The organism is Glycomyces buryatensis (genome assembly GCF_004912275.1).
Taxonomy (GTDB): Bacteria; Actinomycetota; Actinomycetes; order Mycobacteriales; family Micromonosporaceae; genus Glycomyces; species Glycomyces buryatensis.
The window spans coordinates 59,686-117,356 of record NZ_STGY01000054.1; the positions used below are offsets into that span (position 1 = coordinate 59,686).

At 67.8% G+C, this 57,671-nt stretch carries 51 protein-coding genes, 1 pseudogene and 1 riboswitch (1 of these 53 running past the window's edge); of the genes and pseudogenes, 21 read left to right on the plus strand and 31 right to left on the minus strand.

Features of this window, described 5'->3' with window-relative positions:
- Positions 1-1,005: DUF222 domain-containing protein (locus FAB82_RS13740; RefSeq protein ID WP_136535156.1), on the minus strand; the 1,005-nt coding region annotated here is incomplete at its 3' end.
- Positions 1,006-1,329: 324 nt separating this feature from the next.
- On the opposite strand from FAB82_RS13740, the gene FAB82_RS28600 reads away from it, so the two are divergent.
- Positions 1,330-1,434 carry a DUF6196 family protein gene (locus tag FAB82_RS28600; RefSeq protein WP_342799458.1) on the plus strand — a complete coding sequence of 35 codons (105 nt, stop codon included), beginning with the start codon at positions 1,330-1,332 and terminating at the stop codon, positions 1,432-1,434.
- 61 nt (positions 1,435-1,495) lie between these two features.
- On the opposite strand, the gene FAB82_RS13745 is transcribed toward FAB82_RS28600, so the two are convergent.
- The 3 genes from FAB82_RS13745 to FAB82_RS28390 are packed head-to-tail and all read right to left on the minus strand — an operon-like array spanning position 1,496 to position 2,381.
- Positions 1,496-1,687 carry a hypothetical protein gene (locus FAB82_RS13745; RefSeq protein WP_136535105.1) on the minus strand — a complete coding sequence of 64 codons (192 nt, stop codon included), beginning with the start codon at positions 1,685-1,687 and terminating at the stop codon, positions 1,496-1,498.
- 15 nt (positions 1,688-1,702) lie between these two features.
- The gene (locus tag FAB82_RS28890; RefSeq protein WP_136535106.1) at positions 1,703-2,023 is read right to left on the minus strand and encodes a heavy-metal-associated domain-containing protein; all 321 of its coding nucleotides are present in this window, start codon (positions 2,021-2,023) and stop codon (positions 1,703-1,705) included.
- A gap of 28 nt (positions 2,024-2,051) precedes the next feature.
- Positions 2,052-2,381, minus strand: coding sequence for a metal-sensitive transcriptional regulator (locus tag FAB82_RS28390; protein WP_136535107.1), 330 nt, complete (start codon positions 2,379-2,381; stop codon positions 2,052-2,054).
- A 189-nt stretch (positions 2,382-2,570) separates the two neighbouring features.
- Positions 2,571-2,740, plus strand: a riboswitch (cyclic di-AMP (ydaO/yuaA leader).
- A gap of 8 nt (positions 2,741-2,748) precedes the next feature.
- Here FAB82_RS28390 and FAB82_RS13760 point away from each other — a divergent pair.
- Positions 2,749-3,699: a C40 family peptidase gene (locus tag FAB82_RS13760; RefSeq protein WP_136535108.1), complete on the plus strand. Its 951-nt coding sequence runs from the start codon at positions 2,749-2,751 to the stop codon at positions 3,697-3,699.
- A gap of 337 nt (positions 3,700-4,036) precedes the next feature.
- Here FAB82_RS13760 and FAB82_RS13765 read toward each other — a convergent pair whose 3' ends face one another.
- The 9 genes and pseudogenes from FAB82_RS13765 to FAB82_RS13805 all read right to left on the minus strand — a co-directional run bounded on the left by FAB82_RS13765 (position 4,037) and on the right by FAB82_RS13805 (position 15,420).
- On the minus strand, positions 4,037-5,680 hold the full coding sequence (locus FAB82_RS13765) for a beta-N-acetylhexosaminidase (protein WP_136535109.1): 1,644 nt from the start codon (positions 5,678-5,680) through the stop codon (positions 4,037-4,039).
- Positions 5,681-5,851: 171 nt separating this feature from the next.
- Positions 5,852-7,117 (minus strand): coiled-coil domain-containing protein, encoded by a 1,266-nt coding sequence (locus FAB82_RS13770; protein WP_136535110.1) that lies wholly within the window; start codon positions 7,115-7,117, stop codon positions 5,852-5,854.
- A 185-nt stretch (positions 7,118-7,302) separates the two neighbouring features.
- On the minus strand, positions 7,303-8,322 hold the full coding sequence (locus tag FAB82_RS13775; protein WP_136535111.1) for a hemolysin family protein: 1,020 nt from the start codon (positions 8,320-8,322) through the stop codon (positions 7,303-7,305).
- Positions 8,319-9,656: a hemolysin family protein gene (locus tag FAB82_RS13780; RefSeq protein ID WP_136535112.1), complete on the minus strand. Its 1,338-nt coding sequence runs from the start codon at positions 9,654-9,656 to the stop codon at positions 8,319-8,321. Before FAB82_RS13780 ends, FAB82_RS13775 begins: the two co-directional genes overlap by 4 nt.
- 435 nt (positions 9,657-10,091) lie before the next feature.
- A pseudogene (locus FAB82_RS28605) lies at positions 10,092-10,466 on the minus strand (heat shock protein transcriptional repressor HspR); the annotation flags it as partial.
- Positions 10,467-10,707: 241 nt separating this feature from the next.
- Positions 10,708-11,838 carry a molecular chaperone DnaJ gene (dnaJ, locus tag FAB82_RS13790; protein ID WP_136535113.1) on the minus strand — a complete coding sequence of 377 codons (1,131 nt, stop codon included), beginning with the start codon at positions 11,836-11,838 and terminating at the stop codon, positions 10,708-10,710.
- A 45-nt stretch (positions 11,839-11,883) separates the two neighbouring features.
- Positions 11,884-12,690, minus strand: a complete 807-nt coding sequence (gene grpE, locus FAB82_RS13795) for a nucleotide exchange factor GrpE (protein ID WP_211116590.1) — start codon at positions 12,688-12,690, stop codon at positions 11,884-11,886.
- The gene (gene dnaK / locus FAB82_RS13800) at positions 12,687-14,534 is read right to left on the minus strand and encodes a molecular chaperone DnaK (RefSeq protein ID WP_136535114.1); all 1,848 of its coding nucleotides are present in this window, start codon (positions 14,532-14,534) and stop codon (positions 12,687-12,689) included. The genes grpE and dnaK overlap by 4 nt, the downstream gene beginning before the upstream one ends.
- Before the next feature lie 322 nt (positions 14,535-14,856).
- Positions 14,857-15,420, minus strand: a complete 564-nt coding sequence (locus FAB82_RS13805) for a hypothetical protein (RefSeq protein ID WP_168801590.1) — start codon at positions 15,418-15,420, stop codon at positions 14,857-14,859.
- A gap of 665 nt (positions 15,421-16,085) precedes the next feature.
- Here FAB82_RS13805 and FAB82_RS13810 point away from each other — a divergent pair.
- Positions 16,086-16,577, plus strand: a complete 492-nt coding sequence (locus FAB82_RS13810) for a DUF1349 domain-containing protein (RefSeq protein WP_168801591.1) — start codon at positions 16,086-16,088, stop codon at positions 16,575-16,577.
- 203 nt (positions 16,578-16,780) lie between these two features.
- Here FAB82_RS13810 and FAB82_RS13815 read toward each other — a convergent pair whose 3' ends face one another.
- Positions 16,781-17,458 (minus strand): polysaccharide deacetylase family protein, encoded by a 678-nt coding sequence (locus FAB82_RS13815; RefSeq protein ID WP_136535117.1) that lies wholly within the window; start codon positions 17,456-17,458, stop codon positions 16,781-16,783.
- A 180-nt stretch (positions 17,459-17,638) separates the two neighbouring features.
- Positions 17,639-20,257: a glycoside hydrolase family 48 protein gene (locus FAB82_RS13820; RefSeq protein ID WP_136535118.1), complete on the minus strand. Its 2,619-nt coding sequence runs from the start codon at positions 20,255-20,257 to the stop codon at positions 17,639-17,641.
- A 513-nt stretch (positions 20,258-20,770) separates the two neighbouring features.
- On the opposite strand from FAB82_RS13820, the gene FAB82_RS13825 reads away from it, so the two are divergent.
- From FAB82_RS13825 to FAB82_RS13845, 5 genes are all read left to right on the plus strand, one after another.
- The gene (locus FAB82_RS13825; RefSeq protein ID WP_136535119.1) at positions 20,771-22,108 is read left to right on the plus strand and encodes an ABC transporter substrate-binding protein; all 1,338 of its coding nucleotides are present in this window, start codon (positions 20,771-20,773) and stop codon (positions 22,106-22,108) included.
- A 209-nt stretch (positions 22,109-22,317) separates the two neighbouring features.
- Positions 22,318-23,316, plus strand: a complete 999-nt coding sequence (locus FAB82_RS13830) for a carbohydrate ABC transporter permease (protein WP_136535120.1) — start codon at positions 22,318-22,320, stop codon at positions 23,314-23,316.
- Positions 23,313-24,242: a carbohydrate ABC transporter permease gene (locus FAB82_RS13835; RefSeq protein WP_136535121.1), complete on the plus strand. Its 930-nt coding sequence runs from the start codon at positions 23,313-23,315 to the stop codon at positions 24,240-24,242. Before FAB82_RS13830 ends, FAB82_RS13835 begins: the two co-directional genes overlap by 4 nt.
- Positions 24,239-25,666 carry a GH1 family beta-glucosidase gene (locus FAB82_RS13840; RefSeq protein ID WP_136535122.1) on the plus strand — a complete coding sequence of 476 codons (1,428 nt, stop codon included), beginning with the start codon at positions 24,239-24,241 and terminating at the stop codon, positions 25,664-25,666. The genes FAB82_RS13835 and FAB82_RS13840 overlap by 4 nt, the downstream gene beginning before the upstream one ends.
- Positions 25,667-25,721: 55 nt before the next feature.
- Positions 25,722-26,810 carry a LacI family DNA-binding transcriptional regulator gene (locus FAB82_RS13845; protein WP_136535123.1) on the plus strand — a complete coding sequence of 363 codons (1,089 nt, stop codon included), beginning with the start codon at positions 25,722-25,724 and terminating at the stop codon, positions 26,808-26,810.
- Positions 26,811-27,015: 205 nt separating this feature from the next.
- Here the strand turns inward: FAB82_RS13845 and FAB82_RS13850 are convergent, their stop codons facing one another.
- The 5 genes from FAB82_RS13850 to FAB82_RS13870 all read right to left on the minus strand — a co-directional run bounded on the left by FAB82_RS13850 (position 27,016) and on the right by FAB82_RS13870 (position 32,549).
- Positions 27,016-28,308, minus strand: coding sequence for a CshA/CshB family fibrillar adhesin-related protein (locus FAB82_RS13850; RefSeq protein WP_168801592.1), 1,293 nt, complete (start codon positions 28,306-28,308; stop codon positions 27,016-27,018).
- Between the two features lie 140 nt (positions 28,309-28,448).
- The gene (locus FAB82_RS13855) at positions 28,449-29,819 is read right to left on the minus strand and encodes a hypothetical protein (protein ID WP_136535125.1); all 1,371 of its coding nucleotides are present in this window, start codon (positions 29,817-29,819) and stop codon (positions 28,449-28,451) included.
- Positions 29,820-29,834: 15 nt separating this feature from the next.
- Positions 29,835-31,238, minus strand: a complete 1,404-nt coding sequence (locus FAB82_RS13860) for a hypothetical protein (protein ID WP_136535126.1) — start codon at positions 31,236-31,238, stop codon at positions 29,835-29,837.
- 83 nt (positions 31,239-31,321) lie between these two features.
- Entirely contained in the window at positions 31,322-31,810 is a 489-nt protein-coding gene (locus FAB82_RS13865) for a hypothetical protein (protein ID WP_136535127.1), read from the minus strand.
- A gap of 178 nt (positions 31,811-31,988) precedes the next feature.
- A complete protein-coding gene (locus FAB82_RS13870; protein WP_136535128.1) occupies positions 31,989-32,549 on the minus strand; it encodes a pentapeptide repeat-containing protein in 561 nt (186 codons plus the stop codon).
- Positions 32,550-32,686: 137 nt separating this feature from the next.
- On the opposite strand from FAB82_RS13870, the gene FAB82_RS13875 reads away from it, so the two are divergent.
- The 6 genes from FAB82_RS13875 (at position 32,687) to FAB82_RS13900 (ending at position 36,308) form a co-directional block, all read left to right on the plus strand.
- A complete protein-coding gene (locus tag FAB82_RS13875) occupies positions 32,687-33,160 on the plus strand; it encodes a hypothetical protein (RefSeq protein WP_136535129.1) in 474 nt (157 codons plus the stop codon).
- A 62-nt stretch (positions 33,161-33,222) separates the two neighbouring features.
- A complete protein-coding gene (locus FAB82_RS13880) occupies positions 33,223-33,777 on the plus strand; it encodes a hypothetical protein (protein WP_136535130.1) in 555 nt (184 codons plus the stop codon).
- A gap of 107 nt (positions 33,778-33,884) precedes the next feature.
- Positions 33,885-34,349, plus strand: a complete 465-nt coding sequence (locus FAB82_RS13885) for an SUKH-4 family immunity protein (protein WP_246039639.1) — start codon at positions 33,885-33,887, stop codon at positions 34,347-34,349.
- Between the two features lie 6 nt (positions 34,350-34,355).
- Entirely contained in the window at positions 34,356-34,826 is a 471-nt protein-coding gene (locus tag FAB82_RS13890; RefSeq protein WP_136535132.1) for an SUKH-4 family immunity protein, read from the plus strand.
- Between the two features lie 78 nt (positions 34,827-34,904).
- Complete coding sequence (locus FAB82_RS13895; protein WP_246039642.1) at positions 34,905-35,414, plus strand: HAD family hydrolase; 510 nt, start codon at positions 34,905-34,907, stop codon at positions 35,412-35,414.
- Between the two features lie 96 nt (positions 35,415-35,510).
- A complete protein-coding gene (locus FAB82_RS13900; protein ID WP_246039643.1) occupies positions 35,511-36,308 on the plus strand; it encodes a TIGR02569 family protein in 798 nt (265 codons plus the stop codon).
- Between the two features lie 335 nt (positions 36,309-36,643).
- Here FAB82_RS13900 and FAB82_RS13905 read toward each other — a convergent pair whose 3' ends face one another.
- Positions 36,644-37,849, minus strand: a complete 1,206-nt coding sequence (locus FAB82_RS13905) for a hypothetical protein (protein WP_136535135.1) — start codon at positions 37,847-37,849, stop codon at positions 36,644-36,646.
- Positions 37,850-38,108: 259 nt separating this feature from the next.
- On the opposite strand from FAB82_RS13905, the gene FAB82_RS13910 reads away from it, so the two are divergent.
- From FAB82_RS13910 to FAB82_RS13920, 4 genes are all read left to right on the plus strand, one after another.
- On the plus strand, positions 38,109-38,726 hold the full coding sequence (locus FAB82_RS13910) for a hypothetical protein (protein ID WP_136535136.1): 618 nt from the start codon (positions 38,109-38,111) through the stop codon (positions 38,724-38,726).
- Between the two features lie 588 nt (positions 38,727-39,314).
- Positions 39,315-39,488, plus strand: coding sequence for a hypothetical protein (locus FAB82_RS27145; RefSeq protein WP_168801594.1), 174 nt, complete (start codon positions 39,315-39,317; stop codon positions 39,486-39,488).
- A gap of 1,108 nt (positions 39,489-40,596) precedes the next feature.
- Complete coding sequence (locus FAB82_RS13915; protein ID WP_136535137.1) at positions 40,597-40,998, plus strand: hypothetical protein; 402 nt, start codon at positions 40,597-40,599, stop codon at positions 40,996-40,998.
- A gap of 194 nt (positions 40,999-41,192) precedes the next feature.
- Positions 41,193-43,337, plus strand: coding sequence for a (Fe-S)-binding protein (locus tag FAB82_RS13920; RefSeq protein WP_136535138.1), 2,145 nt, complete (start codon positions 41,193-41,195; stop codon positions 43,335-43,337).
- 47 nt (positions 43,338-43,384) lie between these two features.
- On the opposite strand, the gene hepT is transcribed toward FAB82_RS13920, so the two are convergent.
- The 9 genes from hepT to FAB82_RS13965 are packed head-to-tail and all read right to left on the minus strand — an operon-like array spanning position 43,385 to position 52,487.
- Positions 43,385-43,813, minus strand: a complete 429-nt coding sequence (gene hepT, locus FAB82_RS13925; protein WP_136535139.1) for a type VII toxin-antitoxin system HepT family RNase toxin — start codon at positions 43,811-43,813, stop codon at positions 43,385-43,387.
- Positions 43,810-44,223 (minus strand): nucleotidyltransferase family protein, encoded by a 414-nt coding sequence (locus FAB82_RS13930; RefSeq protein ID WP_136535140.1) that lies wholly within the window; start codon positions 44,221-44,223, stop codon positions 43,810-43,812. Before FAB82_RS13930 ends, hepT begins: the two co-directional genes overlap by 4 nt.
- Before the next feature lie 41 nt (positions 44,224-44,264).
- Positions 44,265-44,720: a nucleoside deaminase gene (locus FAB82_RS13935; protein WP_246039640.1), complete on the minus strand. Its 456-nt coding sequence runs from the start codon at positions 44,718-44,720 to the stop codon at positions 44,265-44,267.
- A 17-nt stretch (positions 44,721-44,737) separates the two neighbouring features.
- Positions 44,738-45,244 (minus strand): tRNA adenosine deaminase-associated protein, encoded by a 507-nt coding sequence (locus FAB82_RS13940; RefSeq protein ID WP_136535141.1) that lies wholly within the window; start codon positions 45,242-45,244, stop codon positions 44,738-44,740.
- Positions 45,245-45,264: 20 nt separating this feature from the next.
- Positions 45,265-45,723: a hypothetical protein gene (locus FAB82_RS13945; RefSeq protein ID WP_136535142.1), complete on the minus strand. Its 459-nt coding sequence runs from the start codon at positions 45,721-45,723 to the stop codon at positions 45,265-45,267.
- The gene (locus FAB82_RS13950) at positions 45,716-47,086 is read right to left on the minus strand and encodes a PrsW family intramembrane metalloprotease (RefSeq protein ID WP_136535143.1); all 1,371 of its coding nucleotides are present in this window, start codon (positions 47,084-47,086) and stop codon (positions 45,716-45,718) included. The genes FAB82_RS13945 and FAB82_RS13950 overlap by 8 nt, the downstream gene beginning before the upstream one ends.
- Positions 47,083-47,511 (minus strand): STAS domain-containing protein, encoded by a 429-nt coding sequence (locus tag FAB82_RS13955; RefSeq protein WP_136535144.1) that lies wholly within the window; start codon positions 47,509-47,511, stop codon positions 47,083-47,085. The genes FAB82_RS13950 and FAB82_RS13955 overlap by 4 nt, the downstream gene beginning before the upstream one ends.
- 21 nt (positions 47,512-47,532) lie before the next feature.
- Entirely contained in the window at positions 47,533-48,087 is a 555-nt protein-coding gene (locus FAB82_RS13960) for a response regulator (RefSeq protein WP_136535145.1), read from the minus strand.
- A complete protein-coding gene (locus tag FAB82_RS13965; RefSeq protein ID WP_136535146.1) occupies positions 48,084-52,487 on the minus strand; it encodes a HAMP domain-containing protein in 4,404 nt (1,467 codons plus the stop codon). The genes FAB82_RS13960 and FAB82_RS13965 overlap by 4 nt, the downstream gene beginning before the upstream one ends.
- 250 nt (positions 52,488-52,737) lie before the next feature.
- Here FAB82_RS13965 and FAB82_RS13970 point away from each other — a divergent pair, with 250 nt between their 5' ends.
- A complete protein-coding gene (locus tag FAB82_RS13970; protein WP_136535147.1) occupies positions 52,738-53,730 on the plus strand; it encodes an LPXTG cell wall anchor domain-containing protein in 993 nt (330 codons plus the stop codon).
- 189 nt (positions 53,731-53,919) lie between these two features.
- Positions 53,920-55,917, plus strand: a complete 1,998-nt coding sequence (locus FAB82_RS13975) for a SpoIIE family protein phosphatase (protein ID WP_168801595.1) — start codon at positions 53,920-53,922, stop codon at positions 55,915-55,917.
- Positions 55,918-55,995: 78 nt separating this feature from the next.
- Here FAB82_RS13975 and FAB82_RS13980 read toward each other — a convergent pair whose 3' ends face one another.
- Complete coding sequence (locus tag FAB82_RS13980) at positions 55,996-56,964, minus strand: C40 family peptidase (RefSeq protein WP_136535149.1); 969 nt, start codon at positions 56,962-56,964, stop codon at positions 55,996-55,998.
- A gap of 305 nt (positions 56,965-57,269) precedes the next feature.
- Here FAB82_RS13980 and FAB82_RS13985 point away from each other — a divergent pair, with 305 nt between their 5' ends.
- Positions 57,270-57,671 carry the 5' portion of a cysteine dioxygenase gene (locus FAB82_RS13985; protein WP_136535150.1) on the plus strand. Its footprint extends 81 nt past the window's final position, so only the first 402 of its 483 coding nucleotides appear in the window; its start codon is at positions 57,270-57,272; its stop codon lies off the right edge, out of view.

Consider the following 57,671-nt stretch of genomic DNA (forward strand, 5'->3'; position numbering starts at 1 on the left):
CTTGCGGCGCAGGGCGGTGTTGGGGAGGCGTTCGGACCGTCCGAGTTCGACCACTTCACCGGTCGCGTAGTCGTAGACCATGGGGATGATGGCGGCTTCGCAGGCGAGGAGGCGGGCCCGGGCGAGGGAGATCGGCCGGCCTTCGAGGGTGGGGACCCGGCCGGTGTCGTTGCCTTGCAGGGTTTCCAGGTCGCACAGGAGCGAGAGGGTCGCGGTGTGCCCGTGCCGGGTGGGTGCGTCGGTGCTGGCCCCGTATGCGGCGAGCATCTGGTGGAGGGCTTCGGCGTTCCGGTTCGCGGCGGCGGGCAGGTCGCCGTCGGCATCCGCTTCGTCCTGGCGGGGCGGGGGGACGGCGGTGGCGAGCAGCTTCGCGAACAGCGCACCGGTGTCGGCACTGAGCTGTCCGCCCAGGCCCCACATGCCGTTGTCCTGCTCCCACACTTCCAGGTATTGCAGGGACTGCTCACCGAGGCCTTCGAACAGTTCGGCCGAGTCGGCCAACGACGCCTCGATCTCGGCCAGGTGCGCCTTCAGCTCGGTGAAGGGCGCATGCGCGCAGTACTGGGCCACCAGGGCCTCGGGGGTCGTGCAGGACACCGAAGCGTCCCAAGGGGAAGGGACGGCCTCGCGGTAGGGAGTGCGGGCATAGAGGCGCATCGCGGGGGTCTTGTCGAGCTGCCGGACCGCGTAGGCGACCGGGTCGATCCTGGCAGCCTGGGTGGTGGCCGCCTCTGCGAGCAGGGCGAACTTCCTGGCGCGGCGGGCGATCGCGGCCAGGTCCGAGGCGATCTGGCGGTGGAAGTCGAACGTCGAGACCAGCCACTCCCGCACCGCGGAGAACCCGTCGAAGTCGCGGTGGATGTTCGCGGCCTTCGCATCGATCACATGCGCCAGCACCGAGGCATGAGCGGCATTGATCAATGCCGCCGATTCATCGAGTGCGGAGTGGATGGTCGCCGACTTCGCTCGGCGGTCAGGGCCGGTGCTGGTGGGGTTCGGGGCCATCGGTGTCACCTCCTCGACTGGTCTGGGTATCAAACAGGGTTCCTATCTTGGTGTTCCTGTTCTATGCCTCAATGGTGACACATGACTGGTCCACTGACATCACTCGAACGGGTGAATGAATGGGTGTTTTCCCAGCTCAAGTGCCTCGTACCCTGCGGTCGGGCGTGTCGCGGGGCCCGCCCTTCCCGCTCCACCGTCGCTGCCCGCTTGAAGCTCAAGTGGCACGGGAAAGGATGCCGGGAACGCCCTCGGGAAAGACCCCACTCCTCCATCGCTGATGCTCGAAGCTCAAGCCGCACGGCGCGTGGCGCTGCCGGTCTACGTTTGGGGCGGTACCGATCCCGCGGCGGCATCTACGACTACTGGGGCTGCCCCATCGACATGCTCGACCAGGCCATCGCGGTCGTCAAGACGCTGCGAGCAGGCTGACCGCAACCGGATGGCGCTCCATCCAGGATCGGCGCCGGTGCCGCGCCGTCGTCCGGCCGCGCTACCAGTGCGGCGGTCGGTCTTCGAGGAGTTCCAGGTCGCGCGGAGAAAGGGCGCGGCCCTTCGCGCGCGGCGTGCGCGCGGGCGGGGCTTCGCCCCAACCCGAGTCGGACTCGTCGGAGGTCTGGTCCGGGAGCACCGAGAAGTCGTCTTCGGCCAGCTCTACGGAGCGGTCATCATCGGAGACTGCCATGCGCTCCATATTACTTCAGCCACGCCGCCACCTGACGGCTTGAAAGTTCGAAGGGCGCGAGGCGTCCGGACACTCAGGGGACGCCCCGCGCGGTTCTCGGGGGTCATTACTACGGACCCGGCCTAATTCCGCGACGCCGACCAACTCGTAGCCGGCCTCGTCCACGGCCTCGCCGACCTTCTCGGTCGCGAGCTCGTCGGCGCTGGTCACGGTGACCTTGCCGGTCTCCAGTGCCACGTCGACCTTCTCGACGCCGGGCAGGGCCGACACTTCCTCGGTCACCGAACTGGCGCAGTGTCCGCAGGTCATGCCCTTGACAACGTAGGTGGTCTGCATGGTTCGCTCCTTAGTGGGAAATGATCCGTCAGGTCCTGAGCAGTCTCGCGACCGCGTCAGTGGCCTCCTTGACCTTCGCTTCGGCCTCGGCAGGGTCGCCCTTGGCCGACGCCTCGGCGACGCAGTGCGCGATGTGACCTTCCAGGAGGTTGACCGCCACGGCCTGCAGACCCTTGGTGGAAGCCGAGATCTGCGTCAGGATGTCAATGCAGTACTCGTCGTCCTCGACCATCCTCTGCAACCCTCGGATCTGGCCCTCGATGCGCTTGAGCCGACGCTGGAGCGCCGCCTTGTCGCCGTGGTACCAGTAGGTCTTGGGGTCGTGCTCGGCCCCGCAGCCATTGTCGTCGCTTGCCATGTCGATTACCTCCAAGGAGAATTCTATACCCCTCAGGGGTATATTGGCAACTGCTCGTCATTCCCGGCGAGCGCGCCGTAGTATTCCGTGCCATTGTGCGAGAAATTCTCCACCCGCCCTTGTCACCATGCCCGAAGACCTCTAACGTGAAGCCGTCGCGTCGGAAACTCGGTTGCACCCCGCAACCACCGCGTGACACCGCCGAGTCGACTGCGCCCCAAGCAATGTCGAACCGGGGAACCAGGGTTGAGGCGCGAGCGCCTCCAACTGGGGTGAATCGCGCCTTCGGGCGAGTAGGGCGATCCTTCTTCCCGCCCGAACCCGACAGCTAACCCGGTAGGCGGCACGAGGAAGGAGCGCATCCCTGGTGCGTACCCGGCGAATCGCAGCCGCAATGGCGGCCGCCGTCCTGCTCCCCGCCACGGCGGGCCTGCTCACGGCGTCGCAAGCGTCCGCGCAGTCCAGCGACGAGATCCAAGAGGACCTCGACGAGCGCAACGCTGACCTGGAAAAGGTCATCGAGGACTACAACGCGAAGAAGGAAGAGCTCGAGGACGCCAACGAGCTCATCGCGGACATCGAGAAGGAACTCCCCGATCTCGAAGAGGCCGTGGCGGAACGTACCGACGCGATGGCCGAACTGGCCGCCGCCGCGTACACCGGCGGCGAGTTCGCGATGATGAACTCGATCCTCGCGGGCGACCCCGAGGACTTCACCGACCGCCTCACGCTCCTGCAGAACCTCAACGAGACCGAGAGCGCGCAGATCGCGGAGTACAGCGCCCAGGTCGAGGCTCTTGAGACCCGCAAGGCCGAGCTGGAGACCCTCCAGTCCGACGCCGACGAGATCCTCCAGGAGATCGACGCGAAGCAGTCCGAGATCGAGGCCGAGATCGACGACCTCGAGGCGGACTACGAGGACGCCTACGCCGATGAGCATCCCGAACCGGAACCCTCCAGCGGCGGCTCCGACTACTCCGGCGACTCAGCGGTGGTGAGCTTCGCCTACGACCAGCTCGGCGAGTCCTATGAGTACGGCGCCGACGGCCCCGGCACGTGGGACTGCTCCGGTTTGACCCAGGGCGCCTGGGGGAATGCCGGATACTCGCTCTCGCACAACGTCGAGATGCAGTGGAACGAGACCGCGCGCGTCTCGCGCTCGGAGCTCCAGCCCGGAGACATCGTGTTCTACGACGGCTTGGGGCACAACGGCATCTACATCGGCAACGATGAAATCATCCACGCCCCGCGCACCGGTGACGTGGTGAAGATCGCCGCCATCGACATCATGGCCATTGAAGGATACGGCAGGCCGTAAGGCCCGCAAAGGAAAAGACTCCCCGGCGTCGGCGTACTGCTGACCCTGCTGCTGACCCGCTTGCAAGGCGCCGCCGCCGGGGGCCATCTCATCGTAGAGACTCGTCAAGCTGAAGGCGAGTCGGCCCAAGGCGAACGGTAGTGAAGTCCGGCTTCCCCGGAAACCGGTTGCCCCAAGGCGAACGGTGATTGACAGCGGATGCGGGGCGTACCCCGAGCCAACCGGGCGAGGGTCCTGCCAAGCGCCTCGCATCCGCTTTAAACCCCAAAGGGTACGCGTCGCGAATCGGGCCAATTCACCGAGTCCGAGGCATTTTCATTTGATAACGGTGCCCCGCCTATTCGGCGGGGTGCTCGATGAACTTCCAGGTGAAGCGCGCGCGGCGGCCGGTGCCGCCCCGCTGCCACGGCTTCGGACCCTCGAGCGGCCGGTAGTTGATCCCCAAGGCGTCCAGGCGTTCCAGGTGCCCTTCCAGGCGCTCGGTCACCGGCTCCGCCTCGCGCACGCCCTGCCCCGACCAGGCCACGTCCGCGAAGACCGCCAGGCGCGGGAACGCCCCGTACTCCACGTCGCGTGCGGTCGGCATGTACTCGGACCACAACTGGCACTGCGCCCCCAGGACCCGCTCGGGGTCGACGCCGGCCGGGACCGGGTCCCAGGCCGCGACCTTCGCGATCGTCGTCTGCCCGTGGATCCGCAGCGGCTCTTCCTCGCCGTCGCCCTCGTAGTGGTCGAAGTAGACGTACGGCTCGGGCGAGACGATCACGTCGTGGCCCGCCGCCACCGCCTGCTTGACGTAGGCCTCGTTGCGCCACACCTGGACCACGGCCTCCGGTGGCGCTCCCCCGTCAAGGCTGTTCCCGTCCTGGTCCTCTCCTCCGTCGAGGATCTCGTCCCAGCCGATGACCCGCTTGCCCAGGCTCGTCAGATGCGCGACGCAGGCCTTCGTGAACCAGCCCTGGACGCCGCGATAGCTCGTGATGCCCTCGCGCTCCATGAGGTCCTTCACCGTCTGCGACGACTCCCACTGCGTCGTCGGGACCTCGTCGCCGCCGATGTGGACGAACGGGGAGTCGAACACCTCGGCCACCACGTCGAACACGTCGCGGGCGAACGCCAGCGCCGCCTCGGTCGGCTCCAGGACCTCCTCGAAGACCCCGAATGTCCCTGACACCGGCCGGTTCTGGCCGGCGCCGAGCTCGGGGTAGGCCGCCAGGATCGCGCGGGCGTGGCCGGGGAAGTTCACTTCCGGGACCACCAGGATGTGGCGGGCGGCGGCGTACGCGACGATCTCGCGCAGGTCGGCGGCGGAGTAGAAGCCGCCGTGCGGGGTGCCGTCGTAGCCGTCGCCTGCGCGGGCGTGGCCGATGACGGTCTCGGGCCGCCAGGAGGCCACCTCGGTCAGGGCGGGGCGGGAGGGGACCTCGAAGCGCCAGCCCTGGTCGTCGGTGAGGTGCAGGTGGAGGACGTTGAGCCGGTGGAGGTGGGCCCGGTCGATCATGCGCAGGACGAAGTCCTTGGCCTGGAAGTTGCGGACGATGTCGAGCATGACGCCGCGCCAGCGCAGGCGGGGGGCGTCCTCGATGTGGACGCGGGGGATGATCGCGGCGGCGCTGGGGGCGTCGCGGAGGGCGTCGGCGGGGAGCAGCTGTCGGAGGGTGGCGATGGCGCGCGAGATGCCGGCGGGGTGGGCGGCGACGAGTTCGACGCCGTGGACGTCGGCGGTGAGGCGGTAGGCCTCGGAGTCGATGGTCAGGTCCGCGGGCCTCTCGCCCTCCAGCTTCAAGCAAAGTGCTGGGGTGTCCCAGGCGTCTGCCACGGCGAGTCTCGTTCCGGTGCCGCGCGCGAGCAGGTCGGAGAGCAGCCAGGCGAGGTCTTCCAGGCCGGGGTCGGCGGCGATGCCGGCCAGGGAGGCGAGGTCGACGTCGCCGCCGGGTGCGGTGATGTGCTGCGGCTGCGGGATCAGCGATAGGCGCTGCATGCGGGGGCTCCTGTTGGGTCGGCGTGGCGGACCGCGGCCCCGGGAGGAGTGAAGAGCCGCGTGGCGGTTGCCGCCTTCAATTAGTTCAGTTTATTTATAGTATCGGCGTATGCCAAGGGCGGCCAGCCCCCGAAGGGATCTGGCCGCCCTGGAATCTGCTTGCCCCCGGCGCTACCTGATGACCGGCAGTTGCTGCGTGGAGTCGATGTCGGAAGGCTCCCGCTGCTTATTGATCGGGATCGGCGAGACGGGCGAGTCGAACGACGCAGAAGACACCTTCGGCTCTTCCTCCCCGCCCGAGACCAAGCCCAGCTGGCGGCGCAGGTCCCCCAGGTTCGAGCCGGCGGAGTCACGCTGGCGTTGCATCGTCTGGACCTCTTCCGCCAAGGGCTGCACGCGTTCCGCGGCCCGCTCCTCGGCGGCCTTCTTGAGCCGGGCGGCCTCCCGCTCGGAATCGGACTTGACCGTGCCCGCCTGGTCGTGTGCCCGCTGGAGGGCGTCCTTGGCCTGCTGCTCGGCCTCTTCCTTGCGCTCCAGTGCCCGGTTCTCCGCGCTGCGGGCGCGCTCCTCTGCGAGCGCCAGGCGCTCCTCGGATTCGGACACTATCCGCTGCGCGGTCGCCATGGCCTGCTGGTGGCGGTCGGCCTCCTCCTTCTGGGCGCGCTCGCGCCGGTCGGCCTCGGTGAGCGTGAGCTCCTGGGTCTTGCGCTTGCGGTGCTCGATCGCCTCGGTGATGAGCCGCTGGGCCGCGGCCCGCTGCTCGTCGGACTCGCGCGCGGCCATCGACTTGAGCTCGGTGACCTCGCGCTCGGCCGTGGCCCGCAGGACCGCGATCTCGCGTTCGGCGACCGATCGCTCCTTCTCGGCCACGCTCCGCGACTGGCTTTGGAACGTCTGCGCCTCCCGGCGGGCATCGGTGACCGCCAGCTCGTGGTTGCGGCGGGCGTTCTCGCGCAGCTCGGTGGTCTCGTTGATCGCCCGGGCCCGGATCTCGGACACGTCCTGCTCGGTGGTGGCGGTGGTCTCGGCGGCCTCGGAGTGGGCCTCGCGCATCATCGCGTCGGCCTCGGCGTGGGCCTCGGTCATGATGGAGGCCGCCATCCGCTTGGCCTCCTCGCGCTGGACGCCGGCGTCCTGCTCGGCGGCGCGCAGGATCTTCTCGACGCGGGCGCCGAGTCCGGCCAGGGTCGGCTGCTCGGCCTCGGCGATCTGGGCGGCCCGATCGGTCACGCGGCGTTCGAGTGCGGCGATGCGCTCCTCGGCGCGGCGCAGCTGGGACTCCGTTTGGTCCAATATGGTTTTGGCATCGTTGAACTGCTGTTCGCTCGACTTGATGTTCCGGTACAGCCGGCCGGCGAACTCGTCCACCTGCTGGCGGTCGTACCCGCGCATGCTGACGGCGAATTCGGGCTCGGTTTCCTCGAAGAATTTCGACATGGTCTTCCAGAGTTGACGTAATCACACGAATCGGTTGATGAATCATGGTCACGCCGGAAGACCGCGAAATCGGCGATGAACACACCTTGGGGGCGTGTCATCGCCGATTTCGTCTAGATGCCGCCGGGAACGGAGCCCCTCTCGCATTCGAGCCGGTCGTTGCGGTTATCGCGGAACGATGCTCGTTACACGGTCTTGTCGGTCTCGTCGTAGAAGTCGCCCATGATCTCCTCCAGGAGGTCCTCCATCGCGACCAGTCCGGTCACGTCGGGCCCGGGGCCGGTGACGATCGCGAGCTGGGACCGCTGGCGCCGCATGAGGGCGACGGCGGCGGACACGGTGGTGGCGGCGTCGACCAACAGCGGGGCCGCGGCCAGGCCCGCGATCGGCTCGGCCGGTTCGGCCTGCACGGCCTCGCGGACGTGCACCAGGCCGACCGGGCGGTCACCCGAGTCGACCACGACGAGCCGGGAGCGGCCGCTCGCGCGGGAGCGGGCCTCGACGCCCGCGGCGGTCGCGTCGGAGGAGATGGTGACGACCTCCCCCCACGGAATGGCGACCTCGCCGACGCTGCGGCGCTGCACTTCGATTGCGTGCGTGAGCATCTGGTGCTCGCCCTCGCCGAGCATCCCGGCCTCGGCCGAGGACCGCAGCAGGTAGCGCAGCTCCTCCGGCGAGTGGGCCTGGGCCTTCTCGTCGGCGGGTTCGACCTTGAACATCCGCAGGATCACGTTGGCGCCGTGGTTGAGCCCCAGCAGCAGCGGCTTGGTGATGACGACCCAGCCCGTGAAGGGCCAGATGAGCGCCATCGCCGAGGACTCGGGGTGGCTGATGGCCCACGACTTGGGCATCATCTCACCCACGACCATGTGGAGGAACACGACGATGACCAGCGCGACCGTGAACGCGATCGGGTGGGCGGCGGCCTCGAGTCCGATGGCGTGCAACGGGACCTCGAAGAAGTGCGCCAGGGCCGGTTCGGCGAGCGCGCCGAGTCCGACGGTGCAGACGGTGATGCCGAGCTGGGCGCCCGCCAGCATGATCGACAGGCGCTTGGTGGCGCGCAGGGCCGCGTTCGCGGCCCCCGATCCGTCCTGTTCGAGCCGGTGCTGCCGGGAGGCGACGAGCGCGAACTCGGCGGCGACGAAGAAGGCGTTGGCGAGCAAGAGCACCAACGAGATCAGCAATGCGGGTCCGGTGCTCACTTGGCCTCCAGCGGCTGGAGCTCGATCGCCTCGGGCACGTGGCGGGAGCAGGAGACGACGACCATGCGGACGCCGTGCTCCTCCCCGTCCTCGGCCGTGGCCTGGACCTCGACGATGTCGCCGGGGCGGGCGACGCGGCCGAGTTCGGCCATGACGAGGCCGGCGATGGTCTCGTAGTGCTCGCCTTCGGGGAGCGTCAGCCCGGTGGCGTCGGCGACTTCGTCGACGCGCCAGCGGCCGGGGATGAGCCAGGCGCCGCCGGCGAGGGAGACGGGGTCGGCCTCGAAGCGGTCCTGCTCGTCGCGGATCTCGCCGACCAGCTCTTCGGCCAGGTCTTCGAGGCTGACGATGCCGGCGAAGCCGCCGAACTCGTCGACCACGCAGGCGAGCTGGCGGTGCGCGGAGCGCATCTGCTCCAACAGGTTCGGCAGCGGCAGTGAGGCGGGCACGAGCATCGCGGCGTCGGCCACCTCGGACAGGGAGACGGTCGCCCGGGCTTCGCGCGGGACCCTGATGATCTCGCCGATGCCGACCACGCCGCGCAGGTCGTCGACGTCATCGCCGACGACCGGGAAGCGGGAATGGCCCCCGGCGAGCGCGGCGACCGCGTCCGCGACGGTGGCACCGGCGTTCAGCGTGTGGACGTTGACGCGCGGAGTCATGGCCTGCTCGGCGACGGTCTCGGAGAAGTCCAGGCCGCGGTCGAGCAGTTCGGACAGTCCCGCCTCGAGGACCCCCTCGTCGCGGGAGACGTCGATGATGCGGTGCAGGTCTTCGGGAGTGGCATTGTGGTCCAGCTCCTCGACCGCGTGGATGCCGAGCAGCTTGAGCAGCCTGGTCGAGGCGGTGTCGAAGAAGCGGATGATCGGCCCGAACACCGTCAGGTAGACGGTGGTGGGGGCAGAGAGCGCGAGCGAGAGCGCCTCGGTGCGGGCGATCGCCAGGTTCTTGGGGCCGAGCTCACCGAGGATCATCTGGACCGCGTTGGCCACGATCATGGCGAGCGTGACGCCGATCGAGACCGAGACGGTGGTGGGGACGCCCGCGGTGCCGAGCAGGTTCGCCAGTCCCTGGCCCAGGTACGGCTCGGCGAAGAAGCCGACGAACAGGGCGGTGACGGTGATCCCGAGCTGGGCGCCGGAGAGGGCGAAGGAGAGGTTGGAGCTGATGTGCAGCGACCGCTGGGCTCGGATCTTGCGGCGGCCGTTCGCCTTGGAGGCCAGGTCTTCGAGACGGGACCGGTCGACGGCGGTGTAGGCGAATTCGAGTGCCACGAAGAAGCCCGTGGCGGCGGTGACGGCGAAGATGATGAGGAGGCCGATGGCTATGAGCACGGCTCATGCCTCCCGGCGGGAGCCGCGAGGCGGCGTCCTATGGTGCGGCTGAGCCGCCCCGTACTTCGATACTTTCGTTTTCGTCCTTCTCGTGACATGCGAAGATCCTAGCCGCTTCTCACACAGGGACAAAGTGACATTGCCGTTCGCCCTGACACACCGAGAAACCGTCGGACCCGGGGCGCAGCCTTGAAAACGGGGGGTCTTGAAATCGAAACTGTCGGACCCCACGCGCATCCTTGAATCGGGGGACGACGGAACGAAACTGTCGGACCCTGCGCGCATTGTTGATACGGGGGTGCCTCCGAGCGCCCGATTTGCCCGGACCCGCCGAAACACTCCGAACTCCACCCGACCTGTCGCACCCCTCGGGCACTGTTGAAGTGGGGGGCCACCCCACGCCCGTTTTGTAGGCAAGCGCCGGGAATGTAACTGCCGCTTGCCTTGCCACAGCACGATATCGGTGCTGGTGCGCTGGAACGGCCCGGCCATCGCGCGCAGCTCGGCGAGTTGAGCGCGGGCCCGGTGCAGTTCCTCCACGACGGCGGACATGTCGCTGCGCATCGCGGCGACCTCGCGCTCGAGATCCATGATCCGCTTGACCCCGGCGAGGTTGACGCCCTCGTCCTGACTGAGCCGCTGGATCTCGCGCAGGCGGGTGACATCACGGGCCGAGTAGCGGCGACCGCCGCCGGGCGTGCGGCCGGGCTCGACCAGGCCGATCCGGTCGTACTGGCGCAGCGTCTGCGGGTGCATCCCGGCCAGTTCGGCGGCGGCGGAGATGGCGAAGATCTTCGCGTCGAAGTCGATGTCCTCGCCTCGGCGTCCGCTCTGCCGCCGGTAGGCGACCTCGATGCGCAGGTACGTGGGACTGGACATGTCGGCCGATCCGGCCTGCTCGCGGCGGCCGGCGGAGTTCTCTGGCTCGGTCACGGTTCCTCCCTCGACTCGGGTCAGATGCTCGCGATGGTTCTAACGTTCTCGGCGGCCGGGTTCTTCCGGCCGGCCGTCGTCGGTGCCTGGATGGCACCCGCCCGAGTGAGCTTCGATGTCATTGCCCCGTCAGCTCCTCGAGTCGCGCCCGGTCGGCGGCCGGGGCGGCGGCGGCGTACTTCTCCAGCGCCTCCTTGGCCTCCTCGGACAGTTCGGTGGGGACCTCGACCTCGACGGTCACCAGCAGGTCGCCCTTGCCGGGGACGCCGCGGCCCTTGACGCGCAGCACGCGTCCGCTCGGGGTCCCGGCCGCGACCTTCAGCGTCACCGGGCCCTCCAGGGTCGGGACCTTGACCTTGGCGCCGGTGGCCGCCTCGGGGAAGGACACCGGAAGTCTGAGCGTCACATTGTCGCCGTCGCGGGCGAACAGCGGATGGGTGCGCACCCCGACGCGGACCAGGAGGTCGCCGGCGGGGCCGCCGCGCTCGCCGGGGGCGCCGCGCCCGGCCAGGCGGATGGTCTGGCCGTCGGCGATCCCGGTGGGAACGCGGACGGTGATGACGCGGTCCTCGGTCACCGCGCCGGTGCCGCCGCAGTCGATGCACGGGTCGGTGACGACCGAGCCGGTGCCCTCGCATTCGGTGCAGGGCTGGGCGAAGGAGAACGCGCCCTGGTTCTCGGTGACCAGCCCCGTGCCGCCGCAGCGGGGGCATTGGGTCGGGGAGGTGCCGGGGCGGGCGCCGGAACCGTGGCAGGTGTGGCACTCGCCCGGAGAACGCATGTGCAACTCGGTGGTGGTGCCGCGGACGGCGTCGGCGAAGTCGAGCGTGATGTGGGTGCGCAGGTCGGCGCCGCGAACGGCCGCGCCGCGGCGGCGGTGGGAACCGCCCCCGGTGCGGGAGAACAGGTCCCCGAACAGGTCGGTGAAACCGCCGGTCGGGCTGGAGCCGCCGAACAGGTCCTCGAAGTTGACGTTCGCGCCGCCGTGGCCCATGCCGCCGAAGCCGCCGCGGCCGGACTTCATGAGCTGGATCTGGTCGTACTCCGCCCGCGACTTGTCGTCGTGGAGGACCGAGTAGGCCTCCGAGAGGCCCTTGAAGCGATCTTCGGCGTCGGCGTCGGCATTGTGGTCGGGGTGCAGCTCGCGGGCGAGCTTGCGGTAGGCCTTCTCTATCTCTTTCTTGGAGGCGTCCTGCGGCACGCCGAGCACGGCGTAGAAGTCTTTCTCAAGCCATTCCTGCGATGCCACCGGACGCCTCCTTCGCTACTCATTGCCGTATGGGCCCGACCGAAATCAGGATTTCCGGTCGCCCTTCGAGTCCTGCTCGGACCCGTCGTTGTCGTCGTCGGGACCGGTCTCGTCGCCTTGGGCCACTTCAGCCTCTGCCTCGTCGGCCGCTTCCGGGGCCTCCTCGGCGTTCGCTTCGTCGCCCGGATCCTCCGCGGTCTCGACCGCGCCCTCGGGCTCGGCCTCGATCAGGGTCTCCTCGACGTCCGCGTCCGACGACTCGACCGGTTCGGTCTCGGCGGGCTCGGGTTCATCGAGCGGCTCGGCGACGGCCACCAGCGCCGGGCGCAGCAGGCGGTCGCCCAACCGGTAGCCGCGGCGCATGACGTCGATGCAGGTCGGCCCGTCGACGTCGCCCATCTGCAGGTGGGCGACCGCCTCGTGGACGTTCGGGTCGAACGCGTCGCCCTTCTCGCCGAAGGACTCCAGGCCGTGCTTGCCCAGCGCGGCGCTCAGCTGCTCGGACACGGCCCCGAAGGGCCCGTTCAAATCGCCGTGCTCGCGAGCCCGGTCGAGGTCGTCCAGGATCGGGAGCAGGCTCGCAAGCACCGCGCCCGTGGCGATCTCGCTGGCGCGGGACTTGTCCCGCTCCACGCGCTTGCGGTAGTTCTGGAACTCCGCGTTCAGGCGCTGGAGGTCGCGGGTGCGCTCCTCCAGCGTGGACTGAAGCACCGCGGTGGTGTCGTCGGCGGCCTGACCGTCGTCGGAGGCGGCGGCCAGGATGTCGTCCACCGTCAATTCGTCGCCGGAGTCGTCCGGCGACCGGTCGGACTCCGGTGGCTCCTCGGAGCGGTTCTTGTCCTCGTCGGTCACTTCTGGTCCTTGTCGTCGTCGACGATCTCGGCGTCGACCACGTCGTCTTCAGGACCGGCGGCACCCGGGGCCTCCGCGCCGGGGGCACCGGCCGCGGTCTGGTCGGCCTGCGCCGCCGCGTACATGGCGGAACCGGCCTCCTGGCTGACCTTCGAGAGCTCCTCGGTGGCCGTCTTGATGGCCTCCAGGTCGGAGCCGCCGAGCGCGCCCTTGAGCGTCGCGGTGGCCTCGTTGAGCTTGGTCCGGGTCTCCTCTGGGATCTTGTCCCCGTTGTCGGCCAGCAGCTTCTCGGTCTGGTAGACCAGGGACTCGCCCATATTGCGGGTCTCGGCCTCCTCCTTGCGCCGCTTGTCGTCCTCGGCGTGCTCCTCGGCCTCCTGCATCATCCGCTGGATGTCGTCCTTGGCGAGCGAGGAGCCGCCCGAGATGGTCATGGACTGGGCCTTGCCGGTGGCGGTGTCCTTCGCGGAGACGTTCACGATGCCGTTGGCGTCGATGTCGAAGGTGACCTCGACCTGCGGGACCCCGCGCGGGGCCGGCGGCAGGCCGGTCAGCTCGAACGTGCCGAGCTTCTTGTTGTAGGCCGCGATCTCCCGCTCGCCCTGGAACACCTGGATGAGCACCGACGGCTGGTTGTCGTCGGCGGTCGTGAAGACCTCCGAGCGCTTGGTCGGGATCGTGGTGTTGCGCTCGATGAGCTTGGTGAAGATGCCGCCCTTGGTCTCGATGCCCAGGCTCAGCGGCGTGACGTCGAGGAGCAGCACGTCCTTGACCTCGCCCTTGAGCACACCGGCCTGGAGGGTCGCGCCGATGGCGACGACCTCGTCCGGGTTGACGCCCTTGTGGGCGTCGCGGCCGATGAGGCGCTTGACGACCTCGGAGACGGCGGGCATGCGGGTCGAGCCGCCCACGAGAATCACGTGGTTGACCTCGGAGACGTTGATCCCGGCGTCCTTGACGGCCTGCTCGAACGGCTTCTTGCAGCGGTCGAGGAGGTCGGAGGTCATCTGCTCGAACTCGGCGCGCGAAAGCGACACGTCGAGGTGCAGCGGGCCGTCGGGGCCGGCGGTGATGTACGGCAAGTTGATCGAGGTCTGCGTCGCGCTGGACAGCTCGATCTTGGCCTTCTCGGCGGCCTCCTTGAGGCGCTGCATGGCCATCTTGTCCTTGGACAGGTCCACGCCGTACTGGCCGTTGAAGGTCTTGACCAGGTGCTGGATGACCCGGTCGTCCCAGTCGTCGCCGCCGAGGTGGTTGTCACCCGAGGTGGCCTTGACCTGGATGACGCCGTCGGCGATCTCCAGCAGCGATACGTCGAAGGTGCCGCCGCCGAGGTCGAAGACCAGGATGGTCTGCTCTTCCTCGCCCTTGTCGAGGCCGTAGGAGAGCGCCGCGGAGGTCGGCTCGTTGATGATGCGCAGGACGTTGAGCCCGGCGATCTCGCCCGCCTCCTTGGTGGCGGTGCGCTGGGCGTCGGAGAAGTACGCCGGCACGGTGACGACCGCATCTGTGACGTTCTCGCCCAGGTACGCCTCGGCGTCGCGCTTGAGCTTCATGAGAATGCGCGCGCTGATCTCCTGGGCGGTGTACGACTTGCCGTCGATGTCGACGGCCCAGTCGGTGCCCATGTGGCGCTTGACCGACCGGATCGTCCGGTCGGGGTTGGTGACTGCCTGGCGCTTGGCGACCTCACCGACCAGGACTTCACCGTTCTTGGCGAAGGCGACGATGGACGGGGTGGTCCTCGCCCCCTCGGCGTTGGTGATGACCGTGGCCTCCCCGCCTTCGAGGACGCTGACCACGGAGTTCGTAGTGCCGAGGTCGATGCCGACCGCACGTGCCATGTTGATCTCCCGTAATAATCGAACAGATGTCTTGGATCTCAAGCGGCCGGGCGGGCCCCCGAACCAAGTTGAGTCGGATACGCTCAATGTTCGACCTGGAGTGATCCACTGTCAAGGCGATCACAGTAAATGTGGGGAATCGCACAAAAGTTGAGTCGGGTCGACTCAAGTTTGAGGCGGGATATTTCGGATGGGGTCGCAGGGGCGCCACGGCCGGTTCCCCGACCTCATGGGCAAGGCATTGGCGCGGACGTGGGCCGCGGGTCCCTTCGCGAAGCTCGGGCGCCGCACGGGCGGCCCCGGCGTGAACGCAGGCGTCGACTCAGACGCGGGCTCTCGTGGCCGTCGCTCCGGCCGCCTCGCAGCACTCCGTCAGCAGGTCGTCGGCGATCTGCCAGCCGTCGCAGGGCCAGGACTGCTTGCACGAGGCGCAGTCGAATCCGAGCAGTTGTTCGGGGCGGTGGTCGCGCCACATGGAGGCGGCCAGTTCCCAGCCGGTGATCTCGGTGATGCCCGGCGGCGCGTCGATCGGCGGGGGCTCCTCCAGCGAGAACAGGCTGTCGATCTCCTGACGGCGCGAGCGCCTGCCGCGCCCGGGCCCCTGGAAGGCGGCCGCGGCCGCCTCGACGGCGCGTGCGACGGGACCGGCCTCGGAGTCGGCCCCGGCGCCGGGAGCCTCCAGGTCCGCGGTCGCGGGCGTAGCCTGCTCCGCGGCGGCGGCCGGCGTCTGGTTCGGGACGTCGGCGGGGCCGGCGGCCTCGGGGGCGGTGTGGCGCGAGGAGCGGCGGAGCGGCACGCTGCGGTCCTGGCGCCCGAACGCGCGAGCGGCCCCCTGGGCGTCGGGGGTCAGCGGCGGTGTCGACCTCGCTGAATGCTGCATACTCACGCTATCTCCTCATTCGCCGTCTCTTCCGTGCCCCAGTACCCCTTACATTACGAATAACGGTTGAGGCCCCTCGAAGGACACGGGCGTGAGCGGTATTCGACACTCTGGTCATTTCCAGTCCCGCCCAGTCCGCAAGAACACACCCCGGGGGCCGGCGGCGAATCGGCGCGGCCCGGCCGCGCCTTCGCGGGGCGCGATTCCACCGTCCGCCCCGAACGCCTCACGGTGGGCGCGGACGCTATTCCGTGCGTCACAGGACCACACCGAGACGATCGCTCCGGCGCCATTTCGCACCACTCGCACCAGGCGAATCACGCGAGCCGGAATGGGTCTCGGATCTCCGATTTGCACATATGCCGCAAGATCATCGCCATCGACCGTTGCCCATGCGGCACAAGCACGTTAGGATGCACATGCAAGCGAAGTGTGCAGACGAACAGGTGCCGTGCGAACTTGGATCGGCGTTCTCCAAGTCTTGTAACCGAAGCCGCACCGAGTGCATCAGATGATCATTTACCAGGGATTTCAGACGTGTGAAAGACCCGAACGGCGGATTAACTTTGCGTTACGCCGTCCGTTTTGCCCGAATGCGTCACCTTCGCGTGTGGCATGATTGGTTCATGCAATCTCCTTCAGAAGAAGTACAATGGACTGTTGATGGTGGATTGATCAGTCCCTACTTCGAAATCAAAACCACACTCCGGCGTCGCGCCGGGGATGAACATCAGCGCGACCACGTCTACATCTACGGGCTCGAAATGCAAGGCGACGGCGAAGTCGCCATGCGCTTCCGCCCCGAGCACCGGCACCAGCATTCCGAAGCGTCCCTTACGATTCGGGTCGACGACTCCAACTGGGTCAAGTCCGGTGCCGAGTACCTCGGGGGCCAGCACCTCGTCTCGACCATCACCACCCGCGGCCACACCGACTGGTCGCTCTCGCCGGTCGAATCCGAATCCGACGAGATCTGGCTGCGCCTGATCCGCAGCGGCGGCACCGTGACCGTGGCTCACGCCGACGACGGCGTCGACTACACCACGATCGCCTCGACCTACCTGCCCGGCGGCGCGACCGCCATGGCCGGCATCGCCAGCTCCCACGCCGTCAGCGAAAGCTTCTGGGACGCAGCGCAAGACCTCGATATCGAGATCTACTAGGCCGTCCGGCCCCTCAGAGCAATGAGGCTCTGAGCATAGAGGTCGGGCCCGGTGGCCAACCGTCCGCGCCGGATTCGACCTGTGTGCTCAGCCCGATCCCCAGCCAGAGGACCCCGAATGTGACGAACCGGGCGGGAGTGGGACCAACGTCCCGCTCCCGCCCGGCCCGCATTCAAGCCAAGCCGTCTTGAAGGCTCCGCTCCTTAAGCGGGGCTGCACTTCGGGGTGATCCCGAACTTGTACCCCTGCTCGGCCAGCTGCGGCAGCGCGATCTCCAGCGCCTCCACGGTCTGCGAGCGGTCGCCGCCGCCGTCGTGCATCAGCACCACGTCCCCGGGGGTGGCCCCGAGCAGATCGTCGACGATCGCGTCCACACCCGGCCTGGACCAGTCCTCGGTGTCGACGTTCCACATCTGCCGCTGGAGACCGGCGGCGGCGATCGCGTTGTTGACCTCGGTGTTGTAGGCCCCATAGGGCGGGCGGAAGCAGTTCACTTCAGCGCCATAGCCTTCCAGCAGGGTCTGGGCGGTGCCGATCTGCGAGTCCATCTCCGCGCGGGTCAGCGTGGTCATGTTGGGGTGGTCCCAGGTGTGGTTGCCGATCGCGTGGCCGGCCTCCAGGACCGCCTGGGACCGGGCGGGATCGCGCTGGGCGTTCTCGCCGAGCAGGAAGAACGTGGCCTGGGCGTCGTTCTCCGCCAGGACGGCGAGGATCTCGTCGGTGTACGACCCTCCGGGGCCGTCGTCGAAGGTCAGGAAGATGGTGTCGTCCCAGGGGTCATCGACCGGATCGGTGTCCTGGGCGTTCGCCGGAGCGGCGATGAAGAGGGATCCGATGATCGCCGCTGCGGCGGCGGTCACCAAAAGGCGAAAGTGGTTCATATGCACATCCTGGCGTGACTTACCTTGGGGCGCAACGAGGGATCTCTCACGAAATCGACCGCGACCCCCGTGCAACCAAGCACGGGGGTCGATGCGTCTCAGCTACAGGCGGGCGTACCGGTCTCTTTCGTGCGCCCCGAGAGTGAGGCGCCCGGCTTGGTCACCGGGCGCCTCACTGCCCTAAGCGGCTTCGAACAACATGGCGTACGTCTGGAAGCCGGTCGCGGCCTCCACCTGGTGCCAGTACCGGTGGTAGGTGAACTCGGGCGCGTCGCCCGAGCACCCGCCGTCGATGTAGGCCTGGACCTGGTCGTAGCCCTCGAAGTCCTTCATGAAGGAGCGGATGTCGATGAAGCTGACACCCGGCTCGATCACGTCGCCGTTGGGCATGGTGCCGGACCAGCCCGACGGGATGTAGACCTCGTCCTCGAAGCGGCAGTAGTCGGCCCGGCTCTCAGGCTGGGCCACACCGATACCGTCGTTGGTCGCCCACAGCGCGTCCAGCAGATCGGAAGCGGTCTGCTGAATCTCGGCGTCGTCCGTGGCGGCGGCGTAGTAGGACAGGATCTTCGCGAACGTTCCGGCCACACCCGGGTCCTTCGACTGGGTGGCAACGGAAGCGGTCAGACCGGATCCGGGTTCGCCGCTCCACTCGAGGTCGCCCGGGAGCGAGTAGTCGGTCGCCGAGATCGTGCTCTCCGACAGGGCCCACTCGACCCAGTTGCCGAGGAGTGCTCCGGCGCGCTCGTCACCCGTGTTGTAGAAGTAGGTGGCGATGTCGTCCATGCCCCACGCCTGGAAGCCGAACCAGCGGTTCGACGGCGGGTCGTGCCAGACCGGCTTCTCGTCGTAGTACAGGCCGTTGAACTCCGCGGAGGTCGACGGCTCGCCGTAGTTGCCCTCCCAGTTGTTGGTGGCACCACCGGCGATGGCGCCGGCGCCGGTCGAGCCTTCGGGAACCTGGAGCCATTCCAGGAAGTCCATCTGCGCCTCGAGGCTGGTGGCCCAGTCGTCCCCGGCGGTCGGGGAGTCGGGGGTCAGCTCGTTGGACAGGGCGTAGGCCGCCATGACGTTCTGGTAGCCCTGGTGGACACCGGAACCGCCGATGCGGTACGACCAGTCGCCGTTCATGCCGGCGCCCCACGAGTAGTACCAGCTCAGCAGGTAGTGGAACGAGTCCTTACCCGTTGCGGCCGGGCAGGTGGAGGCCCCGATGCAGTCGCCTTCGATCTCCTTGAAGTACTTGTCGGCGAAGGCGTAGCGCAGGTAGTCGCCCATCTTGGACGCGTTGTCCAGGGAACCCGAGATCTCGCCCTCGGTGCCCTGCGCGGTCGCCCACTGGTCGGCCATCCACGCGACCTGGACGGCGCGGGCGTCGGCGTCCGGCGCGGCCGTGTAGCGCTCCTGCTGGGAGTACTGCGCGTCCCCGGTGAACAGGTCGAGGTAGCCGTTGGGCCCGCCGAAGTCGAAGGTCTCGCACGACGGGTGCGTGACGGTCTCCCACGTGGATTCCGACTGGCCGCGCTGGAAGGTGTTGATGTAGTTCGGCTCGGTGGTGCCGTCGCCGCATTCGCCGAAGCCGTATGCGTTGTCGACGTCGAGCAGCCAGTGCATGCCGTAGATCTGGTTGGTGCCGTAGGTCGAGGCCAGTTCCTGCGCGAGCGGGTCCTGTCCGACCGGGACACTCGAGTCCAGCTGCGACGGGTAGTCGCTGGCGTCGCCGCCCTCTGGGGCGTAGGTCGCCGGCGAGTCCGGGTTGTAGCTGCTCGGGTTCAGGTCCGGGATCGCGTACGTCTCGGTGGTGTTCCACGAGTTGTTGTACCCGCTCCAGTCACCGGTCACCTGGCCGTATGCGGCCTCCAGCCACATCTGGTAGCTGAGTGCCTCGGAGGTCGTCTGGTGCCCGTAGTCGGGCGCTTCGACGATGAGTTCCTCGACCGAGTGGTACGGGACGCCGCTGGAGTGCAGATACGGCGAGTCGGCCCCGGCGAGCTGGTCGTACAGCTCCAGGAAGCGGTCCTCATTCTGCGTGACCTCGCCGACGTCGCCCGAGACCGTGACGGTCACCGGGATCGGGTCGAAGCCCTCGGCCGCGACCTCGAACGTCGCCGATCCCTCGGCGCCTTCGGCCGCGTCGATCACGACTTCCTGGTCGGCCTCCCAGTTGTCCGCACCGAACTGGAGCGACTCGCCGGCTGTGACGTCGATGCCCTCGGCACCATCGGTCTTGGTGGTGGTCACCGCGACGTCCGCTTCAAGCGCGGCACTGAAACCGACATCGAAGCTCACCGACGAGCCGGGCGCCGCCACGAGGGTCGACTTGGAGACGGTGAGTTCGGGTTCGGTCGGCACGACTTCGCCGCCGCATTCTTCGCCGTTGACGGTGATGCCGGTCGGCACGGTCGCGTCGCCCGCGCCGATGAAGCCGAATACCTCGGAGGTATCGCCGGACGAGATGGTGCCGTTCCAGCCGACGTCGGCGCCGGTGAAGTGGGCGCCGTCCTGGGCCCAGTCGACGTTCCAGGCCGAGCTCACGGTGGTGCCGGACGGGAAGTCCCACTCGACATCCCAGCCGGCGAGCCCTTCGCTGCCCCCGGTGATGGACACGGCGGCCTGGAAACCGCCGTTCCAGCTGGAGACGACTCGGTAATCGATTCCGCCGCACTGCTCGGCGGCGAAGGCCTGCGGGGCCGCGATCGCGGCGAAAGAGCCGACCAGGACGACCGGCAGGGCGACGCCCGCCGTTCGCCGGAATCGTCTGCGGCGCTTGGGGGGTGGTGCCAGGTTGTCGAGTTCCATTATGGCTACTCCTGAGAGTGAGAACTGTGTCCGTTTCTGGGTGGGAGCGCTTGTGCCAGGCCGAGGGTCCGCAAAATGCGCGAGTGGAACGAAACGGACCCCGATAAGGAAGCGCTCCCAAGCCATCCTCGCAAGCCTTTAGGTGGGATGTCAATACATAGACATTCCTAAATTTCTATAGGACTCAATACGATACTCCCCGTAATTGCACTGTTTACGCAGGTAAGCGCGAAATGTAAGCACTACCAACGAGACGGATCCGTGACCTTCGATTTCTTGGCGCAGATCAACGAGGTAACAACCAGGTAACGACTCCGAGACCCTGGCTTGCGTCATGAGTCACGCTCCCGTACAGTTCTGGTATCGCTCCCAAGCCGGTTGCGATCCCTTCGACCCGGCGCGGGCCTTGTGTCCGCGTCCCCGGCCGAGCACTGGCCACACCCTGAATACGGCTCTCCTGCAGCCCCTCTCATAAATACGCGGCACCCCCTCGGTGCCCGGAAGGAACCAAAGATGCAAATTCTTAGTAGGCACCGCATGAAGGTGGCCCTCGCCGCCGCGGCGGCCGGGTCCATCGCGCTGACGTCGGCCTGTTCCGGCGGCGGCGACGATGACGGCATGACCGAGGACGGCAAGATCCAGCTCACCGTCTCCCTGTTCGGCACGTTCGGTTACACGGAGGCCGAGCTGGAGTCCGCGTACGAGGCCGAGCACGAGAATGTGGACGTCGTCTTCGAAGGCGACGGCGCCAACTGGGACACCGAGGTTCGCCCCGCCCTCGACACCGCCCTCGACACCGGTTCGGGCGCCGGCGACGTCGTCGGCGTCGAGGAGCAGGCCGCGGTCGAGCTGTTCTCCAACTCCGCGGTCTGGACCGACCTGAGCGCCCTCGGCCACGACGACAAGGCCGAGAACTACGTGGACTGGAAGTGGGACATCGGGCACAACCCCGATGGCAACCTGGTCGGGTTCGGCACCGACGTCGGCGGCATGGGCATGTGCTACCGCACCGACCTGTTCGAAGAGGCCGGCCTCCCGACCGACCGCGCGGAGGTCGCGGCGGCCTGGGCCGACTGGGACGGCTTCCAGGACGTCGCCCAGACCTTTGTGGACTCCGGCATCGAGGCGAGCTTCCTCGACGGCCCCACCCAGCTGCAGAACATGATCCTCGGCCAGACGGCCGGCGCCGGCGACGGCGAGCTGTACGTCGACGCCGAGGGCAACCTGACCCTCGACTCGGCCGCGACCACCACCGCGGTCCAGACCGTGCTCGACCTCCACGAGATCGGCGCCATCGGCCCCTACGTCTCCTGGAGCGAGGAGTGGATCGCGGCGCAGGCCCAGGGCGGCTACGCCGTCATGCCCTGCCCCGGCTGGATGACCGGCGTCATCGAGACCAACTCCGGTGAGGAGAACGCCGGCAAGTGGGACATGGCCGCCGCGCCCGGAGTGGCCGGCAACTGGGGCGGCGCCTGGCTGGGCGTCCCCGCCTCGTCCCCGCACCCGGAGGAGGCCGCCGAGCTCGCCGCCTGGCTGACCGCCCCCGAGCAGCAGGTCAAGGTCTTCGAGGCCGTCGGTAACTTCCCGTCCTCGCCTGCCGCGCAGGCGGACCCGGCCGTGGCCGACGCGACCAACCCGTACTTCTCCGACGCCCCCACCGGCCAGATCATCGGTGCTTCGGTCCAGGACTTCCCGGCCCTGGAATACGGCACCCTGCACACCCCGGTGAAGGGCGCGGTCGAGGGCGTCCTCAACGGCCTGATCGACGGGACCTACTCCGCCGATGACGTCTGGGACGCCATGCAATCCGAGGCCGAGAACGCAGTCGAGCTCTCGGGCGGAGGACTGTAAGCCGGACCTGCCCCGGCTTACACCCCGTGCCGCCGCAACGGGACCGCGCGTCCGCGGGAGAGGAGCCTCCCACCTCCCCGCGGACGCACCGCCCCAGGACCGGTTCCGCTCCTCTAACGGAGAGGAGCAGCGGCGGCACCGTGTCGGCCCGCTGCGCCCCAACCCGCAGCGGGCCGGCTCCCTCCACACACGCTTCCCAGGAAGGCCCCATGAGCACCACCACCACGACCGAGAGCGCTAAGGGCAGCGCCGCCGGTCCACCCCAGACGAAGTCGGGCAAGTCCGTTCCGCCGGACCAGCGCTCCTGGCGCCTCCGCTTGAACCGGGCGGACATCAAAGGCACCCCATACGCCCTCGTCGCTCCTTATTTCCTGCTCTTCATGGTCTTCGGGCTCTTCCCGATGGCCTACACGATGTACGCCTCGCTCCACACCTGGAAGATCGGCGTCCCCGGACGCGAGTTCGTCGGCCTCCAGAACTACTCGTTCCTCCTCTTCGAGTACGAGCGCTTCGGCTGGTCGATCGTCAACACGCTGGGCATGTTCGCCATGGCGACGGTGCCGCAGCTGATCTGCGCGCTCATGGTCGCCAACGCCCTGAACAAGCGCCTCAAGCGGCAGATGTTCTGGCGGATGCTGGTGCTGGCCCCCATCGTGACCAGCGTGGTCGCGGTCGGCGTCATCTTCGCCCGCATCTGGGGCCAGGAGTACGGCATGATCAACGGCTTCCTGGAGCTCATCGGGCTCGACGCCGTCAACTGGCAGGCCGGGCGCTTCTCCTCGTGGTTCGCCATCTCCTCGATGGTCGACTGGCGGTGGATGGGCTACAACTCCCTGATCTTCCTGGCCGCCATGCAGACCATCCCCAGGCAGCTCTACGAAGCGGCCACAGTGGATGGTGCGTCGCAGCGCCAGCAGTTCTGGTCCATCACCATCCCCCAGCTCAAGCCCGTCATCATCTTCACCGCGTTCATCTCCTCCGTGGGCGGCATGATGCTCTTCGTCGAGCCGATGATGTTCGACGCCGGTCGCCTCTCGGGCGGCTCGGACGGCCAGTTCCAGACCACCTCGATGGTCCTGGTCGACATCCTTCGCACCCATGGAAACTACGGGGTCTCCGCCGCCGCGGGCTGGCTGCTGTTCCTGGTGATCGGGCTCGTCGCCGCCGTGAACTTCCTCATCGTCAACCGGATCTCGGGAAGCAAATGACCGCCACACTCAATCCCGCACCCGCTCCCGCCGCGGGCTCCAAGCCCCCGAAGCGGAAGAAGCCGAAGCAGCACCAGGAAGTCGAGTCGGGCGCGGGGCTGTTCGCGCCCTCGATGATGACCCGCGTCGGCCTGCTGGCCGTCGGCGTCCTGTCGGTCTTCCCGCTGTACTGGATGGTCGTCATCGCCTCGACGACGACCTCCAACGCCTCCGGCTTCCCGCCGGCCCTGCTCCCCGGCGGCAACCTCGGCCGCAACCTGGAGCAGGCGCTGACCGACCCGAACGCGGACCTGCTGCTGGGCCTTCGCAACTCGATCATCATCACCGGCACCGTCACCATCTCGGTGGTGCTCATCTCGACCCTCGGCGGCTTCGCCTTCGCGAAGCTCAAGTTCAAGGGCTCCAAGGTGCTCATGGGCACCGTGCTGTTCACGATGATGGTCCCGCTCCAGCACCTTGGGCTGGTCCCGCTGTACATGGTCATGATCGAACTCGGATGGCTCGACACCCTCCAGGCGGCGATCCTGCCGTTCCTGGTCAACGGGTTCGGCATCTTCATGATGCGGCAGTACTGCATCCAGTCCGTTCCCGACGAGATCATCGAGGCGGCCCGCATCGACGGCGCCTCGACCCTCGGGATCTGGTGGCGGATCGTGCTCCCGGCGCTGCGCCCGGGCATGGTCGTGCTCGCCCTGCTCACCTTCATGCTCAACTGGAACGAATTCCTGTGGCCCTTCATGGTGCTCAGCGGCGAGAACCCCACGGTTCAGCTCGCCATCCGCCAGTTGTCAACCGCGACTTGGTCAGCGGACCTTTCCATGGTCTTCACCGGCACGCTGATCTCTATCGTCCCCATCGCAGTTCTGTTCGTCATCTTCGGACGGCAGATCGTCGGCGGCATCATGGAAGGTTCCACTAAGTCATGAACACCAACGGATTTGAGAATGACTCTTTGGCGGCGCGCTTTCCAGCGGGCTTCTCCTGGGGCGCGGCGACCTCCTCGTACCAGGTGGAGGGCTCGCCCTCCGCCGACGGACGCGGGAAGTCCATTTGGGACACATTCGTGGCCACCCCGGGCCGGGTCCTCGACGGCTCCGACGGCGAGGTCGCCATCGATTCGTACAACAACATCAACGGCGACGTCGCCCTCATCAAACAGCTCGGCCTCAACAGCTACCGCTTCTCGCTGTCGTGGCCCCGCGTCTGCCCCGAGGGCACCACCGAGGTCAACCGCGCCGGCCTCGACTACTACTCGCGACTGGTCGACGCGCTCATCAAGGCCGACATCACGCCCTGGATCACCCTCTACCACTGGGATCTGCCGCAAGCACTCGAAGACGCGGGCGGCTGGCCGAAGCGCGAGACCGCGCTGCGCTTCGCCGAGTTCGCGAAGATCGCGCACGCCGAGCTCGGCGACCGCGTCAAGCATTGGATCACCGTCAACGAGCCGTGGTGCTCGGCCTTCCTCGGCTACTCCTCGGGCGAGCACGCCCCGGGCCGGCGCGACGCGGGCGCCTCCATCGCGGCGGCGCACCACCTCATGCTCGGGCACGGGCTGGCGGCACGGGCGATCAAGGAGGCCGATCCCGAGGCCACCGTGAGCGTCGGGCTCAACTTCTACCCCGTGCACGCCGCCTCGGACAACCCCGTGGACGTCGACGCCGCCCGTCGCGTCGACGGCGTCCAGAACCGGTTCTTCACCGACGCCGCGATCAAGGGCAAATACCCCGACGATGTGGTGGACGACTTCTCGGCCGTCACGGACTTCAAGTTCGTCAAGCCGGGCGACATGGAGCTCATCAACGCGCCCATCGACTGCCTGTCGGTCAACTTCTACAGCCTGTTCACGGTCACCGGCGCGGGCGACGGGGCCTCCTCGGCCTCCGCCGCACCGACCGGCGCGGGCTCGGCCTGGCCCGCCAACGAGCACATCGGCTTCGTCACCACCGGTCTCCCGCAAACCGACATGGGCTGGGAAATCGCGCCGGCGGGGCTTACTGAAACGTTGCAACGACTCCACGCCAACTATCCCGACGTGACCCTCGCGGTCACCGAGAACGGGGCGGCCTTCCCCGACAAGCTCGAAGGCGAACGGGTGATCGACAATGAGCGGCGCGAGTACTTCCGCGACCACTTGGACGCCTGCGCCGACGCGATTGACGCGGGGGTGCCGCTCATCGGATACTTCGCGTGGTCCCTGGCCGACAACTTCGAGTGGGCGTGGGGCTATACCAAACGGTTCGGCCTGGTTTACGTCGATTTCGAAACCGGTCAAAGGGTAGTGAAGGACTCGGGGAAGTGGTACGGCGACCTGGTGCGCAAGGCTCGTTCGAACCGTGAGGCAGAATGAGTTCACGCAACGGAGCCCGAGGTGATGCACGATGACCGAGACCGCCCGAGGAAGCATGGCTGACGACGACGCCGCCCCAGAGTCGTTTCCCGCCCCTCCCCTGGGGAACGGGCGGTCGGTGCGCAGGCGCGGTGCCGGGCGGCCGACGCTCGACACCGTGGCGCGCCACGCCGGCGTCGGCCGGGGCACGGTCTCGCGCGTCATCAACGGCTCCCCCAAGGTCGCCGAGGACACCCGGGCCGCGGTGCTCGCCGCGATCGCCGAGCTCGGATACGTCCCCAACCAGGCGGCGCGCACACTGGTCACGCAGCGCACCGACACGGTGGCGCTGGTCGTCACCGAGTCCCAGGAGTGGCTGTGGAGCGAGCCGTTCTTCGCGGGCGTGCTGCGCGGGATCACCGAGCAGCTGGCCGAGGAGAACATGCGGCTCATGCTGACGTTCGCACCGCGGGACGGCAACCGCTCCGACCTGGAGGCCTACCTGATGGGCCACCACGTCGACGGGGTCATGATGGTCTCCAGCCACGGCGGCGACCCGCTGCCGGAACGCCTGGAGGACGCGGGCGTCCCGATCGTGCTGTGCGGGCTCCCCGTCGGGCTGCGTCCGGTCGCCTACGTCGACTGCGACAACCGCTCGGGGGCCCGGCAGGCCGTGGAGTACCTGGCCGAGAAGGGCCACCAGCGGATCGGCATCATCTCCGGCCCGCAGGACATGGCCGTGGGCGTGGACCGCCTCAACGGCTACCGCGACGGCCTTCGCGGCCACCGGCTCCCGGTCGAGGAGAACCTGGTGTCCTACGCCGAGGGCTTCGACGAGGCCAGCGGCATCAAGGCCGCCCGGCAGCTGTTCGACACCGCGGGCGAACTGGACGCGGTCTTCGCGGCCTCCGACCCGCTGGCCATCGCGACGCTGCGGGTCGCCCGGGAACGGGGCATCACGGTCCCCGACGACCTGGCGCTCATCGGCTTCGACGACTCCCCCCTCGCGGAGGTCTCCGAGCCGCCGCTGACGACGGTCCACCAGCCCACCGAGACGATGGGCCGCGAGATGGCAAGGCTGCTGTGCGGCCGGGTCCGCGGCGAGGAGGACGGCCCGCTCGTGACCATCCTCGGCACCCGCATCATCGTCCGCGAGTCGGCGTAACGGCCGTGAGCCCGGCCGCCTGACCGCGAAGGGTGCGCCGAAAGACGCGCCCGGCCGTCATCGCCGTTGTCGGCCACGATCTCCGCGCCGGCCGTATCGCCCCGGTCCTCGGGCACAGCGCGCTGCGGCGCGGCACCGAAACCCGGTGCCACGCCGAAACCGCTTGAGTCGCTGCGGGTCTCTCCAGGAGGTCCCTAGTGGACCGCTACCAGACCTTCCTGGTGACCCGGCGGGCCAGGACGATGCCGATCACCGCCAGCGCGAGCCCAGTCAGGGCGGCAATGGGGATCCAGCCATTGCCGGTCTGCGGCAGTTCCCCGCCGTCGGCTCCCGCCGGATCGCCGTCATAGCCACCGCCTCCGTCGCCCGGGTCGACGGGTTCGGGGCCGGTATTGGTGACGTCGCATTCGACGAGGTCGCCGGTATTGACGGTCAGCTCCACGGATTCGGAGGTCGGGTCCCCGGTGATCTCGGCTGGATCGACCTCGGTGCCATTGCGGGTGCAGGTCCAGGACCGGTCGTAGACGTCGGGACCGGAGTCCCCCGTCATGGTTTCGGAGAAGACGACCTGGTTCCCGGCGACGCTGGTGAGGATCGGCTGGGGCCCGGATTCGGCCGAGTCCGCGGATCCGGTCTCGGCCGAGGCGACCACCGAGCCGTCGGAGTCGTCCACGGCCTGGACCCTGAAGTTGTCGGAGTCGGAGGCCCGGTTCTCGACGGTCTTGCCGACGTCGACCATCGCGATCATGACGCCGAACATGACGCCTTGGCGGGACCCGGCGATCCCGTTGCGGTTCAACAGTTCGACACCGACCTCTGTCGGATCCTCGGTGGTCACCACGAGCACTCCCGCACCGCCGCGGGGTTCGGAGCCGCGGCAGGTCACCGAGGTGGTGCCGAGCCCGGTGAGTTCCTGGTTGCAAGCCTCGTGGAAGCCGTCGGGGGTGATCTGGGCGAGGCTCACGAGCGGGTCGGAGGAGGTGTAGGTGAATCCCTCGCCGCCGTTGGTGGATTCGGCGTCGGCCATGACGAAGGAGTAGCCGCTGGTGGTCGTCACCCCGTTTCGGCTGACCGTGATGTTGTCCATGGTGAACCGATTCAGGGAGAAACCGGAGGAAGTGGCGTCGCCCGTCTGCTGGTAGAACGCGGGCGAGCCGGGGGTGTCGAGGTAGGCGTGGTTGCCGATGACGGCGCCGGACCAGGTCGGGACCGGGGTGGCATCGACCGGGCGGAGTCCGTCGTCGCCGGGCGCCAGGTTGAGGGTGAATTCGATGGTGATGCCGCCGCCGAGGTCGATCTCCATGTCCTGGCCGGTGGTGGTCGCCTGGGTGAAGTCGAAGCTGCTCATGTCGATCCAGCAGATGGTCTCGGCATTCGGTCCGCCGGTTCCGAAGCCGCACCCGTTGGCGTCGGCCTGTTCTGACGGCTGAGCGGACGCCGGCGGATTCGCCGCCTGCGCCACCGCTACGGCGGACGCCGCGAGCAGCCCTGCGAGCATCGCAGCGCGCCTCTTTCCTGGTCGCATTCGATGCTTCCCCTTTTATCGGCAGTTGGACACGGTTCGGCGCATCGTACAAATCAGAACATTGAGGACGCCGCCGAAACGCCGTTCGCCTTAGCGGGGGTTTTCCAGCCAGCTCATGAGGGAAGCGGTGGCGGCGGTGAGGTCGGGGGAGTCGCCGACGACTTTGCGCAGATCGTCCGGGGAGCAGGCCACCTCGTCCGACAGCTTGGCGATGTCCAGGCAGTGTGCGGGGCGATGCCGGTCGCCTGGTACGCCTTTAGCTTGTGGTGGCCGTCGATGACGAAGGCGACGGCGTCCTCCTCGTCGTCGGCCCGGGAGGCGCGCAGGGTCAGCACGAGCGGGCGGGCACCGGCCCGGATCATGCGCGCGTATTCATTGACCGTTTTGCCGTCCGGCGGCGGCCACTGGTCGGTCACGACCAGCGACGCCCCGAAGTCCGGGGTGGTGATGCCGTAGTGCCAGCTCGCGTAGCGGGACTCCGCGCCCAGTTCGACGTAGTACCGCTCAGGGACCCAGCGCCGGAATCCGTACCGGCCGGGTGCGAGGAGCCGCCAGACGGCCGAGAGGGGGTCGGCGGCCGAGCGGGGATCGGGTGCCCGCAGCCAGTCGCTGAGGCGCCGCAGCTTCTTGCGGAAGCGCGGGTCGCCCGAGCGGACCGCCAGCCGGTCGCACGTCCTGGTCGAGGCCCAGCCCTCGACCAGGTACGGCTTGCCGCCGATCAGCAGGGCGCTCGCCCCGTCGCGGCCGAACACCGAAACCAGGCCATTGCCTCTGCGGTGCTCCACGACCCGGTAGTCGTCCTTCGGCTCATTGAGGTGGTCGAAGTATTGGGCGGGGCCGGGCGTGTCCACTTCGATGACGACGCACAGGGGTTCGCGGCTCGCCTTCATATAGGCGGCGAGTTTGTGGTGTCCGTCCAGGAGGTAGTAGACCTCCGAGTCGGAATGGGTCAGGACCACCGAGGCCGGGTTCCGGCCCTCGAGGGAGATCAGCCTCCGGTATTCGGCGACGACGCCTGCCCGGGGCGCCCAGCGGTTGACGGGGACGATCGCGCTCCGGTCGCTCCTGTCGTCCATGCCCGCGTACCAGGTCCGGGGCTTGTCCCGTTCGGTTCCGACGATGAACGGCTTCGGCAGCGTCGCGAGCCCGATCGCATACCGATCGGGGGCAAGCAGATCGAGCAGCGGCCGCAGGGGAACGGTCGGGTCGTCGCCCGGCTCGACGTGGCGCAGCCACTGGCGCAGCGTGTCCCATTCCGGCGGCTCGACCCACGCCTCCACCTGGTGCAGCGGTTCGGGATCGCGCGCATACGCCAGCCGCTTCGCCATCCACACCAGCGAGCCCGAAGGCACCTCGCCGTCCTCGGCGATGACGTCGCCCGCCAGCTTCAACCGGAAGTTGTACGGGCCGCCCTCGATGCCGATGGCGCCGAGGCCGTCCGGCACGTCGACCGTGCGGAAGGTTGGGGGATCGCCGAAGCGCATTGCGATGCCGTCCGTTCAGATCCGGTGCGGGCTCCGCAGCCAGCGCATGAGGTTGGCGGCATTGGCGGTCAGGACCTCATCGCCACCGAGGACGTCGCGCAGGTCCCTTGGAGCGCAGGCCACCTCGTCCGACAGCTTTGCGATGTCCAGGCAGTGCGGCGCAATCCCGGCCTCGCGGTACGCCGCCAGCTTGTGGTGGCCGTCGATGACGAAGGCGACGCAGTCCTCCTCGAGCTCGTTCTCCGCCTCGGGCGGGGAGGCCCGCAGCGTCAGCACGAGCGGCCGGGCGCCGTCCCGGATCATGCGCCGGTACTCGCTCACCGTCTCGCCGTTGGCTGGCGGCCACTGGTCGGTCGGGATCAGGGCCGTTCCGCTGCAAGGGGTCGAGATCCCGTCGTACCAGCGGGCGTACCGGTTCCCATGGAACGGCTCGACGTAGTACTGCCTCGGGACCCAGCGCCGCAGCCCGTAGCGGCCGGGCGCGAGCAGCTTCCAGACCGTGCGGGTCATCTCGGCCGCCGAGCCGGGGTCGGGTTCGCGCAGCCATTGGCTGAGGCGGCGCATCCGCTTGCGGAAGCGCGGGTCGCCCGAGCGCACCGCCAGCCGGTCGCAGGACCCGGAGTCGGTGTAGCCCTCGACCACGTACGCCTCACCGGCGATGCGCAGCGCGCTGGCTCCGTCCTTGCCGACCACGGAGAGCAGGCCGTCCCCGCGGGTCTTGATCTCCACCCGGTACTCGGTGCTCGGCTCATTGAGGTGGTCGGGGTAGCCGAAATCGGAGTCGGGGTTCAGTTCGATGACGACGCACAGGGGGTCGCGACCGGCCTCCATATAGGCGGCGAGCTTGTGGTGGCCGTCCAGGAGGTAGTAGACCTCCGAGTCGGGATGGGTGAGCACGACCGAGGCGGGGTTGGCGCGCTGGGTAGAGCACCGGTCTTTGTATTCGGCGACGACGTCCGGCCGGGGCGACCAGTGGTGGACGGGGACGATCGCGCTCTGGTCGCGCTTGTCCTCCATGCCCGCGTACCAGGTCCGGAGCTTGTCCGGTTCGGTCCCGACGATGAACGGCTTCGGCAGCGTCGCGATTCCCACCTCGTACAGGCCGGGGGCGAGCAGGTTCAGCAGGGGCCGGAGCGGGACGGTCGGGTCGTCGCCCGGCTCGACGTGGCGCAGCCACTGGCGAAGTGCGTCCCATTCGGGCGGCTCCAGCCACTCCTCGATCCCGTACACCGGGTCGTGCGGGCCCGACAGCCGCTTCGCCATCCATTCGATGGAGCCCGACTCGACGGCCGCGTCCTGGGCGATGGGGTCGCCCGCGAGCTTCAGCGTGAACTCGTGGCCGCTGCCTTCGATGGCGATGGCGCCGAGGCCGTCCGGCACGTCGACTGTGCGAAAGGCGGCGGGGTCACCGAAGGGCATGGGGGCTCCAGACGTAGGTACAAGAAAGTCCGGGGTTCAATGTACGAACCCCGGACCTCCCTATGCGACTTGCTGTTTGATCCTCAGCGGTCGCACCACTGCTTCATCTCGTTGCTGACCAGGATGCCGATGACGATGAGGGACAGCACCAGTCCGATGCCGCTGCCGATGTAGGTGCCGGTGAAGTCGGCGCCGTGTTCGGCAAGGTTCGAGTAGGTGCCCTGCATGAGGGCGTAGCTGAGGCCGGTCAGCGCCAGGCCGACGATTTCCAGGACGAGCGTGCCGGTTCGGGCCGAGCTGCTGCGCTGGGTCAGCTTGACGGCGAAGACGGCGTAGAGGATGACCCAGATGATCGTCTGGATGACGCTGAAGGCGACGAAGGTGCCGAACCAGTCGGGCAGCAGTTCCTGGGCGCCGGGGTTGTCGCTGAGGGCGCTATTGGTGGCGCCGAGGCCGATGGCGGCGCAGATGCCGATTCCGAAGCGGATCCAGAGCAGGACGACGACGAACTTGCCGCCGCCGGGCATGTTCGAGAACCCGGGCGGGATCTCGGGGGTGGCGTGGTTGGACATGGTTCGGCACTCCAGGGGGTCTGAGGTACTTGGGGCAACACTGATCGTAACGATCCCTCGCTTGACGTGGGGTACGAGCGGATCGCGCGAACAAGGGGAGCGTAGAGCCTGTCTGCGGGGACCGGTCCCGCCGTCTCAGTGGGACCTTAAGCGTCTACCCGTACTGAGTTGACTTTGACTAATCCGTGGCCGTTCGTCTCAAGTGGCCAAACCCGTCCTTGACAGGGCTTGGCTCCACACTCCAGCCATCGGGCAGGAAATGGCCGTTAGCGAAGGTTAGGAGGACATCCTGGCCTTCAATCCGATCCACCAAGTCTGTGTGCTCTCCGAGGAAGCGTCCGCGGAACTCTGTTTTGGCGAAGAGCGGTATGCCAGAGAAGGTCGCGAACCCAATTTCCGCCCCGCCGGAGAAGGTCGCGCCCTTGAAGTCCACGAAGCCGAGGAAGGCCACGTCCTCAAAGTTCGCGTAGTCGGGGAAGTTCGCGCCCAAGAAGTCCGTGCTGCTGGAGAAGGTCGCGCCCTTGAATACTGCGAAGCCGGGGAAGTTCGCGCCCCTGAATGCCGTGGCGCCGAAAGAGGTCGCACCCAAGAAGTCCGCGCAGGTTATGTGACACCCGCTGAAGTCGACGGCATCGAGGTAGGCGTTTCGCAAATTCAGGCGGGAGTGCTCCCAGAACAGACCTTCCTCGGCTAGGGGGTTGAGGTGGCGTTCCAGTATCTCCTGGGCAATCAGGCGCACCTCGTGTTCGGCCTCATTGCTCTGGGAAGCGGGCGGCGGTGGGCCGATCGGTTCGAACTGCCTGGCGGAGAGCGAATCATTGGTCTCCGGTTCTGTCGGCGTGTAGGGAAGGCAGCTCCTCCGGCTTCAATGAGGACATGCCGGCGCCGGTCCAGAACGCGGACGGTTCATGGACCATCCACATGCGCTCGCAGAGCGACTGGAACGGGCAGGATTTCCAGACGAAGGCCGACCACCTCCAACAGCTCGGCAAGGACGGGAAACTGGAAATGACGGTCGGCGAGAAGGTCAGTCGCAGCAGCCACCACACCAGGGACTGGCGCACGAACGCCGAAGAGGAGATCCTGAATACCTCCGCAGACCAAGCCGAAGTCAATCGGCGTATCGCGACACTGGACTCGCAGCAGATCGACCACTTGCATGAGCTGCAGCTTGGCGGGAAGGACGGCGCATCGAACCTCTGGGCGCTGGACGCCGCCACCAACCACGGGATGGGCGGTCAGATCAACGGCCAGCTTCAGCAGATCCAAACCATTGCGAAGAACGATCCCAATTTCAAGGATGGCGACAAGATCCCCATCAAGATAGAGATCTTGCCTCCGAAGCCGTAGCATGACCGCCGGAAGTTTCGAATCAGGCTAATGCCGTCCCCGGCCACATGAAGGAGACCCAGATGAACGACGATGACTTCGATTCGCTCCAAGACAAGGTCGCCGAATTGCGGTCGTCGCTCCCCGGGATGCGGACGCGATGGGATGCGAGTCCCGACGAATATGAATTCGTCGAAATCGGCGACGGCGCCGCGCTCTCCGAACCCGACCAGTATCCGCAGGATCTCAATCGACTGAACTCGCTCTTCGGATCCGCCACGTTCGGAGCGATCGACTTCGACGGCGAGGAATACTTCGAGGCTGAGACACCCGTGGACTTCAACGGCGACCGGATCGATGACATCGATTGGATCAGGATCGGCACCGTCAACCACGAGGATTCGATTCTCGTGGACAAGGCCACCGGGCGCACCATGGTCTACTTCCTCAACTACGGGAAATACGGCTGGGACAACGGTGTCATGATCGATTGCCCCTCCCCGACAATGTTCGTCGACACCGTCTGCTTCGGTCCCCGATATCGCGAGATAGAGGGGCCTGTCGAACTCCAAGCAGAATCATGGTGGGAAGACGACCCCTGGTACAATTACCTCCGCGAACGCGGCTATCACCAATAGCATTCCGGCGTATATCGAGCAACGATTGGAGAATGATGGCAAGCCGAGATGAATTTATCCAGGCCTGGGGCACGGACAATATCGTGACCTATCCGCGAAGCGAGTGGATGGCCGACTTCGACGCCCCCGCCGAATCGTACCCGGATATAGACTTCCTGCCCGCCGACATGTCGGTGGTCTACACCAGTGAGATCAAAGGGCAATTCTCGCGCTATGACCGAGTCAACCTCGAGATGGGCCCTGACGGCACACTCCAGTTGCTGATCATCGGCGCCGTGCCGGCGGACGCTGCCGCCACCTTCTTCGGTTTCGATGCCGGTTCAGGGCGGATCTACCTGCTCGGCCTCGAAGGGCCATCCCTGGAAATCGTGAACTCGAGCCTTCGAACACTCGCCGAGTTCCTGTACCACTTCGCGCACTTCATCGACGAGGATGCTGGCCTGGGCGGCCGGGCCGCGCGAGCCAAGGTGTTGCGCGAGAAGCTGACCACGATCGACGCCAGGGCGTTCGCCGACTCCGAATCCTGGTGGTCGATCGCTTTCGCCCAGCTTGAAGGAAGATTGCGAGCTTAGCTGACCATGGTTACGTTCCCCCGTGAACAGTGGATCGCCGACGGCATCGCCCCCGACTCCCTGCCGCCTGGCACCGACGTTCCCTCCGCGCTCGACCAGCTGTTCACCACGACCCTCCCCGACAGTGTTCCGCTGTTCGCGACCATCGAGCTCTCGGCCGACGGCACCGACCTGGCCGTGCGGCTGATCGTGCTCGGCGCGGTCGCAGACAGTCCCGGAATCCTGTACGTGCTCGACCCGGTTCGCAGCGAGGTGCTGCAGTTCGCCCCGGCGGTGAACAGTGTTCGAGGGGTCAACACGACGTACCGCGATTTCGTGGACTTCCTGCAGCGCATCAACACCGAGCTCGACCGTTGCGACGGCGACTTCGCCAAGGCCCTCGGTGACGACCTACGCCAGACCCTGAAGTCGATCGACCCGCAGGCTTTCGAACCGGGAAACTGGTGGCCTATGGTCTTCGAGCGCCTCTCGAACTGAATACGGTCCAGCAATCCCGCCCCAATACTCACCTTCGCTGCGCAGCAGCGCGAACGCGCTCGGGAACTCCTCGCCCACATCGGCGCGTCCACGAAAGCCGGTCTCTCCGACCAGGAGGCCTCCGCATGGTTCGCCGGGTACCAAGCCCACCGCCACGCGTCCCAGGCACCGTTCCCCGACGCCGAGCCAACGCTCAAGAAACTCGCGCCCGACTTTCGCCTGGGCGTCGTCTCCAACTCCTCCGCCGACCATCAACGCCACAAACTCGACACCATCGGACTCCTCTCCTACTTCGGCGACCGGCTCATATGTTCGGATCAGCACGGCGCACCCAAACCCGCCGCGAGCATCTTCCTCGCCGGCTGCACCACGCTCGGCCTCCAACCACACGAGGTGGCCTACATCGGAGATAAGTACGACACCGACGCGATCGGGGCGCACCAAGCGGGCCTCCACGGCTTCTGGCTCGACCGAGCGAACGACAATGCCACCACTACGGTCAACGCCGACATCCGCGTCATCCACTCGCTCAACGAACTCCAGGACATCCTCACCGCACGAAACTCAGAATTGCGACTGGAGTGCTAATCGTTGTCCCGCCGGTTGATCCCCGTAGGTGTGCGGCAACAGGTCGCAAAGCGGTTGAAGTTCCAGCGGCACCGTCGCTAGAGTCGGCCGGTGCGAATGCCCCCATCCGAAAGCGTGCTCGAAGCATTTGGCGCGGCCGCTGATCCGGAGCTGCTCGACGGCGGCCAGGGCCATACCTGGCGTGCCAGCAGCATCGTGCTCAAACCTGCAGGTCTTGCCGTCGAATCAAGATGGCGGGCTTCGGTCCTCGAGACGTTGCCTGATACGGACCGGTTGCGGATCGCTCGCCCGGTGCGCGCCGCCTCCGGCGACTGGCTGCACGAAGGTTGGGAAGCCTGGCACCATACCCCCGGCCGCACCGACCCGAAACGGTGGGACGAGGCCATTAAGGCAGGTACGGCTTTCCACGAAGCTATCGCCACAGTGGCCCGTCCTGATTTCCTCGAGGGCCGCGACAACTGGTGGACCCGCGCTGATCAGGCCGCATGGAGCTCGGAGGTGGTCGAGGAAGTCCCGAGTTTGCGGCGTCTGATGGAGGCCCGCGTCCCGGTTCAGGTCCGGTCCCAACTCGTCCACGGTGACGTGCTCGGCAATGTCATCTATACACCGGGCCAACCGCCGACGCTGATCGACTGGGCACCGTACTGGCGCCCGACCTCATGGGCTGCGGCCGTGGCAGTGGTCGATGCGCTCTGCTGGCATGGCGCCGACGAGGCACTCATTCAGGCTTGGTCGTCGTTGGAGCATTGGGCGCAGATGCTGCTGCGGGCCTTGCTGTTCCGCATGATCACCGATCTGGAGAGCAGTCGGGCGAGAGGAAAGGTCTGGCAGCCCCATCCGGCCTACACGCCGGTCGTGAAACTCGTGTTGGTCTGCGCCGACTCGGCTTCGTAGCAGCAGTCCGAAAGTCATTGGGGTGCACGGGATCATCCTTGGGCGACGGGATCTGGCAGGCTGTCGGCTCGAGCGCGCTCGGCGGCAGTTTCATGATCGCCGTCCTTGAGGCCTGTGGCTATGGCGGTGAGTTCCAGTCCCACCTTCGTCATCCGCCTGGCCCATCGGCGATTTTCCCCAACGCCGCCAAGGATCGGGGCCAAGACGTCACGATCATCTGGCCAGACGGCGCCCGACGCGGTTAAACTTCGCGAGCTGGCATCGAGATACGAGCGCCCGTACGGATCAGCATCACCGGACACATGAACCTGACGGTCCACACCGTCAATCTCGCATCAGTCTTGCCAGTAGAAGAGCAGGGTGCGAAGGTCGAGTGGTGTGCGATCACCGAAATAGTAGACGCAGAGCCCGGTGACGGTGATCGAGCCGAGAGCCTGGTCAATCCAGCGGAAGCCGGCCGCCTCGAGCGCGTCCCGCGCGACAGTATTCGCGTCGTCGCCGGTAACGAATCGACCGAGGGTGCTGACGCAGACGCTGCCGCCCCGATGCTCGATCACGTGATACGTACCGTCGCCTTGACTGTGCTCCTCACCGCACGAGACGGGGGGCTTCGGTGCGAGGTTCACTGACGCAAGCGCGGTTGTCGCGCCTCGGAGTTGGTCGTGCTCGTCTGGCGGCAGCACTGAGTCAACACAGATCGCTTCGAGGCGCCAACGCGGATCAGTCCGTGCTTTGCAGCCGGGTACGTACTCACCCACGATCGCGCTGCGAATCTCGTTGTCGAGGCCGCTGACCTCGACCCGAGGCCGCCCAATCGAGTCGTAGATCGCCCGAATCTCGGGGAGGCCGCCACCGAGGCGATACAGCGCGCACGCGGCCCACAGCGTCGCATCGGTCGTCGGCGCTCGTTCAACATACGCACGGACCCCCTCCGCATCGTCGACGAGGGAATGGGCGAGATGCGCAACGCCGACATCGGGATCCGCGAACGCTTCGGTCACATCGCCCCCAGCACGATGCCGCACGCGCACGCGAAATGCGCGATCTTCGGGCCGTTCGTCACCGAGATCAGCGACGATTGCCGCGACCCCGTATCGCGCCACGAGCGCGTTCAGCCCAACCTCTGCGACCTCGCGGCGATGCGGCCACGGATCGTTCGCCAGCGTCGACAACTCTCGCGCGGCCGTACGATCGCCGAGCACCCCGCGGCCTTTCAGGATCGCCTCAGGCATCCGGTATGACTTCTCGGCCTGTCGATCCTGGTGCCGCAGCCACGGCAACAGCTCCTCTCGATTCCCGAGCAGGTCGAGGAGAGCGATGCGCACCTCGGTCACATCATCGGGATCTCGAATGCGCTCCATCAACTCGGCTACGAGCACAGACGGAACGCGTCCTGCGAGCGCGAGCACGCAAGGCCTGCGACGCCACCACGGGTGCGTCGTATCGATCACGTATCGAGCGAGCTCCTCGGCATCGACCTCGAGCAGGCCAACGCCGTCGGCCTGTCCTGCGGTCGGGATCAGTACATCGATGGTTCCCACACCCACTCATGCTAGTGGTCGTGCGGACGGAGGGACATTCCCTCGGTATCGAAGCAGCCCAGTGGAAGGCAGGAGGGGCACACCCACTGAGACGGCAGGCAAATTTACAGACCCGCTGGACCCGAGCATGTCAGGGTCTCTCAGGCGGCGCTGGCAGCGGAGTTCCCGACTGCTTGACCCACGAGTTCTCGTGTCAGCGGCTCGGTTTCGTCTTAACCGGGCCACTGACGTCTGCGACGACCGCAGGCACACTGAAGCCATGGATTCCTTCTACGCCCAAGCTGCCCCATGGGGTCGCCCTGTCGTCGACGACATCCCCATGCCGCCGTTCACGACCGCAGCCGGACACGACCGCTTCACACGGCTCCTGCAACTCCACGTCGCCCTCATTGACAACCTTGGGCAAGCGCTGTCATCCAAAATGCTCAGCAACGCACTTGAACCAACTGGTCCGCGGTCGATGAAGCTCACCCGGCTCGAACTCGAGGTCGCCATGGCGACGTTCTTCCCCGCACCGTGGACACCCGGTGCGCTCTCCGACGCCCTCCACGTGTTCAACCGGTCCGCACCGAACACTTACGGGGGAGGCAAATGGATCTGGGAGAGCGACCCGCACTTCATCGCTGAGCCGCGCAGCCCGCAAGGCTGGGAGGTCGAACGCGGCGAAAGGGGCCGATCCTCACCCGAGCTGACCCTGGAAACCGACAGTGACCTGGTGCTGCTGTGGATGACCCATTTCACGAGCCAGCGTCCGTACCCGTACGGCTGGAGCGTCAAGGAAACCGACGTCGCCATGCTCGCCGAGGCAGCCCAGGCCACCCGCGACATTCACGGCAGCAACACCAGCCGACTCCACATCGTCAAAAGCGTTGAATGAACGGGGGCCGGAGACCCGCAGTGTAAAGCCGCCCACTCCAGATCCCCATCGGAACAGCACCACGTTCGAGTGCGGTCTCGGGAAGCACCGGCGCGAGGTCGCGAGCGCGACACTCGCGGCCGTACCGAGCGTCAACGCGGCCAGGGTGAGCACGGCAGGGTGCAGTCCGGCGCGTGCGACGAAGTGCGCAAGGACGGCTCCCCCGTACTGGTTCAGCTGCGCCGAGTGGCGGCCGCCGCCGCAGTGGACCTGGTAGAGCTTGCCAGCTAGGGGTGCCACCAGTCGCTGCCGCATTAGACGGTGGGCCTGGAACTCGTCGGAACCTTCAACGACGCTCCAGCCCAGGTGGACCTGGAAGTGGTCCTGAGACTCACGCGAGAAGCCAGGGCCCTCTGGCCGCTGGCGGGTGTGAAGCGCTGCGGAGCCTGGACTCAGGTTGTCGGAGGGAGCGAGTGATAGGACATGAGGACCGGTGCGAGGTCGGCGACGCAATTCCGTAGCGCGTCCTGCACCTGGCGCTCATCCTCCTTCGTCGGTGTTCCCCGCTGCGCGACGGCGAGAGCGAACCGTTCTCTGTACAGAATCCCGTTGCGAACGAGTACGGCGGAGCAGTGGATATCCGGGATGGTCTCGCCGTGCTCAGTGAAGATCCGCCTGCTGCTGCCCTCCGACAGGATGCGCGCCGTGGTGGCCAAACCGCCGCTGCGCTTGAACGCGCTGGCGCTGTCGATCCCGACCGGCCTGAAGCCTGGGAACTACTAGCCGCACACCACCGCGACCAAGGCGACACCGCCAGAGCCGACGAAGTCGAAGCCCGCACCAGGCACCGTCGTGAAACCGCCCGCCTCGCAGGCCACCGATCACCGGGACCACACCGGTAGTCGGGGGAGCCTGTCAATGGGCAGTGGGGATGCTTTCGATTACGGTCCGGTGACTGATTCTGTCTCCGATTCCCTGCAGTCCGCGGGCACTGAGGCAACTTGTCCGTCACTAACGAGCATGACCTGTCCGCTGTCAATCCAGCGGTCCATAGTTGACGCCGACGCGGCGCGTGACGTCACGCAAGCCCCAGACACAGGCTGCCCGTCCGGAATCCCTAGAACACCTCACGCTTCACTTCAGGCGCATAACTTCAGCGAGAACCTCCACGGACGTGAGTCGTTGGCAGTCTTTCGGGGCCAGTCACTTCCGCAGCGGGCGGGGTTCCGTCCGAACAGAAGTTTTCGGACCGGTAGTGCTTATCTGGCCTTTCGTGTCGGGTTTCGCATGGTTTGGCAAGTCGGATCGCAGGGCATTGATTTGGGGAATCTAGTTCGAATAATTCTTCAGTACCTCCGGGCCGCGAACCAGAGGTGACCACCCATCCGTTCCCCGACCATCCGGCCGAGTGCCACCGCGCCCGCCAAACCGGAAGTACCGGCGGTAGCGGCAGCACTCCCACAGCGATCGGCATCGCCCAGGTCCGGGCTCCCGCTCGGCCGGTTCCGCCTCCCGATCCGACTCCGGATCCGGCCCTCTGTCCGGCTCTTGCCGATCCCGATCCCGATCCCGATCCCGGGCACGGGCACGGCGTGCGCCGTCCGCACACGGTCCTGCGTCCGCGATCCTCTCCCCCGCTCAGTCGCGGCCGCGCGTCCAAGCGCCGCGAAGTCGTGATCCGCTACGGGATGGCCCACGATGCCGCACACCGCGTCACCATGTGGCCCAAAGCGAACTGGCAGGGCATGACCCCGTCCGACCTGGAACCGCCCTCCCGTTGCGACCGCTCTGAACCGCGCGCAGTTCCGCTCACCGTGGCACTGCCGTTCCGTCGGGCAATCCAGTCCCGGCTGCGGACCAACGCAAGCCTGGTGATCGGGGGTGCGGTGGCATGAGCGCCCGTCGAACTTCCCCGCAGACCATCCGGCACTCCTATCACCGGGCGCTCGCCGCGCTGCCGCTCCGGTCCACGATCGCGCAATTGCCGGACCCCTTGAGGCTCAAGACGGTCGGCGCGGCGATCGTGGACGACCGAACCGTGGTGTTCGGCGTCCACAACAATCGGCCCAGCCTGTGGATGACCGCCGAACACCAGCCGGGATCGGCCGAGGCCACCGTCTATCCGAGCCCGCACCTGCGGAGACCGCGAGTTGTGGGCTACGTGACCGGGCTCGTCCTCGGCAAACCGGACCTGTGGGTCTGCGACCCCGAGTCCTGGAACTGGGTGCTCGGCGGCGACGTCAGCGCGCGGACCGAATCAAACACGGCGATCACCTGGCTGACCCAGTCCTGACCGGGCGCCCGCACGGGCACGGGCACGGGCACGGGCTCGGCTACGTCACTCCCGGGGCCGGGTGGGGACGCGCCCGGCCCCGCGCCTCATCGCGGCCGGGTTCCGGCACCCGGGGGACGGGGCCGTTCGACAGGGTGTCTACCGACCAGTAACATGTATCGTGATCGGGAACACCGCATCGTCGAGAGGTCGTCATGGGCGCCGTCCAAATCGTCACCGCCTCGATTGCGATCGCCTATACGGCGGTCGCGATCGGGCTGTTCGTCCGCACCGGTATGGCCATGCTGGCCACCCTCCGGCTCGGCCGCGCCGACCACACCCTGCAGGGCGATCGCGGTATACGCATTCGCACCATGCTCCGGGAGACCTTGGGGCACACCAGAATGCTCCAGTGGACGTGGGTCGGGGCCGCGCACTGGCTGGTGTTCGTCGGGTTCTTCTCCCTGTTCCCGATCCTGGCGCAGGCCTACCTGGAGACCCTGAACCCGGAGTGGACGTTGCCGATCGTCGGGCACTGGGGCCCGTGGATGTTGTTCTCCGAACTCATCGCCGCCCTGACCGGCCTCGGCATGCTGACCCTCATCGGGATCCGCCTGTTCAGCCAGCCCCGGGCCCACCGGGTGCCGCCGGAGGGCACCCCCTCACAGGACGGGCAGCGGTCCTCCTCGTCGCGGTTCGAGAACTCGAAGCAGTGGCAGGCCGTCTACATCGAGGCCACCATCATGGCGATCGTGTTGTGCTACTTCGCCATCCGCTCCTCTGAGGTGGCGCTCGGCGGGATCGAGACGTGGACCTCCCCGATCTCGGTGCAGATCGCGAACCTGTGGAGCGGGGCCTCGGAGGCCGCGCTGCACAGCGCCATCACCATCACCGCCGGGGTCAAGATCCTGGTGTCCTGGACGTTCTTCCTGATGCTGGCGCTGATCCCGTCGATGGGCATCGGCTGGCACCGCGTCACGGCGTTCTTCAACATCTACTTCAAGCGCAATGCGGACGGCGCGGTCTCCCTGGGCGCGCTCAAGCCGATGCTCATCGACGGGAAGCCGGCCGACTTCGAGACGGCCGACCCCGAGACCGAGCCCTTCGGCGTCAACACCATCACCGACTTCTCCTGGAAGGGCCTGCTGGACTTCTCGACGTGCACCGAGTGCGGGCGCTGCCAGTCGCAGTGCCCGGCGTGGAACACCGGCAAGCCCCTGTCCCCCAAGAAGCTCGTGACGGACCTGCGCGACCACCTCTACGAGCAGGCGCCGTATCTGAAGGCCGCGAACCTCGCCAAGGCGCGGGGCGGCGACGGGGCCGAGATCGAGCCGATCTCGATCATCGGATCGGTCATCGACCCGGACGTGCTGTGGGCGTGCACCTCCTGCGGCGCCTGCGTCGAGCAGTGCCCGGTCGACATCGAGCACGTCGACACGATCATGGACCTGCGCCGGCACCAGACCATGATCGAGTCGGCCTTCCCGACCGAGGCGCAGACGATGCTGCGGAACCTGGAGAACAAGGGCAACCCCTGGGGCGAGAACCCCGCCCACCGCCTGAAGTGGGCCGAGGGCCTCGACTTCGAGGTCCCGATCGCCGAGTCCGGCGGCGACTTCGAGTACCTGTACTGGGTCGGCTGCGCGGGGGCCTACGACCCCAAGGCGCAGAAGACCTCCCGGGCGGTGGCGACGCTGCTGCACGACGCCGGCGTCAAGTTCGGCGTGCTCGGCGATGCCGAGACCTGCACCGGCGACCCGGCCCGCCGCATCGGGCACGAGTTCATGTACCAGATGCTCGCCGAGCAGAACGTGGAGACGCTGAACGAGGTCGGCGCGGTCAAGATCGTCGCGACCTGCCCGCACTGCCTCAACACCATCGGCAACGAGTACGGCGAGCTCGACGGCAAGTACGAGGTGGTCCACCACACCGAGCTGCTGGCCGACCTGGTCGAGTCCGGGCGCATCGAGCCGGTCGAGCAGCACGAGGGCAAGCTCACCTACCACGACCCGTGCTACCTGGGCCGCCACAATCGGATCTTCACGCCGCCAAGGGAACTGCTCGGATCGTTCTCGGAGGTCACCGAGATGCCGCGCAACGCCGAGAAGTCGTTCTGCTGCGGCGCCGGCGGCGCGAGGATGTGGCTGGAGGAGCCGATCGGCAAGCGCGTCAACCGCGAGCGGGCCGACGAGGCGGTGGCGACCGGCGCGAACACGGTAGCGGTCGGCTGCCCGTTCTGCTCCACCATGCTCCGCGACGGCGTCGCCGACGCGGGCAAGGAGGACGACGTCGAAGTCATCGACATCGCCCAGCTCCTGGCGAGGAGCCGGGAAAGGCGAGCCGAGGCCGCGACCGAATAACTGAGGACGAGCAAGGGCGGCAAGGGATTGCCATGCCGCCCTTCGTCTCAGCTGACGAAACGAGCGACGCTTCGGATGTAGTCGCGGTAACCGGTGATCGCCATTGGCACCGCGGCCGCCAGCATTCCGGTGTCAGTCTCCAGATACTCGTGGATCAGGACATTGCGCATTCCGGTACTCGGGCCGAGGTTCGCGGCCATGTCACTGGAAATCGCTCCGGTCTCGACAACGAGTTCGAACGATTCGCGGTAGTTCTGAGCCGCTCGACCGAGGTGCTCCGCCGCCAGATGCTGATTGATTGAGACTGCAATGTCGACCACCTGCGTCACGATCCGCTCCACCGCCAGCCGGACGATGTCGTCCGGATCGCGGTGTTCCAGGTCGTCTGGGGCGATGCTCTCGAGCCGGTCGAGCAGTTTCCCCATGAGCTGCAAGCGTTTCGCGATAATCGCCTGAGTCCCTTGCGTTTCACTCACCGAGTCATCATCTCCAGGCTGAGCGCGCGCATAGGGGCGGTCTCGGCGTATTGGTTGAGTGCTGCCATGCGGACCTCCGCGAACCTTCCCGGCGTGTGCTCATAGATCGGAATTGTTCCGAGCAGTGCCTCCCGGCGGGCCACCGGGTCGGCCCGGTCGAGCACCATGACATCAATGTCGCAGGGCCCGGTCACCGCCGTCAGGGCCTCGTACAAATCGAGGAGCGCCAAACGGGAACGGCCTCGCCGGGTCGAAACGGCGATATCGAGATCGCGAGGCTCGGCCTTCCCTTTCGCGGTGGAGCCGAATACGACCAGCAAGTCCAAACCGTACCGCTCGCACAGCGCCGCGAGCTCACCGCTCGCGGCGGCTCGGCGTAGACGGTGCAGGCCCTCGATCGGCGTAGTCATGGGCATACCTTAGCTGCTCCCGGCCGTACCGGCATCGGGCTTTACCTCCCGAAGTAGGCCCTCAGAAGCTCCGCCGACTCCGCTTCGAGGACTCCGGCGTAGACGTCGGGGTTGTGGTTGAGGCGGGGGTCTCTCACTACGTCCCATAGGGAACCGACCGCTCCGGTCTTGGGTTCCCATGCGCCGAAGACGATCTCGCCCACCCGGGCCGCCACCGCCGCTCCCGCGCACATCGTGCACGGCTCCAGCGTCACCACCAGGGTGCAGCCGCCCAACCTCCAGCCGTCCCCATGAAGGGCCGCGGCCTGCCGCAGGGCCAGGATCTCGGCGTGGGCGGTGGGGTCGGCGAGGGCTTCGCGCTGGTTCGCCGCGGCCGCGAGTTCGCGGCCCTCGGCGTCGTAGACGACCGCGCCCACCGGGAGGTCCGCGCCGGAGGCGGCCGCGACCTGGAGGGCGCGGCGCATGCGGCGTTCGTGGACCTCGCGGCGGGCGGTCACGAGTCTGGGGGCTCTGCTTAGGCGCCGGTGGCCGATTCGAGGACCTCGGCGAAACCGAGGGCCTGGGCGACCTCTGAGACGACGTCGGAGGGCATCATGCCCTCCTTTGCGCACAACGCCAGCAGCGTCGCGCCATTGACACCGAGGTCACCGAGCACGTCGGCCTCGCCGACCGGCTCGGCGTCGAGTTCGGTGGGCCGAGCGGAGATCGACTCCTCGTCCTCGGTATCGATCTCATCGGTGTCCTCGGGCTCGAGGTCACCGAGAAGCGCCTCGCCCAGGCGCGACTGCGACGCGTATTCGGCGTCGGACCCGAAGGTGCGCAAGCCGTCACCCTCGTCCAGACGCATTACCGTCAGGTACTCGTCATCGGCGTCGACGAATAGCAGCGTGAGGTCGGCGTCCGGGAATGCCTCACGCATCACCTCGGCGGCGTCCTCGACATCGCTCACGCCGTCGAGGTCGACCTCGACGGCGTCCCATTCGTCGCCCTCCCGGCCTGCGGCCACAGCGAAATACGACACGATCCGTCCCCGTTTTCTTTTCAATGGACCAGCTTCTCGAAGGAGTCAGCTGTTCGAACGACCAATTGAAGGATGCGGCAACCTGTAGGTCGATGTAACCACAGGATCCAATCGCCGGTCAGCAGAAGATACAGCTCGACGGAAAGCCCGGTGACCCCGGCGGCCGTCCCTGCGACAGCCGCTACGCCGACTGCCGCTCCGCGATCACCGTAGCGCGCCAGCACGGCTGCTGCGACAGTTGCGATCGTACTCGCGGTCAAAGTCACCCAGGCGAAGCCCGCCCCCGTCATGGCCTGGCCTTCTCCGTCTCGCGCGAAGGCGAGCAGCCCCAGCAGGATCCACAGCGCGCACAGCGTCGCTCCGGCCGCTACGGGGCCGACCCGGACCGGGTGCGGCTCCCTCCAGTGCGGCCGCCCGCAGTAGCGGGGGACGCCGTGCGGATCGGCGGGCCACAGGCCCCCCGCGAACTCGTCACGCATGGGGCCCAGGGTACGCAGTCGACGGCGGAGCCATGGGCGGTTGCGGGGCCCAGTACGGGACGGGCATGACCGGCGCTGCGGGGGGCGCGACCGCTCGGACCTTCCCGTCGGGGAACGTCACGTGGTACTGCCGGCCATCCCACAGCGCGGGCGGCATGGCGCCGTCGCGGCCGGTGTAGCCGGCCCGGTCCTGGCCCATCCGGTGGAGGCCGGCGCCGATCTTCTGCTGGTCGTAGGGGGCACCGATCGACGCGAGGTCGAGCTGCTCGGACACGTCCGAGGCCGAGCGCTGGAAGTCCTTCATTGCCGCCTCGCCGCCCTTGCCGGCCACGCGCCGCGCCCACGCGCGGGCGGAGGAGCGACGGGAGAAGCTGGCGAGGGAGGCGAGCTCGGGCGGCGAGATGAGGCCGCCGGCGACGTAGGGGGCGAGGGTGGTCTGAGTGGCGCGCGCCTCGGCGGCCCGCAGCCACAGGGCGGCGCCGACCATGGTGAAGAACAGCGGGGCCAGGAACGCCGGGTACAGGGCGAACCAGAGCCCCGGCATGTCGATGGCGACGCCGAGGACCGAGGAGCCGTTCCACAGGGCGTGGAGCGCCATGCCGCACAGCAGCATGCCCACGATCCACGACGCTTGCACGCCCTTGCGTCCGGGGCGCCGCGCGGCCTTGCCCAGGCCGATGGCGGACAGGCCGGTCATGAGGGGGTGGGCGAACATGGTCACGAGCCCGCGGATGACGACCAGCTGGGTGACCAGGGCGATCCCGGCGGCCTCGTCGAGGGCGTCGGTGCCGGACAGGTAGGTGCCCGAGGCGTACAGGACGTTCTCCGCGATGGCGAAGCCCGCGCCGGAGAGTCCGCAGTAGACGAGGGCGTCGAGCGTGCCGGTGAAGTAGCGGCGCGCGGCCCAGAAGACGATGAGCGGCCCGGCGAGCTTGGTGATCTCCTCGATCACCGGGGCGCTGATGACGGCCGCGAGGCTCTCCGACAGGTCGTTCTCGACCAGCAGGTAGGCCACGCCGGTGTTGACGCCCAAGGAGATCGCGGTCGAGACGCACGCGCCCCAGCCGAGGCAGAACGCCAGGACGAGCCAGGGCCGGCGGCGGTAGCGACCGAGCCACAGGAACGCGCCGATGAGGATCGGGGCGGGGACGAGCGCGGCGATCAGACCGACGCCGGCCGCCTCGGCACCGGTGCCGCCGATGATCGCCCAGCCGAGGATCGCGGCCCCGGCGGCGAACAGCAGCAGCGCGCCGGAGACCGCCAGCGCCCGCCGCTTCTGCCTGAGTCCGATGGCGCCCAAGGTGATCCCGGCAGCGGCGAGCACGCCGGCGCTCGCCAGAACGGCGAGGGTGGTCTGATTCACGATGCGTTCTCTTCGCTGTCGGGGGCGCTCCCTGAGCCGGGGCGGGGGTCGGTACCGGCACCTGAGCCGGCATCGGGGTCGGCAGGGGCGGAGCCGTCGGCGTCGCGGCCGCGAATGACGAAGTGCTCGCCGATCCCCGAGACCGACAACAGCCGGTTGAGGAAGTCGCCGAGATTGGCGAGGACGAGCACCGCCCGGCCCCGAGTCACGGTGCGGGACAGGACGACGAGCGTGCCGAGGCCCCGCGAGTCGCAGAAGGTCACCCCGCCCATGTCGAGCACGACCCGCGCCGGAGCATCGGCCAGCGCCGTCTCCACGGCGCCGTTGAGGCTCGGCGCCGTGTGCAGGTCGATTTCGCCGGTCAGCGCCACGATCGTCTCGTTCGATTCGCGGTAGACCGAAATGTCGAGCTTTTGGTGTACCACAGGGCCAACCCTAGCCGGTTTCTAGTCTTCGCCGGGTGCCAGGACGGAGAGGATGCGGTCGATCTCGGTATCTTCGCCGTGCTTGTTGCGCCAAGCGGAGAGCGCGGTGTGTGCCTGTTCGAGGCGGCGGGTGAGGTCGTGCTCGCGCTCGCGCAGGTCGCGGGTGCGTTCGGTGCCGCGGCGCAGTTCCTGCCCCTGGCTCCACAGGTCGATGAAGACCTTCACCTTGGTGCGCAGCATCCACGGGTCGAAGGGCTTGGTGATGTAGTCGACGGCGCCGACGGAGTAGCCGCGCATGGCCAGGTGGGCGTCGCGGTCGGCGGCGGTGAGGAAGATGATCGGGGTGTGGCGGGTCTTCTCGCGCTGCTTGATGTGTCGGGCGGTCTCGAAGCCGTCCATGCCGGGCATCTGGGCGTCGAGGAGGATCGCCGCGAAGTCCTCCGAGAGCAGCCGCTTGAGGGCCTCTTCGCCGCTGGTGACGGCGATGGTGGCGACCGGGAGCCCCTGGAGGATCGCTTCGAGGGCGAGGAGGTTCTCGGATCTATCGTCCACGAGCAGGACGCGGGCGGTGCTCATGCGTGCTCTCCTTGGGTCGGGCCGCCATTGTCTCCTCCGGACGCTCGCGCCGGGGAGTCGGGTCCGATCCACTGTGCCATGGTGTCGAGCAGTAGGTCCAGGTCGACGGGCTTGGTGAGATACGCGCTGGCGCCGGCTTCGACGGACTTCTCGCGCTGCTCGGCCAGGGCCTGGGCGGTGAGGAAGATGATGGGCAGGTCCTCGAACTGGCTCATGCGGCGGATGACGCGGGTGGTCTCGTTGCCGTCCATGCCGGGCATCATCGAGTCCATGAGGACGATGTCGATGTCGGTGTGGTGCTGGAGGGCGTCGATGCCGTCGGCGCCGTTCTCGGCGTAGTGGACGTCGATGCCGTGCAGTTCGAGCGCGGCGGTGAGCGCGAAGACGTTGCGGATGTCGTCGTCGACGATGAGGACGGTGGCGCCGTCGAGGTCGGCGGCGGCGGCCGATGACGAGGGCGTCTCGGGGGCTCCGGTGAGGATGGTCGGTCCGGGCTCCTCGACCGGGAGCGGCAGTTCGGCCCGGATGCTCTGGAAGTCGCCATCGGTGTCGATCTCGGCGGGGATGACGAAGGAGAACTTGGAGCCGCCGGAGCCGGTGTGCTCGATGAAGACGTCGCCGCCGAGCATCTGGGACAGGGACTTGGAGATGGACAGCCCCAGTCCGGTGCCGCCGAAGTTGCGCCTCGTGGTGCCGTCGGCCTGCTGGAACGGCTCGAAGATGATCGTCTTCTTGTTCTCGGGGACGCCGATGCCGGTGTCGATGACGGAGAACGCGACCCGTTCGGCGGCCGAGTTGAGGTGCGGGGAGTCGAAGCGGAGGTCGGCGGGGACTCGTCGGGCGGCGAGGGTGACCGATCCGCTGCGGGTGAACTTGACGGCGTTGGAGAGCAGGTTCCGCAGCACCTGCTGGAACTTCTGGCCGTCGGTCTTGAGGGTCGCGGGCACGCCCGGTCCGACGTCGATCTTGAAATCGAGCTGCTTGTCATCGGCCTGGGGCCGGAAGGTCGACTCGATGTCGCCGAGGACCTCGCCGAGGTCGACCGAGTGGACGGCGACGTCCATGCGCCCGGCCTCGATCTTGGACAGGTCGAGGATGTCGTCGATGAGGGTGAGCAGGTCGGTGCCGGCGTTGTGGATGGTGCGGGCGAACTCGATCTGCCGGTCCGAGAGGTTGTTGTCGGCGTTCTCCGAGAGCAGCCGCGCGAGCAGCAGCAGCGAGTTCAGCGGCGTGCGCAGCTCGTGGGAGACGTTGGCGAGGAACTCGGACTTGTACTTGGAGGCCTGGGCGAGCTGCTCGGCCTTCTCCTCGATGTCCTGGCGGGCCGATTCGACTTCGAGGTTCTTGACCTCGATGGCCTTGTTCTGGGCGGACAGGAGCGCGGCCTTGTCCTCCAGCTCGATATTGGTCTCCTGCAACCGTTCGGACTGGGCCCGCAGCTCCCCGGCCATGCGCTGGGACTCGCGCAGCAGCACCTCGGTGCGGGCGTTGCCCTCGATGGTGGCGAGGGTGACGCCGACGTTGGGCGCCAGCGAATCCAGGAACTTCTTGTGGAGCCCGGAGTAGGTGTTGAACGAGGCGAACTCGATGACGCCGCGGACCTTGTCGCCGAACTGGACGGGCAGGATGATCAGGTCGGTCGGCGTGGCCTGGCCGAGGCCGGAGGAAATCTCCAGGTAGCCCTCGGGGATGTCGTGCAGGTGGATGGTGCGCTTCGAGGCGGCGGCCTGGCCGACCATGCCCTCGTTGTCGGCGATGACGACCTTCTCGCCGGGGCTGGGGTGGCCGTAGACGGCGTTGAGCCGGTAGCTGACGTTCCCGGTGATGTCCTCGTGACGGACGTAGAACGTGGAGGTCTGCGCGTCGATGAGGGTGGTGACCTCGTCGAGGACCATGCGGGTGACCTCTTCGACGCCGCGGCGGCCCTGCAGCAGCGAGGAGATGCGGGCGAGGTTCGAGTTGAGCCAGTCGACGTCGGTGTTCTGGCGGGTCTTGTCGCGCAGGGCGGTGATCATCTGGTTGATCGACTCGGTCAGGTCGGCGATCTCGCCGGCGGCCTCGAAGTCGACCGACTGGGTCAGGTCGCCCCGGGCGACGGCGTGCGCGACATTGGCTATCGCGCGCAACTGCAGCGTCAGCGTCGCGGCGAGCGAGTTCACGTTGCGGGTCAGGGCGAGCCAGGTGCCCTCGACGCCGGCGACCTCCGCCTGGCCGCCGAGGTTCCCCTCGACGCCGACCTCGCGGGCCACACGCGTGACCTCGCCGGCGAAGCTGGAGAGCTGGTTGACCATGGTGTTGACGGTGTTCTTCATCTCGAGGAACTCGCCCTGGGCGTCGACGGTGATCTGCCCGGTGAGGTCGCCGCGGGCGACCGCGGTCGTGACCTCGGCGATATTGCGGACCTGGAGGGTCAGGTTGGTGGCCATCGAGTTGACGTTGTCGGTGAGGTCCTTCCAGGTGCCGGAGACCCCCGGCACGCTGGCCTGGCCGCCCAGGATGCCCTCGGTGCCGACCTCGCGGGCGACGCGCGTGACCTCGTAGGAGAACTGGGAGAGCTGCTCGACCATGGAGTTCATGGTCGATTTGAGTTCGAGCATCTCGCCCTGGGCGTCGACCGTGATCTGGCGCGACAGGTCGCCTCGGGCGACGGCGGTCGCCACGGAGGAGATGTTCCGGACCTGCGCGGTCAGGTTCGAGGCCATGCCGTTCACGTTGTCGGTCAACGCCTCCCAGATACCGGAGACGCCCTGGACGTTGGCCTGCCCGCCGAGCTTGCCGTCGGTGCCGACCTCGCGGGCGACGCGGGTGACCTCGTCGGCGAACTGCGACAGCTGGTTCACCATCGAGTTCATCGTCGACTTGAGTTCGAGCATCTCGCCTTGAGCGTCGACCGTGATCTGGCGCCCCAGGTCCCCGGCGGCGACGGCCGTGGCGACGGAGGAGATGTTCCGGACCTGCGCGGTCAGGTTCGAGGCCATGAGATTGACGTTGTCGGTGAGGTCCTTCCAGGTGCCGGAGACGCCCTGGACGTTCGCCTGGCCGCCGAGGCGGCCCTGGCTGCCGACCTCGCGGGCGACCCGGGTGACCTCGTCGGCGAAGCTGGAGAGCTGGTCGACCATGGTGTTCACGGTGTTCTTGACCTCGGCGATCTCGCCGGAGGCCTTGACGGTGATCTTCTGGTTCAGGTCGCCGGCGGCGACGGCGCTGGTCACCTTCGCGATGTTCCGGACCTGCTCGGTCAGGTTGCCGGCCAGCTGGTTCACGTTCTGGGTGAGGTCGCGCCAGGTGCCGGAGACGCCGAACACCTGGGCCTGGCCGCCGAGGCGTCCGTCCGTGCCGACCTCCTTGGCCACGCGGGTGACCTCGTCGGCGAAGTTCGACAGCTGGTCGACCATGGTGTTGACGATGGTCTTCAGCTCCAGGATCTCGCCCTGCGCGGGCACGGCGATCTTCTGGTTCAGGTCGCCCCGGGCGACGGCGCTGGTGACCTTGGCGATGTCGCGGACCTGGTCGGTCAGGGACGAGGCCATGGAGTTGACATTGTCGGTGAGGTTCTTCCAGGTGCCGGAGACCCCCGGGACCTGGGCCTGGCCGCCGAGGCGCCCCTCGGTGCCGACCTCGCGGGCCACTCTTGTGACCTCCCCGGCGAAGATCTGGAGGGTCTCGGTGAGGGAGTTGATGGTGTCGGCGAGCTCGGCGACCTCGCCGGAGGCCTTGACGGTGATCTTCTGGTTCAGATCGCCCTCGGCGATCGCCTGCGTCACCGTCGAGATGGACCGCACCTGGTCGGTCAGGTTGGAGGCCATGGTGTTCACCGCGTCGGTCAGCGAGCGCCAGGTGCCGGAGACGCCCTGGACGTCGGCCTGGCCGCCGAGGATGCCGTCGGTGCCGACCTCCTTGGAGACGCGCGTGACCTCGCCGGCGAAGCTGCGCAGCAGGCCCACCATCTGGTTCACGGTCTCGCCGAGGCGCCGGAACTCGCCGCGGAGCTGCTTGCCCTCGATCTCCAGGGCGGCCTCCTGGGTGAGGTCGCCGGCGGCGACGGCCTCCAGGACGCGCCCGAGCTCGGTCGTGGGCCGCACCAGCTCCTCGACCAGGCGGTTGACGCTGGCGGCGCCGTCGGACCAGCCGCCGTCGAGGTGCTCGATGTCGAGCCGGTGGTTCCAGGAGCCCTCCTGGCCGACGACGCGGGCGATGAGCGCGAGGTCGCGGGTCTGGCGGTCGGCCTGCTCGACCACGGCGTTGAACCGGTCGACGACCTCCCCGGCCAGGCCCTCACCACGCGGCAGCCGCACCGAGAAGTCGCCGCGCTCGACGGCGCCGAGCGCATCGGCGAGCGAGCGCAGGACGTCGGACTCGTCGGCGGCGGGTCGGGCTGCTCCGGAAGCGGTGTCCGTCATGGCGATCTTCCTCAGCTCGGAATCAGGCTTGCCTAACAGGTTGTCACACCATCGCTCGAAACGCGAATGCAGGTTACGCAGAGCAAAGTGTCCGGTCACGCAAGGTAAATACGAGAGAACTTAAAAGAATTGTGCAACCGCTGGCCACTGTGGGACGTGTGAGTTGCGGTGTCGCCCCCGGGGTGAGTCAGCTCAGTGGAGCCCGGGGGCGGTGCCGAGAACTTCAAAATTCCATTTCCCTAGGAGCACAATGCATTCCCTCAATAGGACCGGTCTGCGCGTCGCCGCGGCCGGTGCCGCAGCGGCCCTTACCCTCGCCGCAGCGGCCCCCGCGTTCGCCCAGAACGACGACGACGAGATCGTCACGGACGACGAGACCACCACCGAGGAGATCGTCGACGACGAGATCACGGACGAGACCGGCACCGGAGACGACGCCCCGGCCGAGGACGACGAGATCGTCACGGACGACGAGACCACCACGGACGAAGAGACCGAGGGTGAGGACGTCGAGGACGAGGCCGACCCGATCGCCGAGGACGAGTTCGAGCTCGAGGACAGCTTCGAGTACGAGTTCGCGTTCCTCAACCACGTCCTCCTCGGCGCCAACCCCGGCGAGACCCTGACCGGCCACCCGGAGATCCGCGTCAACAGCGAATCCTCGATGGCCGACGAGCGCGCCGCGACCGTCCTGTGGTTCGAGGACTCCTCCGACGTCTACGCCTGGTTCGAAGAGGGCGAACTCGTCTGGACCGAGGCCGTCGCGGTCATCGCGGACTACGACAACTGCCAGAAGGACGACCACTTCGTCTACTGCGTGCTGCCGGAGTTCGACCCCGAGGTCGGCACGACCTACACCCCGAGCGAGGAGACCCCGGTCCTGTTCGAGGTCCTCCAGGCCGTGACCGAGGCCGACGGCGCCGCCTACGGCGGTTACGACATCGACCAGGCCGGCCTGGAAGAGGCCGAGGCCGCCGGCATGGTGTTCGAGGGCGACAACCAGCTCACCCTCGTCGAGTCCAACGAGGGCATCAGCGACGAGTACTTCTCGGAGTACTGGGGCTGGATCTTCTTCGAAGGCGACGAGCGCGGCTGGGGCAACGTCCCCCCGAGCGAGGGCGAACTGCCGAAGACCGGTACCTCCTCCACCATCATGATCTCGGCCGCGGCCGCGGCACTCGCCGCCGGCGCCGGCGTGTTCATGTACCTGCGTCGCCGCAAGACCGCGCAAAACTGGGAGTAGCCCCCGGGCGTACCCCCGCACCCCTCTGAAGACGACCGCCCCGGCACCTGCCGCCGGGGCGGTCCTTCGTCTCCGGGCGCCTTCGTGCCATGCCCCACACGTCCGGACGCTGCCCCAGCCCAATCGGCGACCACCCACCTAATGGTCCGGTACCTCGTCCCGGTGTCGGCCCGGCATAGACTGGCCCACGTGACGTACCCCGAGAGGGCCACCCGCCGGCTCCGCCTTCCGGCCGACGACCGCTCCCCGGCCGCCGCGCGGGCCGCCGTCCGGGCGGTCCTGACCGAAGCCGGACTGACCGAGCTGCTCGACGAGACCCTGCTGCTCACCACCGAGCTGGCCACGAACGGCGTCGTCCACGCCGGCACCGACATCTCCCTGGCCGTCGCCGCCGACCCGATCGGCGTGCGCGTCACCGTCACCGACTACCGCTCCGGCGGCATCGAACCGGCCGACATGGCCATGCCCGAGGTCACCGCCCAGGGCGGGCGCGGCCTGCTCCTGGTCGACCGCTTCGCCTCCTCGTGGGGCACCACCCACGACCAGACCGGCAAATCGATCTGGTTCCGCATCGACCGCGACCCCGACGCCGCCCCGCCGGTCCCGCGGCCCGCCGACTCCGATCCGGCCGAGCACACCGCCGCCGACCTGGACGGCCTCGCCTCACTGCTGACCGTCGCCACGTCCCTCCAGACGCGGTTGCCCGTCGACCAGCTCGTCACCGAACTCCTCGCCCGCCTCCACGACGCCACCGGCGCCGCGGGCGGCACCATCGAATACGACTCCGGCGACGGCACCGGCGCGGCCGTCCTCGCCAAGTTCGGCGACCCCAGCCCGGTCGTGGTCGAATGCGACCTGCCGCTGACCTCGCCCGCGTGCGGGCGCCTCACGCTGTCGGGGACCCCCGACCCGTCGTGGAAGCCCCTCGCCGAACTGGTCGCCGAGCGCATCGCCCTGGCCGTCCAGATCGACCGGATGCGCACCGAGGAACAGCGCCGCTCCGGCTGGCTCACCTACCTCGCCGAGGCCGGCGAGCTCCTCGCCCACTCCCTCGACGAGCACCTCACCGTAGCGCTCATCCCGCAGCTCATCGTCCCCCAGCTGGGCCGCTGGGCCACCGTCCACCTCGTCGGCGACACCGGCGTGCTGCGCCTGTCCGCCATCACGCACACCGCCGAGGACGAACTCGAAGTCCAGCGGGCCCGCCTGGACGCCGCGACCGTGGCGCTCCAGACCTCCCTCGCCTCCGACGGGTGGACCGGCATGGAACTGCCGGTCCCGCGCGGACTCGACGGCATCGCCGTGCCGCTGTCGGCGCGCGGCGCCACCATCGGGGTCCTCACGGTCGGGCGCCCCGACGGGCGCCAGCACTCCAGCGAGGAGCGCGCCGTCGTCGCCGACCTCGCCAAGCGCTCCGCGCTGGCCCTCGACAACGCCCGCATCCACGCCGAACGCCAGGCCGTGGCCCACGAGCTCCAGGCGGCGCTCATGCCCGGGAGCCTGCCCGACGTCTCAGGCGTCAGCTTCGCGGCCGAATACCTTCCGGCCGAAGCCTTCGGGACCGAGGTCGGCGGCGACTTCTACGACGCGACCGAGCTGCCCGAGGGGAAGCTGTGGGTCGCGATCGGCGACGTGTGCGGCAAGGGCGCGCAGGCCGCCGCCGTCACCGGCGTCGTCCGCGACGTCCTGCGCGTCATGGCCCGCGACGGCCGCCCGCTCCCGCGCGCCCTCGAACTGCTCAACGCGACCCTGCTCGAACAGCCCGGCGACCTGCGCTACGCCACGCTCGCCTCGGCGCTGCTGGAGCGGCGCCCCGGCGGCGGACTCGGCGCGATGCTGTGCCTGTCGGGCCACGAGAAGCCGCTGCTGCTCAAGGCGAGCGGCGAGACCGAATGGGTGGGCACCGAAGGCACCGCCGTCGGCCTGTTCCCGCATGTCAAGGTCAACCCGGCCCAGGTGCGACTCGACATCGGCGACGCCCTGGTGTTCTTCACCGACGGCGTCACCGAGCGGCGCGATGCGGCGGTCATGTTCGGACACGATCGCATCGTCAGGGCGGTCCGGGACGTCGCCGGCAAGCCCGCCCGCGCCATCGCCACGGCGCTGCTGGAGGCCGTCCAGCAGTTCTCGCCCGACGCGCCCCGCGACGACATCGCGATCCTGGTGGTCCGCTGCGAGCCCGGCTAGCCGAAACGGCCCGAGCCACGCGAAAGGCCCCGCGGCCCCTGGAAACCAGGGGCGAACGGGGCCGCAGGCGTCCTCGTACTAGTGCAGGATCGTGGTCGCGCCGACCCACGAGTTCCCGTGGTCGACCTCGACGATCTTGACCACCGTGGTGGAGTTCGGCGCGTGGACGATCAGGCCGTTGCCGATGTACATGCCCATGTGGCTCAAGTTGTTGTAGAAGACCAGGTCACCAGGCTGCAGCTGGTCCTTGCCGATCTGGGCGGTCTGGTTGTAGATCTGGGCGGCGTTGTGCGGCAGGGAGATGCCGATCTGCTCGTAGGCGCGCATGATCAGACCCGAGCAGTCCCAGGTGTCGGGGCCGGCCGAACCGAAGACGTACTGCTCGCCAAGCTGGTCGAGCGCGAACTCGACCACCGCGAGCTCGTCGTTGTTCATGTGCGGCAGGTTGTTCTCGTTGAAGCCGGGGATGTCCTCGCCCGCGACGACCTGCCACTCCGCTTCGAGGTCCGCGGTGCGCTCCTCGAGGTCTTCCTTCTGCTTCTCCAGCTCGTCCTTGTCGGCTTCCAGGTCGCTCTGGAGGTCTTCGAGGAGTTCGAGCTGGGAGGTGTACTCGTCACTGACCGTCTGGAGCTCTTCCATGAGGTCGAAGTTGTAGAGGTTCGCCGAGTTCAACCGCTCCAGGCGCTCCACGAAGGCCTGGGGGGAACCGGATTCGAGGATGAGCGCCGCGTCGCCCACGCCTTGGTCCACATAGGTCTCATTGATGAAGTCGGCCAGCTGGTCGCGCAGCTCGTTCAGCTCGGCCTCCGCCGTGTCGACTTCCGCCTGGGCCTCTTCGAGGAGCTCCTCGTTGTCGGCGATCTCCTGCGCCAGACCGTTGTACGCCTCTACCGCGGCGTTGAGGTCTTCGCTATTGGCCTCGATCTCGTCATTGATGTCAGAGACATCGCGATCGGCCCAGGCCGGGGTCGAACTGACTGCCGCGACGAGCAGGCCGCCGATAACGGCCAAAGACGTCCACTTGCGTCGGGGGGACAACTGGTACACGAGGAGGGAGCTCCTTCAGACTGTCGGGGTGCTCGGACGAACTGATGGGTTTTCGCCAAGAGGCCGAAGATGAGCCTAGCGCGCGTCGCTGCCCCCGGGTAGACCCCCTGTGCGACAAATTCGCTGCGTGACGCCCATTCCACACCCGGTGTGCCCGATCTGTAAGTCCGCTGGGAATTCCGGTACCATCGATCCCATGCCTTTCACGATGTGCCGCTGTCACCAGTGTCGATAGGCCCGCCGCCCCGGGCCCGCCTTCGCGACCACTCCTGACAACCACTGCGACACATCGAAAGCCGATCACCATGAGTCATTCGACGCTCACTGTCCTTGCGGCCGACCGCCTTGCCGCGCTCGCCGGTTTCTACGCCGAGCACCTGACGCTGCGCCCCCGCTTCACAGGGGCCGGCCGCTGGGCCCGCCGGGTGCTGTCGGGACCGGACCACGAGGCATGGCTGCTGGCGTGGCTGCCGGGCCAGGGCACCGAACTGCACGACCACGGCGGGACCCGGACGCCGGCCGCCGCGGCGCTGACGGTCGTCTCCGGTTCGCTGACCGAGTACCAAGTCGTACCGGGCGACTTCCCGGGCCTGCGCCGCAAGGAGTTCGAGACGGGCGAGGTATCGACGGTGGACGATCGCACGGTCCACGCGATGCGGAACGAATCGGACCGCCCGGCCGTGAGCCTCCATGTGTACTCGCCGGGA

Coding starts and splice junctions, on each gene's coding strand:
- FAB82_RS13745 (WP_136535105.1), bottom strand. CDS start 1,687: ATGGCAGTCTCCGATGATGACCGCTCCGTAGAGCTGGCCGAAGACGAC.
- FAB82_RS28890 (WP_136535106.1), bottom strand. CDS start 2,023: ATGCAGACCACCTACGTTGTCAAGGGCATGACCTGCGGACACTGCGCC.
- FAB82_RS28390 (WP_136535107.1), bottom strand. CDS start 2,381: ATGGCAAGCGACGACAATGGCTGCGGGGCCGAGCACGACCCCAAGACC.
- FAB82_RS13765 (WP_136535109.1), bottom strand. CDS start 5,680: ATGCAGCGCCTATCGCTGATCCCGCAGCCGCAGCACATCACCGCACCC.
- FAB82_RS13770 (WP_136535110.1), bottom strand. CDS start 7,117: ATGTCGAAATTCTTCGAGGAAACCGAGCCCGAATTCGCCGTCAGCATG.
- dnaK (WP_136535114.1), bottom strand. CDS start 14,534: ATGGCACGTGCGGTCGGCATCGACCTCGGCACTACGAACTCCGTGGTC.
- FAB82_RS13815 (WP_136535117.1), bottom strand. CDS start 17,458: ATGAACCACTTTCGCCTTTTGGTGACCGCCGCCGCAGCGGCGATCATC.
- FAB82_RS13820 (WP_136535118.1), bottom strand. CDS start 20,257: ATGGAACTCGACAACCTGGCACCACCCCCCAAGCGCCGCAGACGATTC.
- FAB82_RS13825 (WP_136535119.1), top strand. CDS start 20,771: ATGCAAATTCTTAGTAGGCACCGCATGAAGGTGGCCCTCGCCGCCGCG.
- FAB82_RS13830 (WP_136535120.1), top strand. CDS start 22,318: ATGAGCACCACCACCACGACCGAGAGCGCTAAGGGCAGCGCCGCCGGT.
- FAB82_RS13835 (WP_136535121.1), top strand. CDS start 23,313: ATGACCGCCACACTCAATCCCGCACCCGCTCCCGCCGCGGGCTCCAAG.
- FAB82_RS13840 (WP_136535122.1), top strand. CDS start 24,239: ATGAACACCAACGGATTTGAGAATGACTCTTTGGCGGCGCGCTTTCCA.
- FAB82_RS13845 (WP_136535123.1), top strand. CDS start 25,722: ATGGCTGACGACGACGCCGCCCCAGAGTCGTTTCCCGCCCCTCCCCTG.
- FAB82_RS13850 (WP_168801592.1), bottom strand. CDS start 28,308: ATGCTCGCAGGGCTGCTCGCGGCGTCCGCCGTAGCGGTGGCGCAGGCG.
- FAB82_RS13855 (WP_136535125.1), bottom strand. CDS start 29,819: ATGCGCTTCGGCGATCCCCCAACCTTCCGCACGGTCGACGTGCCGGAC.
- FAB82_RS13860 (WP_136535126.1), bottom strand. CDS start 31,238: ATGCCCTTCGGTGACCCCGCCGCCTTTCGCACAGTCGACGTGCCGGAC.
- FAB82_RS13865 (WP_136535127.1), bottom strand. CDS start 31,810: ATGTCCAACCACGCCACCCCCGAGATCCCGCCCGGGTTCTCGAACATG.
- FAB82_RS13875 (WP_136535129.1), top strand. CDS start 32,687: ATGCCGGCGCCGGTCCAGAACGCGGACGGTTCATGGACCATCCACATG.
- FAB82_RS13880 (WP_136535130.1), top strand. CDS start 33,223: ATGAACGACGATGACTTCGATTCGCTCCAAGACAAGGTCGCCGAATTG.
- FAB82_RS13885 (WP_246039639.1), top strand. CDS start 33,885: ATGGCCGACTTCGACGCCCCCGCCGAATCGTACCCGGATATAGACTTC.
- FAB82_RS13890 (WP_136535132.1), top strand. CDS start 34,356: ATGGTTACGTTCCCCCGTGAACAGTGGATCGCCGACGGCATCGCCCCC.
- FAB82_RS13900 (WP_246039643.1), top strand. CDS start 35,511: ATGCCCCCATCCGAAAGCGTGCTCGAAGCATTTGGCGCGGCCGCTGAT.
- FAB82_RS13910 (WP_136535136.1), top strand. CDS start 38,109: ATGGATTCCTTCTACGCCCAAGCTGCCCCATGGGGTCGCCCTGTCGTC.
- FAB82_RS13915 (WP_136535137.1), top strand. CDS start 40,597: ATGAGCGCCCGTCGAACTTCCCCGCAGACCATCCGGCACTCCTATCAC.
- FAB82_RS13920 (WP_136535138.1), top strand. CDS start 41,193: ATGGGCGCCGTCCAAATCGTCACCGCCTCGATTGCGATCGCCTATACG.
- FAB82_RS13930 (WP_136535140.1), bottom strand. CDS start 44,223: ATGACTACGCCGATCGAGGGCCTGCACCGTCTACGCCGAGCCGCCGCG.
- FAB82_RS13945 (WP_136535142.1), bottom strand. CDS start 45,723: ATGCGTGACGAGTTCGCGGGGGGCCTGTGGCCCGCCGATCCGCACGGC.
- FAB82_RS13960 (WP_136535145.1), bottom strand. CDS start 48,087: ATGAGCACCGCCCGCGTCCTGCTCGTGGACGATAGATCCGAGAACCTC.
- FAB82_RS13965 (WP_136535146.1), bottom strand. CDS start 52,487: ATGACGGACACCGCTTCCGGAGCAGCCCGACCCGCCGCCGACGAGTCC.
- FAB82_RS13970 (WP_136535147.1), top strand. CDS start 52,738: ATGCATTCCCTCAATAGGACCGGTCTGCGCGTCGCCGCGGCCGGTGCC.